This window comes from Arsukibacterium sp. UBA3155 (assembly GCA_002364615.1).
Classification (GTDB): Bacteria; Pseudomonadota; Gammaproteobacteria; order Enterobacterales; family Alteromonadaceae; genus Alishewanella.
Map to the genome: position 1 here is coordinate 146,739 of DEYP01000023.1, position 57,671 is coordinate 204,409.

Here is a 57,671-nt window from a genome sequence, read left to right on the forward strand (position 1 = left end):
ATAGAGCGTTCGCCTGACGTTGATTTTGAACGGGAATTCCCAACCCGATTCGATTATTTAGTCTATCAAATGTTCTCATGCTGCGAGAAATGGGTGGGTTCTGCTGCGCACCTAGATTACAACGGTGTAGAACAGGCAAATATACAGCATTTCCCAGAATATCAGGCAGCCAAAACCTTTGGCGGGATGCTTAGGCGGATTATTAAATCCAGCAAATTTCGTGATCATCAAAAAATTTACTTTCTTGAAATTGCACTGAGGCTCATGAGAGCTCTGGATCAAAGAAAATTGCAGTCATATTCTTGCCTTGTCTTCAATAATTGCATCAGAAGACACGAATTTACATCTGTTGACATGGAAATTATTCCAGAGCTGATTCGGATTCATCAACAGGTCGATCATGTGCTTATGTCAAAAGACTCTACGTTTGAATCAGAGTTGGCTAAACACTCCTGATATTCGATTAGTGAGAACTGCAATCTAAACTTGAATTTAGACCAACCAAACAAGACTTTGGATACAGAATTTTTTCTTCTATTCTGAATATTTCTAGTTATTTAAGATTAACCCTATGTTACCAATTTGATAGGACTGTTGCAGGCAACGGTGTTGCAAGAAACCTAAATTGAGTTAATGTCTACTACTCAAAAGGGGAACCTATTGTACTGTCAAGCACCAAGCTTTTTAATATACGATATATGCAGAATAAACCATTCTTTGGGACCACTTGGAGTTTGAACTGTAAATTCATCATCCTCTTGTTTTTTTAGCAGAGCCCGAGCCATAGGTGAATCTATCGAGACGTAATCATTACGTCCATAGATTTCATCAGGGCCGACAATTCGGAATTTTTTAGTTTCACCGTCGGTGTCCTCCACCTCGACCCAAGCTCCAAAATATACACGGCCTTCCTGTTGCGGGGAGTAGTCAACAATTTTTAAAACTTCTAATCGCTTTCTAATAAAGCGGATTTTTGAATCAATCTGGCGAAGTAACCTTTTGTTTTCCTTGTAATCTGCGTTTTCTGAACGGTCACCCAGACTGGCCGCCCATGCAACCTTTTGTGTAATTTCGGGGCGATACTCGCGCCAGAGATAATTAAGTTCATTCTGCAGTTTTTCATACCCTTCGCGGGTAATGAGGTTTGTTCGCAATTTATTGACTCTCGATTCTATAAATTTAACATTGCTTTTTTCAAAGCATCTAAAGTGGCAACCGGAAATACCATTTTTGTTGAATTAGCAGTGACCACACTTGCATCTTTCCCTAGTTCAAAGCCGTTTTCTCGAAGGAATTCATTTGATAACAGATATTCGAGCGCTTCTCGCTCTAAGTCAGTCAGTTTGATCTTGGAAACGTGAGACGATGCACCATCGTATATTTCTATCACTTGGCTAATTGGCACTACCTTTTCAAGCAATCTCTCAGCCTCACGTTTTTGTGCATACAAATAATTTATCTGCAACTTTAATACAGGGTCAGTAATACTGTTCATCCATTCGAAATTTTTACCGGTTTGGTTGGAAGGTTTAGCTTTCGGTTTTACGACGCTATTTTCAAAAGCTCTGATTAGCGTTCGATAAGATTCTCCCGTTTTATTTCTAATGCTTTGCGCTGCTGGAACACCCCGAGTCTTGCCCAACTGAGCAATGGTTGTATAGCTGAAATCTAAACGACCACTCTGTTGTTGTTCCTTACAAACAGCAAAAATAGCGTCAAGCGTTGATTTGCTCCGTTGGGAAGATAGCTTTTTTAACTGCTCTAATACAAGTTCTGGAGTTACTCCGTCCATCAGACCTCCTTCAACTTAATCGTCTCTGCAGAGGCAAAAAGTCGTTTTATGTCGGCAGCTTTCAACCTCTCTTCTTCAGGCAAATCTTTAAACGAAAGCTCATTGTCCATAAGCCGGTCAAGTTTATTCCAGCTTTTTAGTCGAGTTAGCAGCAACTGCGTGATTTGATTGCCGACTATTAGTTGTTCTTCCTCTGATAAGAACATCATCTGTGGCTGCATATCATTAAACTGTAGTAGCCTGTCTATTGCCTGACTTCTAGGCGCCAAAGCAAGGTCATCACTACAGCTTCGAAATAACTCGGCATTTTCGCAGACTTCGGTTAGTTGGTAGAACCAACTATTATCTTCAATGCTCACGTCCATTGAAAGATCTGATGGAACAATTAGCTGATATGAGTCATTTTCAGACAATTTACCTTTCTCAATAACTAACTTACATTCTCGGATAAGACGATGTATAGCGTTCATATCAATAAGTAAAGGATCTATTTTCTTAGAGCGCGTTTCCAGTTCTGAATTGACTAACCGCCTTTTTTCTTGAAGTGAAGCCTTTTCAGCAGTTAGTTGATCGTAGTGCTCTGTAATACGTTTCTCGCTGTATTGCTTGTGTGAGATAACTTCAATCCTAGTAGTGAGCTCTTGAACCTGAGATTGCAGATTATTGAAGCGCCGGCATTGAGTGGATACATTATGGCTAATTTCATTAAATAAACTAACCAGACCAACCATGAATGCGGGCCCTGTCACGAAAAATCGACACTGGAGACAGTTCTGTTCACCTAAATATCCAGCTGGTACTGGGTGGTAAATTGATGACTTAACCGCTACCGGTTCACCACCTTCTTTACAAAAATTTCCGCCTACAGGACAAAACCCATAGTCTTTCCACTGATAAGCAGCTACAGGTCTATCGTTATTGATAAACTTCAAAAATTCTTCATTATTTGCGACGAGTTCTCCGTGACACTCTTCGATTCTTTTTTGTTCAACAAATTGTCGGAGCGTCTCTGCTGCAACAGATGCAGCCTGTTTTTCTCCCCGCTGCAGTTTTTCTCGAACATTTAGACCTCCCAAACCGCTTTTTACATAGTAAATTGTCATGACGATAGAGGAGTGACCGACGAGTTTTAAAATAATTTCGATAGGTAAACCGAATTCATAGATGTAGGCATTTATTAAACTTACCCGCATTGAATGGGGAGTAAAATCTGATTGAAAATTTGAAAGCGACGGTTCGATCAAGTTTAGAGATTGAAACTGCTTAAATTTCATATTGTTATATTTTGCGAGCGATAATTCTTCCCTTGTAGAAAAAAACAAACTGGCTGCTAAACGCTGTGCTAGCCGACTACCAAATATGCCTGGCTCTTCTTGGCCAAAATCTCGAAATAAGAAACAGTTACGGCCCTTTTGTTTTTTCTGAATTTCATTAAGTTTGGTTTTAGTGCATTCCATCCATGGCAAAGGCCTTTCAACTTTATTAAAGCGCTGCTGCCATTTTCTTAGCTTAATGAGCCAGTAAGCTAATTCAACAGGCATAAAGGGTATGGTATATCCCTCGCCATTAAAGCTTGTTTTATTAGTGGTATAATGAACACCAATATCATTATCTGATGTTCTATGAATCATACTCTGAGACTTGGTCTGTCCTGCCATGTTCGATTTATTTTGGCACCAAACAACTTTACCATTTTCAAAATCTGGAATTTCTCTATCTGCCTCTCCTGAATCGCAATAGATAATTTGTCTACCTCTCGCAGGAAGTTGCATTAATGCATATGTGTAAGTCCAGTATATTGGGAGCCATAAATAACGTTTTCCATTGCTCTCTTTAACAACGCAGTCGGGATCTTCTCTATCAATTTCAGAAGACTCATCAAGTGCCACCCAATCTGCACTAAATTTTTGTAGATGTACAAGATCTCGATAACTAGACTGCCGCTCTATAGCATCAAGAGGAAATATCCAGTCTCGGCCTGCTAAAACGAACTGATAGGGCAGCGATGGTTTGTTTGTTTCATTGAAGACCGGAGTTGTTGCCTCTTCATTAAAGTTGATCTGCTGAAAAGGATTAATAGCGCCATTAATTTGAGAGACTTCTCCTGTTTCTTCATCCTCTACAGTTAGAGTATTTTTAATGATCCAATCTAGAAATTCATTTATAGAAAATAACCAACTCTTTTTTCTCGCGATACTGACCCCATCTAGCAAATCCAACATCGGCTGAATGTTAGTCTTGCTTCGGGTTAAAAAGAGGTGCGGATCTCGCTCAAATCCGCACTTAATTATGTATTCTCTTACGAATTCGCAAAGATTTTTTTCCTTGCTTTCGCCACCTCTGGCAATTTTTAAAAACTCGCGGATTGATTTACCCCATATCATCCATTTGGGTTCTAAGTACCTTACTTTGAACGGTCTAACCCGACCTAAAAAGTCATAAGCATTAGTCCATCCTTTACCAGCATATACTTCTACAGGCCTAGCGGGCACTCTTGGATCAGCAAAAGCAACCCTCCATTTTTGATAATCAAGCAAAGTTTTTAGCTTAGCATCTGAAACCAGTTCTTTTAATTGAGCAAAAGGATATGGTCGAGAGATATCTAATAAGTCATAGTAATCCTTCCAACCATCTAATCTCTCAGGATGAGATGGCAGTTGTTTAAATTTTTTTCGGGTTTGTCGATATTGCTTAGAATCTTTTATCTGGAGAACTTTACAAGCTAACTCCAAAGAAATCAGCGTCTTAATTTCCTTCGGTATCAAGAAAAGCTCCCAACCTCTCCAATCCTTTTTATAATAAACGAGCGGATCCGCTGGTAAACCTGGATGATGTTTGTAGCAAGTTTTATACTCTTTAGCGGAGGTCATACACAGTTGCTGAACTAGCTGTTTCGCCTCAGCGTAATTTAAATATTTTGCAGTAGATTTTTTGCCAAAAAAGACGGAACCATCTTTCTCATCCTTATATATTATATCTGGTCGTGACGGTAAGCCTGGGCATTCCTTATAGCGAGCTTGGTATTCTTTATATGATGTAATCCCCAGTTGCTTTAGGCACAGTTTTGCCTCGGCATAGCTTAGAAAGGCTACAGGTGCCTTTCTAGCTAGAAACGTCGCCCACCCAGTCCATTCTCCTTGATAAGTTCTTTTAGGGTTAGTCGGTAAGCCGGAGAATTCTTTATAACAGGCATGGTATTCGCGAACCGAGGTAATGCCTAATTGCTGAACGCGCTTTTGAGCCTCGACGTAGCTTAGAAAAGCTTCAGGAACTTTTTTATCCAGAAATGCTGCCCATCCGGTCCACTCTCGTTGGTATATTGCGTCAGGGTTGGATGGTAAGCCTAGACACTCTTTATAACGGGCCTGGTACCTTTTTGACGAAGTAATACCTAATTGCCGCACACATTGCTGTGCCTCGGAGTAGCTCAGAAAAACGGAAGGGGCTTTTGGTAAGAATTTTGTCCAACCAGTCCACTCACTTTTGTAAACCTTTTGAGGTGTAGCAGGTAAACCTGCGCACTCCTTATAGCGGCTACTGAATATTTTTGACGAGGTAATGCCCAATTGCTGCACACGCTGTTGGGCCTCACTATAGCTAAGAAAAGCCGAAGGGGCTTTTGGCAAGAACGCTGTCCATCCGCTCCACTCTGCTCGGTATTTTTTTTCAGGTTCATACGGTAAGCTTGGGTGCTCCCTATACCGTATGCGGTATTCTCTACTAGAGGTAATGCCTAATTGCTGAACGCGCTTTTGAGCCTCGACGTAGCTTAGAAAAGCTTCAGGAACTTTTTTATTGAAAAAAGCTGGCCATCCGGCCCATTCACCTTTATAAAATATATCAGGATGAGACGGTAAACCGGGGTAATCCCTATAGCGTCGGCGGTATTCTTTAAAAGAGGCAATGCTCAATTGCTGCAAGTGTTGCTGTGCCTCGGCATAGCTGAGGAGCGATACAGGTGCTATTCTACCTAGAAAAACGGTCCATCCAATCCACTCTTCTAGATAAACTCTGTAAGGATTAGACGGTAAACCCGGGCACTCCTTATAGCGGGTGTTGTACATTTTGGGCGAGGTTATGTCTAACTGCTTTACGCGCTGTTGTGCCTCAGCGTAGCTTAGAAAAGCTAAAGGAGCTCGTGGTAAGAACCCCTCCCAACCAGCCCACTCGCATTTGTAAGTTCTTGGAGGATTATATGGTAATCCAGAGCCTTCCTTATAACGGGCTTTATACTCCTTTATCGAGGTAATACCCAGTGATTGAACTATGAGCTGTGCTTCGGCATACCCAATACGCTCTCTTTTTCTCATAGACCTAACTCACGAAGTTTAGCCCTAATTTCACTATCTCGAGGTTTTATGTAAACACGGGAACTATCGGGACTTTTGTGATGCATGGCTTTTGAAATTTCGCTTAGATTAAAACCTGCTTCAGCCAACCGATAACCAAATGAGTGCCGATGACTGTGGGGACTTCCACCAACGTGCTTGCCAATCTCCAATCCAACGGTAGACAAAGCATTTTGATATTTTTTGATAAAGTTCTTTCTCGACTCTGGCTGACCGACGTAATTGGTAAACAAGTAGGGATGATCAGTGCTAGAACGCTGATACAAATATAGCTGTAAAAGTTTTGCAAATTCTCTTGCAGCAGATAATGGATAGAAAAACACACTAAACGAAAGATCTCGGTTGGTTAGTAGTGGACTTTTCCAACCCGAATATAGTCGGTGGGTTCGAGGATATTCATTTCTGGGTTTGAGCCCATATCTGATATTTAAGAGTTCTCTTCTCGTTGAAAATGCGGGATCAGGGCTTTTACCTGCACTTGGATGAAAAACTTTGACCAAGGCATGTCCGGTTTTTCTATCAATACTGATATCCGATGTATAAATATGAAAGCATTCAGATAGCCTTAGTCCGCCAAAGTGCATTAAAAATACGATCAACTGACTGGCATAGTCAGAATCGTTTATCGTTCGACGGAATCCATTTATTAAGAAATTTTTAAATTCGGATTCTGGAAATCTATATACAGACTCTACTGCCAAAAGCTCCCTGGATGGCGGTTCAATAACCCTGGTTTTAGTAAATTGGAATTTGCTATGCTTACTCAAGTGATTCAAAAAAGCGCTCGAAGCACGTTTATAGTAAGCGCACCATAAAAGCTTTTCCTCTACGTAGGTGGTTTTACGAAGGGGGCTTAGTTTTGGCAACCCAGTACCGTGCTGGCTATCTAAATAATCACAATAACGATTTATTAAACTTAATAAAAAGCTCACGTCATCGCTTGATCGTGGCCGCCAAAAAAGACCAGAAGCATCCTCATTGTTAGAGTCAAGAGTACCAAAACAAATTGCATCAACAAATGCTTGAAGTAAGGCAGTACCTGAGATGGCATCATCCGACTTAAACAGTAGAAATCTTAAAAGCAGTTCTGCTGCGAAAACACAACGTTCCTGCCAAGACTGAGATTTTCTTCTGTTCAGATAAATAAATCTTAGAAGAGATATCAATACACCTTGCTCTGTAAACAAGGCTTGTACAGCAATTACGTTTGAATACGAATTCGCTGAGTATCTGACTTGACGCTTTATCACATAATCCAAAAGGATATCTCTGTGATTTAGTATCTATAGTATTTAGTTAATAGATCTAAGTTTGTCAATTTAATTAACTCGTCTACTGAATTTGACTCTAAAGAGGGATTATCTGCTTATTAGTATGTGGAATTGGGTGGTACTAATATATTTACGGCAAAAAACGCCTACGTGAGATTGATAGACGGGTCCGCTTTTTAACCAAGCGCCTGGAACAGCTGCAGGTGGTATACCCGTCCGCCAAGCAACAGGGCAAAGTGTATTTCGGTGCCTGGGTGCAGCTGGAAGATGAGGCTGGTCAGCTAAAGCATTACCGCTTGGTGGGTCCGGACGAGTTTGATTTAAGGGTTAATAAGCTAAGTATTGACTCGCCTCTGGCCAGAGCGCTCCTTGGCAAAATGGCAGATGATGAAATTCAGGTGAGCACACCTACGGGTAACCATTGGTATACAATAACTGCCGTGAGCTACCAACCCTTCGCGGAGTTAAATTAACTTATGGTCAAAATGTGAACTATAATTAAGTTGGATTTTAGCTTTATCGGAGGGCCTTAAGATGAAATCCCGTTGTCAGCTATACCTGCTTATCGCAACAGCAGTTTTATTGACCGCATGTAGTACTACTCCACCTCAGTATGCGATGGAGCCAGACTACGATTATATTCAAAAAGTAGAAGCATCCAGCAAACATAGCACCCACGCCGCTAAAATTTACTGGGTTAATCCGCCAATGAAACGAGCGCAGTCCCCGGAGAATCAGCAAGACTGACAAATTTTGTAACACAGTTTAACCGCCATGGTAGTCCCAATGGCGGTTTTTTCGTTTATAGTAAAAAAAAACAACGGAAGCTTGTGTGATGACCAGCCAGGAAACCCTGAAAATTATTGTGGTAGATGATGATTTACGTTTGCGTGCGTTACTGGAACGCTATTTGGTTGAACAAGGCTATCAGGTCCGCAGTGTCGGTAACTATGAACAAATGCAACGGCTGATGGAGCGCGAACATTTCCATCTGGTGGTGCTGGATTTAATGCTCCCTGGTGAAGATGGCCTGTCTATTTGCCGCAAGCTACGCCAGCAGAATAATGATGTGCCGATTATTATGTTAACCGCAAAAGGTGATGAAGTTGACCGGATTATCGGTCTTGAAATGGGCGCAGACGACTACTTACCTAAGCCTTTTAATCCGCGTGAGTTGCTGGCGCGGATCCGCGCTGTACTGCGGCGAAAAAGCAAAGATTTACCCGGTGCACCTTCGCAGGAAGAAACCGTCATCAGTTTTGGTCCTTTTACCTTTAACTTAGCAACCCGTGAGATGCGCAAAGGTGACGAACCATTGCCTCTGACCAGTGGCGAGTATGCGGTACTGAAAGTGCTGGTTAGCCATCCACGTGAGCCATTATCACGCGATAAACTGATGAATCAGGCCAGAGGACGCGACTATTCAGCGATGGAGCGTAGTATTGATGTTCAGGTATCCCGTCTAAGGCGCATGCTGGAAGACGATGCTGCTAACCCGCGCTATATTCAAACCGTATGGGGGCTGGGTTATGTGTTTGTGCCAGATGGCAGTATTGCCTGATGCGTTTGTTACCCCGCAGCGCGTTTGGGCAAACGGTATTTTTGATCGGCTTTTTATTGCTGATTAATCAGCTGGTATCTTATGTATCAGTGGCGCTTTACTTTATTAAGCCTACCACCCAGCAAATTAACCATCTTATTGCCAAACAAATTAAAGTGGTGTTTCTTGATGCTGGCCAGAATACTCCGGTGTTGTCTGCAGAACTGACCCGCCGCTTTAGCGAGGCCACGGGAATTGAGGTATACACCGAAGCTGAAGCGATGCAGCAAGGGCTGGCTAACGCGCGGTATTATGGTTATTTTTCAGAGCAAATGTCAGCTGAGCTCGGAGGTGAGGCCGAAGTTCGTATCGAACAGGGTAATGCGTTTGCTTTCTGGGTGCAGCCACCACAAGCACCACAATATTGGGTCAAAGTACCTTTGTCCGGGCTGGATGAAACCGATTTTTCACCCCTGACGTTCTATTTGTTGTTAATTGGTATTTTGAGCGTGGGCGGTGCCTGGGTTTTTGCCCGTCATTTAAACCGACCGCTTAAATCACTGCAGCAAGCCGCCCTGCAAGTGGGGCGTGGTGATATTCCACCACCATTAAATGCCGAAAAAGGGTCTACCGAAATTATTTCAGTGATCCGCGCTTTTAACTATATGGCGGAAGGCATTAAGCGCCTTGAACAAGACCGGGCGTTATTAATGGCCGGGGTATCGCATGATTTGCGCACACCGCTTACCCGCATTCGCCTGGCATCAGAAATGATGACGGAGCAGGATAGCTGGATCCGCGATGGTATCATCAACGATATTGATGATATGAACGCCATTATCGATCAGTTTATCGATTTTCTGCGCCACCATAAGCAGGAAAGTTTGCAAAGTGTTAATTTAAACGAATTAATAGAAGAATTGGTATTGGCAGAGCAGGTGCAGCAGCGTCATTTTATTACCGAGCTTGATCCGAAATTACCGGCAGTGCTGTTGCGTAAAATAGCCATTAAGCGGGTGCTAAATAACCTCCTGGAAAATGCGTTGCGTTATAGTGATGGCGACATTGAAATTAGCACGGGTTACGAAAAAAACCGTAAACAGCTGTATCTCGAAGTGCGTGACCATGGACCGGGTATTCCTGAGCATAAGATGGAGGCCATGTTTGCGCCTTTTACCCAGGGCGATGAAGCCAGGGGCAGTGGGGGATCCGGTTTAGGCCTGGCCATTATCAAAAAAATTGTCGATATGCACCAAGGCAGCGTCAGTTTGTTCAATCATGCTCATGGTGGGCTGGTAGTCAGGGTGTTTTTACCTATAAAAGCGCTGGTTTAGCTTATTTCCGGTTTAGCACAATTGTGGCGGTCAGAAATTTGCATTCAATCAGGTGCACTCAATCCGAATGCAGTGATTAAAATCAGATATGAATATTTCTACTTACTAAAAGTTAGCTTTGTTGAGGCCAACTTAAGTTAATTACTCGCCATTAAGCCCATATTTGCCGCGCTAACTGAACTTGCCATTTTAAGCCACCCAGTTTCACGCTAGTAAACTGTTGACTAAAAATGTTTACAGGGTGTTGCAAGTACAATCAGAACAAGCAAAAGTATTAATTTGGTTACTATTCAATAAGTATCCGAACCTAAATCAGGAGGGCTGACCCAATATTCAGGCTTTGTGCTTAGTCGTTCGGTTTTATGTTCGCTCAGTGCCGCTTTGTCTACATCGGGTTGAGGTTGTTTGGCAAAGGCTTCATTGAGTTTTGCTTGTAACGAAAGGGGGGGCTGCAACAACTGATTTTGTAGTAGTGAAGATTGTTGTTTTTTGCTTAACAAGGAAACGTCTTCGCTAACATTCTTTGTAACGGGATCTCCAAGACTAGCTAATTTGGCTGACTTTTTAGCCGGTGGCAGAGCTTCATTAATCTGCAATTTATACTCTAGTTGAATACTGAATTTATCATTAGTCAAATTATTATCGAATTGACTCTTCTGTTTGGTATTAACGCCTTCAGTTACTGAAGGTGAATTCCCGTAAATTATGTTTATTGACATAAGTGACTCCAATATGGCGGATAATTGCCCAATGCTAGTGTGAAATACATGAGTTATTATTCAAGTAAAATAATTAAGCAAAAAAAGTGCCAATGTTAAGATCAGTGAATTTTGACGGATAATGACTAGAGTTGTGAATTAATTTATTCCAACCATAAGTTTTGCAAACACGATTAATTTGAAAACAGGTTATTTAACTGGGCAGCTGCAAGCTAATTTAACCTGAGCCACGCTTTTAGCGAGTGTAAATTTGCTTCGCTTAATAACAGGCGAGGCAATGTGGGTGTTATTTTAAAGCTGAAATTACTAAAAATTGTGCCAGTTTGCATAAAAAATGCCGGTCAAAACATCTGACCGGCATCAACAACAAATACTCAGGATTAAGGAGTATCTAACCTATTAATTACGCATCTTACGACGCTTTCTCATAGCGGCTAAAGGTACTAATAATAAAGTTAACCAGCCTAGAGCGCCACCGCTACTCTTCTTATTTGTGACTGTCGCTGAGACGGTTACAGGCGAAGATGTCGCAGTGCCATCAGATACTACGACTGAGAAAGTAATAGTACTATCGTTTTCTACAGACGGCGCGTTGAACGTGGCGCTGTTTGATGTTGAGGTAACACCTACAGACGGACCAGCAGTTTGCGTCCAGGTGTAGGTTAGTGTGTCACCATCAATATCAGTACCCGTAACGTTTAACGTCACACTTTCACCTTCTGCCACCGACTTAGCTGCACCAGCTGTTAAAGTTGGAGCATCATTCACCGGTGTCACAACAACGTTTACAACAGTTGGTGTCAGTTCAATGCCGCTTTCATCCGCAGCGCTGTAGGTAAAGCTGTCAGTGCCGTTAAAGTTTGCCGCTGGCGTATAGATAATCATGCCGGCTTCATCAACGGCTGCTGTGCCATTGCTTGGGGCCGTTACAATAGTGACACCTGATACAACACCATCTGCGCCGACGTTGACCTTGTTAACAGCGTGCATTGACTCGCCGCCGCTCATTACCTTAACGTTAATTACTTTGGTTGCAACTGCTGCGTCGTTAGCAAGTACATCTTTTGCCTCTGACACTGCATCTTCATCTACTGTAATGGAATCAGCTGCACCAAGGTCAAGCATGCCGTCATTTTCCAACTGATAGCGCAGCTGTAAATTGCCGCCAACTACGTTGGTAAGTCCGATTGCTGTACCAACCATCGGAGCAGTGCCAGTGCCATTATAAAAGCGAGAGATACCAGTCGAGCCTGACGCGTCTTCAGCGCCGATGGTAACATTTGCAGGCACTGAATCTATTTTCAGATAATCAAAAAAGATATCCTGTTCGGTACCACCAAGTTTTACCCATGTCTGGAAGGTAAACCGGCCAGCTGCTGGGTTGTTCCACAATTCAACGTCGTTCCATTCAAATACTACATAGCCTGACACCAGGCCAACGTGTAATGTACCGGCGCCACCTGCACCACCGGCCAAGTCAAAGTCAGCCCACATGGCGGCTAGCACGTTATTTGGTGCAGCTGATGATGGCATTTCCTGATTCTCAAAGGAGCCTGTTGTAGCACCGCCGCCAGCAATTACGATGCCATTGTCACCAACTGTAATGCTGTTATAAACGTTGCCATTATAGACATAGCCACCAAGACCGCCCAGGTTGTATGTTACTGAAAATTCGTCACATTCCCCTGCGCAAGCGTATGGCGCAACACCTAAATCTTTAATTGAGGTGTTCATGCCTGCAAAGTTTTCCATAGTGAAACGACCAACTTCCAGTTTACCTGTCCATGCTAACCGTTGATCTGACGCATCCAGTAAGTACTCGGTACCATTTGCAACATCAGATGATTCTGAGTCAGCAACGATCTTGGTTCCCTGTGGAGCTGAAATTTCTACGCTAATTTGGTCGGTAAATGTTTTGTTGTTATAAAACGCTGCTATATCAATTGGTTCCGCTGGTCTTAATGTGCCAGTTCCGGTTGTAGAAATGGTTGCTGCGTCAGGCGTTTCAGAAACGTACAATGCTATTGGCATAGTAGCTGTTGGTACGGAATTATCGTTTGACGTAAAGTTGATGCGGCCAAATTGCCATGTCCCGTAGGTTGAAGCAGACGCATCTACAGTTAAAGTAAAATCGGCTGAATCAGTTTCAGAGCCAAAAGCACCCAGAGTGAAAGTATCGTCACTCAGTTCTGCATCAATTGCAACATCATCAAATGTTACTGTCGCTGTCCATGTTTCGCTTGTATCTGACATATTGCGCAGCGCTCTTGTTACATCACAAGTTGCAATACATGGATCTTGTGCCCAAGAAGGCTTGTCAAAGGTCAAGGCAGCTGTAGTAGCACGAGTAAGATCTAAACGGCCAGCACCAATGTCAAACGGTGTTGCCGGAGTGGAGCCATCCTCTTTTTTCATACCGTCAAATACTGACGATGAAGTTAGTGCTGTTTTAATTTCAACCGCTGACCAATCTGGATGGAGTTGTTTCATAATCGCAGCTGCGCCAGCTACATGAGGTGACGCCATTGAGGTGCCGCTCTTCAGGCCAAAAGTACTACCCGCTGCATTTTCATCCGGAGATGTGGCTGACAGAATAGAGCTACCTGGTGCAGCGATGTCTGGCTTTAAGCTACCTGAGTCACCATTTGGACCTCGAGAAGAAAAGTCACTCATGAGATCTGCAAATTCAGAATCCACAACACGTTTAGTATCATTGTCAATAATTACTGAAATAGCGGCTTCATCTTCCAGTAGCATCTCAATATTTTCACCACTTGCTTTGGAAATCATCACCGCAGGTAGTGTGGTGGTTGGAGCTGACATAGTGATTGGCAGACCAGCAGCACTATTGTATACAACCACGCCTGCTGCACCGGCATTCATAGCATTATCAATTTTATTTGTAAAAGCACATGCGCCACGAGAAATAAGGGCTACGCTGTCTTTAAAGGTATCTACCGGGAACGGGTTACAACCTAAAGCATTATCTGGTGCAACCGCTTTTGCAGAAATAAAATCAGCTGTAATATCTTCTTCTAAACTGTTAAAGCCTGAACCGCTGCTAGCGATGGCTAAAATATCGTTGCCACCATTAACCTGAATAGTGTTGGCAAAGAAGCGGCCATGGGTTGTGCTGGCAACAGATAAGCCACTTTCTATACAAGATGGGCAACCGATAGTTTGCGCACCTGGACCATCATTTCCGGCAGCAGTAACTACCACCACACCAGCTTCTTCAGCAGCTTGGAATGCTGCTTGATACGGGCTAGTCGCTGGGTCACCGCCAGCACCGCCGCCCCATGAGTTGTTGATAACATCAGCGCCGTCTTTGACAGCCCAATCAAGTGCCTCTAGCAGCATGACGTTTGAACCACTACCCCGGTTTGCTGGCGTTTGGAATAGCGCTTTGTATGCCATGATGTAAGCACCTGGTGCTACACCAGATATGGTGACATCAGAAAAACCATCTTCGTTAGGATTGCCTTCGCTATCTTCAGGAACGATTTCTGTCGTGCCGTTGAATTTTATGCTTACAGGATTACCTGCCGCAGTGCCTGCAACATGAGTACCATGACCACCTAACCCCAATGGACTCATGTATTCATCAGGATGAGTTACGAACGTAGGCGTGCTGTAACGTGCAACAATAACCTTGTCATTACAAAATGACGGATCAAAATTGTTACAGTAGTCTGTTGTAGGCAGGTCTGTTGGTTTGGTGAAGTTTTCCCCTGCGAACATCGGGTTCTCTGGTCGTATACCGCCATCAATGATAGCAATTTTTACGCCTTGGCCGGCATTAGCGCTGCCGCCCAGGCTGGCCCAAACTTGTTGAGCTTTTACAATATCTAACGAGGCGTCCATCGACTCGTAGTACATCTCTTCCTTGTACACTGCTGTGACACCAGGCATGGTGAGTAGCGAGTCATAAATGTTTGTATCTGACGCAACCACTACAGCATTCATTATTGTATCGTAATGACGGTCCATTTTTGCATTTGGAAATTTTGCACTAAGTGCTTTAGCAAAAGCCGCTCGTTCAGCTTTCAATAAAGATACTTGTGATTTTGCGGCTTCAGACGTCATATCAAGCTTATTGCCTGGCTTAGCTTGATTTTGAGCTTGGACGCTGACTATGGAGCTTAATGGGGCTTGCTCAAGTTGTACGATGAAATAATTTGGGTAAGCTTGCTTTAGCTGGGATCCTTTGATTACTTTATCATTCTGACTGGTGTGTGTAATTTCTGGTGAGTAGTGTTTAACGTCTGTTAAATCAATGGCGAGCGACTGCCCGGAGATGGCTGCAGCAACAGATGCTGCAACAAACGACATCAAGTACATCTTTTTTGTGCTCATTAACATGTTCCTATAGATACGAAGAATTTTCTTATAATGTCCAATCGTTAAATTATTTTGGTAATTGTTGATTGGACAGTGAGGATACCGCTAAAAAAAAACAAGTTAAAGTGCTTTTGTTCATTAAGGATACATCGAGCAGACTAAACATGAGGTTAGGAATGCTTATTGAATCAGCACCACGCCTGCTACCAGAACATTTGTCCAGGTAGCTAATATTCATCGTGGGCTGGGCTGCTTGCGCACTATATCTATTTATTAATCATCTCCATTTAAACCCGCTCACAGCGTCCAATCTGACGGGTTCTTACATCCCCAAATGTAGGGTGATGATGCAGCCGGTGAACAATAATTTTGATCGCCCCAGTGCTGATTACAATTGATCGCTTATTTGCTGCAAATCCTCTGCGCTGAACAAATACAGCTGATTACAGTACTCACAGGTCATTTCCAGTTTTCCCTCGGCAACGTGCTCAGCCAGGGCTTCTTTGCCAATACTGAACAGAGCCGTTTCGCACTTCTGGCGCGAACAGCCACAGACAAAACTGACTTGCTGCGCGGGGAACAGCTCCACTTGCTCCTGGTGAAACAGCCGGTACAGCATATCTTCAGCTGGCAATGTCAGTAGTTCGCTGCCGGTTACCGTATCGGCCAATACCACTAACTCGGCAAAATCTGCTGCTGCTTTTTCTGCTTCAACCGGTAATACCTGCAACATTAAGCCTGCGGCAGCATTTTTTGTGGTTATGTCAGTAAATATGTACAAGCGGGTGGGTAACTGTTCCGATTGCGCAAAATAACCTTCTAATGTACTGGTTAAGGTGTCGCCGGTTAATGGAATGATGCCCTGATAGCGCTCGCCCTGGCGGGGTGTTATGGTCACAATCATAACCCCTTCACCAATTAACTGGCGAAAGCTATCGCCACTCAGTTCGGCCTGCAGCCTGACTACAGCACGAAAATTCTGATTATTATCACCATTAACTGCGGCAAACTTCACCGGGCCATCGCCTTGCAATTGCACGGCAATTTCGCCATCAAATTTTAAGGTGGCAGTAATTAAACTGGTTGCCACGACGAGTTCAGCCAGCAGTTGTTTTACCGGCAACGGATAGTGATGGTTTTGCAGCATCTTATCCAGGCTAGCTGCAACCTGGACCAATTCGCCTCTGACATTTTTTTGCTGAAACAAAAAGCGGTGTAACGTATCCTGGTTCATAAAGTCTCTCTTACTGCTTTGATTTTAAAAGTAATAACTGGCGACGCATTTTTTTGTCTGGCTTAGTGTCCGGGTGTGGTGCAAACAAGCTGTTGGTCTTGCGCAGCTCTGCCCGGGCCAGACGTTGCTCAGTGCTGGCCTCGGTTTCCTGATACAGTGCCTGTGCCAGGGGGGCGGCAAGCCGTCTTTCTGATAGTCCCAAAACAATAACCGTTTTTTCGTCAGTGCCTTGTGCCAGCTTAATTGTGGCTCCGATCTCAACATGGCGACTTGCTTTGCAACGCTGCTCATTGTAGTGTACTTTTCCGCCTTCGATCATGCTCTTGGCCAGGGCGCGGGTTTTATAAAAACGACAAGCCCAAAGCCATTTATCCAGCCTGATACTATCGTTTTGCGGTGTCGTGGCCTTTGGTGTTGTCATAATTAACCTGTATGCTGAACTGAATGTGCATTATAGTGCCAAACAACATGCGAAGCGTACCCCCGGGATTATTTTCACTGTTAGTATTTTGTAAAAATACCGACTGACCCTTGTTGGTATGCCGACAACTGAGTAAGATGAAACCGAACTTATTATAAGAAAGCCCAAATGAATCTGTCTTTGTCATTGCAAGAGTTTAACCGCATTAGCCAGCGTCTGCCGGTCAGTACTTTACGAAAACTACTGAACCTGACTCTGGTGCTGTTGCTTGCCTGGCTACTGGCCCGTTTAAGCTGGCAGTTGTTGCCAGAGCCTGAGTTTGCCAGCCCCGTATCAGTGCAGCAAGCGGGCACTGCATCAACCGGTATGGCAACCACCCCGCTTGAACAATTATTAACTTACTCCCTGTTTGGTGAGGTGACGGCTGAACCGGAACGGGCAGAGCCGGTGGTGACCGAAGCGCCAAAAACGCAACTTAATGTCAAACTGACCGGGGTTGTAGCCCAGGCTGATCCTAACAGTGGCAGTGCTATTATCGAAAGCCGGGGTAGCGAAGGTACTTATGCAATTGATGACACAATTGATGGCACTAACGCGGTATTAAAGCAGGTATTAATTGATCGGGTGCTTCTTCAGCAGGCGGGTCGTTTTGAAACGCTGATGCTCGATGGTATTGAATATACCAAAATGGCGCAGGCGAATGCCGGACTTGGACGGGAAGACAACCCGGAACCGAGTTATGAGAACGAGTTGGTTGCCTCGCCGCAGGCCGTTGCACCGGTGCTGGATGAAGGCGACTTAGGCGTCAGCCGTGACGAACTGCTGGCAGAGCCAATGAAGTTTTTTGATTACATCCGGGTGTCACCGCAGCAACGCGACGGTGCTCTGGTGGGATATAAGTTAATGCCAGGCAAAGACCCGGCGCTGTTTACCCAGCTGGGTTTACAGCAAAATGATTTGGCAATAGAGATTAATGGCATTCCGCTGAACGATATGCAGCAGGCCATGCGGGTGATAAACGAGCTGAGAGATGCAAGTGAAGCCGCAATTAAAATAGAACGTGACGGTGAAATCAGAGATATTCTGGTTAGCCTTTCGCAATAAAATAATTAGATAACAATTGGTTAAATTCTCATGATATCAGGCGGTTTTTTCAGAGATTCAGGGCGCGCATTAGCTGGTTTGCTGGCAGGTGCTTTGTTAAGTTTTGCGGCACTAGCGGATACTGAACAAGTGCAGTATTCACCTAATTTTAAAGGCACGGACATCAACGAATTTATCAATATCGTGGGTATGAACCTGAAAAAAACTATTATCGTCGACCCCCAGGTACGGGGCCGGATTAACGTCCGCAGTTATGAAATGCTGAACGAAGAACAGTATTATCAGTTCTTCCTAAACGTACTGGAGGTATACAGTTTCGCTGTAGTGGAAATGGAAAGTGGCATTTTAAAAGTAGTACGTAATAAAGATGCCAAAACGTCCAATATTCCGGTAGTGGGCGATGACGCCCCCGGTTACGGTGATGAAATGGTGACGCGGGTGGTACAGGTACGCAACGTTTCTGTGCGTGAGCTTGCGCCATTACTGCGTCAGTTTAGTAACCAGGCCGGTGGTGGCCATGTGGTGAACTATGACCCATCGAACGTCATTATGATGACCGGGCCGGCAGCAGTAGTAAACCGGATTGTCGATATTATACAGCGGGTAGATAAAGCCGGTGATCAGGAGTTAGAAATTCTGAAACTGGAATTTGCCTCAGCCGGTGAAATTGTCCGAATTCTGGAGAGTATTTATAAAAGCCAGGGCCGGGCTGAGCAACCTGATTTTCTGATCCCGAAAATTGTTGCTGACGAGCGTACCAACAGCGTTATTGTCAGTGGCGAGTTGCAAGCCAGACAGCGGGTGATTGAATTGGCAAAGCGGCTGGATGCCGAGCTGAAAACCAGCGGCAACACCCGGGTATATTATTTAAAATACGCTAAGGCGGAAGAGCTGGTACCGGTATTAAAAGGGGTAAGCGAGTCTATTGTTGCCGAAGTACAGGGGGCTACCGGGGCGGCTGGCGCGCAGGGCGCCCGGCGTACGCAGGGCTCTGGTCGCGAAATCAGTATTGAAGCGCATGCCGACAGTAATTCTTTAGTGGTTACCGCGCAGCCGGATATGATGCGCTCGTTAGAGGATGTGATCCGTCAGCTGGATATTCGCCGCGCACAGGTGTTGGTCGAAGCGATTATTGTGGAAGTATTTGAAGGCGATGGTACCGATTTTGGCGTACAGTGGCTAAATAAAAATGCAGGCGGTACTAATTTTACCGGCGGCAATACCATTCCGATAATAAATGTAGCTGGTGCTGCTGCGCTGGCCTCTCAAGTAAACCAGGGGACGACCACAACCACCATAGTTGATGGTGTGCCAGTGACGCAGACCACTCCCGATTCAAACCGTGACTACTCGGGCTTAGCCAGTGTATTGCAGGGTTTGAACGGTGCTATGTTAGGTTTTTACAATGGTGACTGGGGCGCTATTTTGCAGGCCGTGCGCACCAGCACTAACTCAAATGTGCTGGCCACACCACACATTACTACCATGGATAACCAGGAAGCCTTCTTTTTAGTCGGCCAGGAAGTCCCTGTTATTACCGGCTCTACCACCGGTGCCAACAACACTAACCCATTTCAGCAGGTGCAGCGCCAGGAAGTGGGGATTAAACTAAAGGTTACCCCGCAAATTAACGAAGGCAACGCGGTTCAACTGACGATTGAGCAAGAGGTGTCCAGCATTGGCGGCGCCACTGCGGTAGATATCACGATCAATAAACGCGAAATTAAGACCACGGTAATAACCGATGACGGTGCAACCGTAGTGCTGGGCGGGTTAATTGATGAAGATGTGCAGGAAAGCGAATCTAAAGTGCCATTACTTGGCGATATTCCGTTTTTGGGGCATTTATTTAAATCGACCAGCGTGACAAAGCAAAAGCGTAACCTGATGGTGTTTATCAAAGCGACTATAGTGCGTGAAGGATCGGCGATTTCTGGTATTTCTAAAGCGAAATACAACCATATTAGGGCCGAGCAATTATTGCGCGATGAAGAAGGTATCCGGTTAATGCCTAATACCAGACAAGTAGTATTGCCTGAATGGGATGACTCACTGGTACTGCCGCCGACGTTTGACCGTTATATGGAAGAACAGCAACAAAAACCGGCAGAGCCGCAACCTGCAACCGGAACGCGTGACTGATGGAAAGCCTGGTAGCAGAAGAAGAAGTTAAACCGGTTAGCAGCCGTATCCGGCTGCCGTTCAGTTTTGCCAAGCGCCATGGCGTGTTGTTACAACAGCAGCCAAGCGGCTGGCAATTGTACGTGCAACCGACCACCCGGCCGGAGTCGGTACTGGAAGTGCGACGGCTGCTGGCGGAAGGCTTTACCGTTAAACCCCTATCGGCGGCAGAGTTTGAAACCCTGCTCGAGGCCAGCTATCAGCGCGATTCTTCTGAAGCACAGCAACTGATGGAAGATATAGGCAATGAGGTTAATCTGGCTTCTCTGGCCGATGATATTCCTGAAACGGAAGACCTGCTGGAAAACGAAGATGACGCACCGATTATAAAACTGATTAACGCCATGCTGGGCGAAGCGATTAAGCTTGGCGCGTCTGATATCCATATTGAAACGTTTGAAAAAGCCCTGATTATCCGCTTCAGAGTGGATGGTTTACTACGCGAGGTGTTGCGTCCTAATCGCCGGCTATCCAGCTTGCTGGTATCACGGATTAAAGTGATGTCAAAAATGGACATTGCGGAGAAGCGAGTGCCGCAGGACGGTCGTATCAGTTTAAGGATAGCCGGGCGGGCGGTGGATGTGCGGGTGTCGACCATGCCATCAAGCCATGGTGAGCGGGTTGTATTACGTTTGCTGGATAAAAACAACTCGCACTTAAACCTGGCCGATTTAGGCATGACGCTGGCAGTGCAGCAGGCGTTTTCCAAACTTATTTTAAAACCCCATGGCATTATTCTGGTTACCGGGCCAACGGGCTCAGGTAAAAGTACCACCCTTTACGCCGGGTTAACTGAAATTAATACCAAAGACCGCAATATTCTCACCGTCGAGGACCCGATAGAGTACGAACTTGAAGGCGTTGGGCAAACCCAGGTCAACACCAAAGTTAATATGACGTTTGCCCGTGGTTTAAGGGCGATACTACGCCAGGATCCGGATGTGGTAATGGTCGGTGAAATTCGCGATCTGGAAACGGCACAAATTGCTGTGCAGGCCAGCTTAACCGGCCATTTGGTATTGTCTACCCTGCACACCAACACGGCTGCCGGCGCCATTACCCGCTTAGAAGACATGGGCGTTGAAGCGTTTTTGTTATCTTCAAGCTTACTTGGTGTGTTGGCGCAGCGCCTGGTGCGCACACTTTGCAGCCACTGTAAAGAACTGCACGAGCCAGATAAAGAAGAACGCAATTTGCTGGGTATTGCTAAAAAAGAAGGCCAGCACATTTACCGGGCAAAAGGATGCGAGCATTGTAATTTCACCGGCTACCGTGGTCGTACTGGTATTCATGAGCTACTGCAGGTGGATGAAACCATTCGCGAGATGATCCATAACGGCAAAGGCGAGCAGTCAATTGAAAAGTATGCCCGGGCCCATTGTCCCAGCATCCGGGTGGATGGCTTCAGCAAAGTTCTGGCTGGCGAAACCACGCTGGAAGAGGTATTGCGGGTCACCCGTGAGGATGTGTAATGGCCGCATTTGAATACCAGGCGCTGGATTTACGCGGCAAAAAAAATAAAGGGGTGCTGGAAGCAGACAATGCTCGTCATGCCAGACAGCTACTGCGTGAGCAAAAGCTGCAACCGCTTAGTGTGGAACTGGCGTCACAACAGGAAAAGTTGGTGGCGTCGGGCCGTAAATGGTTAAGCCGCAAGATTTCAGCGTCTGAGCTGGCATTACTGACCCGCCAACTCGCTACTCTGGTCGAGGCAGCCTTGCCAATTGAAAGCGCATTGCTGGCAGTAGCGGAGCAATGTGAAAAGCCCCGTTTACAAAATATGATGATGGCGGTACGTTCCAAGGTGGTGGAAGGGTACACGCTGGCAGAGGGGCTGGCAGAGTTTCCGCACGTGTTTGATCATTTGTTCCGGTCGATGGTAGCAGCAGGTGAAAAATCTGGCCATTTAGAGCAGGTGCTGAACCGGTTGGCTGACTATACCGAGCAGCGTCAGCATATGCGCAGCCAGATTCTGCAGGCGTTATTGTATCCGATAATTTTAACGTTTTTTGCGGTGCTGGTAATTAGCATTCTATTGGCCGCAGTGGTACCGAAAATTGTTGGTCAGTTTGAACATATGGGCCAGTCTTTGCCCGGTACAACCTTGTTTTTAATTGCTGCCAGTGATTTTATTCGCAACTACGGCATCTTAGTATTAGTGGCCTTAATGCTGGGTGCGGTGTTCTGGCAGCGGGCGTTGCGAAAACCTGAGCTTCAATATCGCTGGGACCGCTTTACCCTGCATCTTGGCATGTTTGGCAAGGTAAGCCGGGGACTGAATACCGCCCGTTTCGCCCGTACCTTAAGTATTCTGAATGCCAGCTCAGTACCGCTGTTAGAAGCGATGCGGATAAGTGCGGATGTACTTGGTAACAGCTACATGAAAGAAGCGGTGGCGGATGCAACCGGCCGGGTGAGGGAGGGGACGTCGCTGAGAAATGCCTTAGAGCAAACCAAAATGTTTCCGCCTATGATGTTGCATATGATTGCCAGTGGCGAAAAAAGTGGCCAGCTGGACAGTATGCTGGAACGGGCTGCCAATTCTCAGGACAAGGAGTTCGAGACATTGGTGACAGTGTCTTTAAAAGTGTTTGAACCGGTGCTGGTCTCTGTGATGGCCGGCATGGTGCTTTTTATTGTAATGGCAATATTACAGCCAATTTTAGCGTTAAATAATATGGTAGGTGGATAACATGTTAAGGCAGATACAAAAAGGTTTTACCTTGCTGGAAGTGATGGTGGTTATCGTTATTCTGGGCATTATTGCCAGCATGGTGGTACCAAACTTGATGGGGAATCAGGAGCAGGCAGCCAAACAGAAAGTGGTGGTGGATATTCAGCAGCTGGAAAGTGCCCTTGACATGTATCGTTTGCGCAACGGCTTTTATCCCACCACGGAACAAGGTATAGCATCTCTGGTTACGGCTCCAACGTCGCAGCCGGCGCCACGTTCATTTCCGGAAGGTGGTTTTATTCGCCGTCTGCCAAAAGACCCCTGGGGTGAAGAGTATATTATGGTGAGTCCGGGACAGCTTGGTAGAATCGACGTTTACAGCAAGGGCCCGGATCGGGTTGCCGGTACCGATGATGATATTGGTAACTGGAACCTGGATGAAGCCGATCGTAGTAATAACTAATGGTCGCTAAGCCACTAAATCGCTGTAAGCAAACTGGTTTTACCTTGTTAGAGGTGATGCTGGTACTGCTATTAATCGGTTTACTGGCGACCACTGTGGTGGTTAATTTCAGCGGTGACTCGCCTGAGCAACGTTTACAGAAAGAAACCGAGCGGTTTCAGCAGGTATTTCAGTTTGTTGCCGAAACGGCAATGTTAAAGCAGCAGGAGTGGGGTCTGGTGCTGCAGGAAGGTAGCTACAGCTTTGTCTACTTTGATGGCGAGAAGTGGCTGCAGGCCGATGAACCGAAAGCCGCTGAGCTTTATGAACTGGCAGAGGATATCCGGTTGCAACTGGAGCTGGAAGGGTTGCCGGGCGCAGAGTTGAGTTTATTAAGCCAGCTGAACTGGCAGGATGATGAGGAGTTTGCTGACAACGACAGTGAGCAACCTCCTGTGTTACCACAAGTGTTTATTTTATCCTCCGGTGAAATCAGTCCGTTTCGGTTAATATTTCAGTTAGGAGAGCGGCTGGAGCAGGTTAGTCAGACTGTCGGCACCGATTTTACCATTCCGCTTAGCCGGTCTGACGTTATCACGGTGCGCTGATGAAGATCCGTGGTTTTACCTTGCTGGAACTGTTGGTAGCAATGGCCATATTTGCTGCCGCCGGTCTGGCAATTATGCAAGCCAGCTCAGGCCATATCCGGGCATTAAGTCAGATAGAAGAATTAACCATCGCCGGTTATGTGGCGAATAATCAGCTGCAACTTGCGATGATAGAGCCAAACTGGCCGCCGCGCGAGCTATTACAAGGTGAAGTTGACATGGCGAACCGGCAGTGGCTATGGCGCCAGCAGGCAACCACCGTGCCCGATGCCGACCTGCGCCAGGTGGTAGTGAGTGTAAGTCTGGCAGAGCAGCCAGACGATGTCTTGCTACAACTGACAACGTTTGTAGGTAAACCCAGTGGTTAAACAACAGGGCTTTACGTTTATTGAGATGCTGCTGGCGACCGCTATTTTTGCCATGGTGGGGTTGGCCTCTGTCGCTGTATTAACCAGTGTCACTAACAGTGATGAACTGTCCCAGGAAGCAACCGGCCGTATCCAGCAACTGCAGCGCACTATGCTGATGCTGGAACGTGATTTTATGCAAATAAGTACTCGTTATGTGCGGCTGGACGGCGAAGCACCGGTAGACTACCGGTTATATGGTGAGCAATATTTATTGGAAAGCGAAGATCACGGTCTGAGCTTTACCCGTCAGGGCTGGCGTAATCCGGGGTACATTCTGCCGCGAAGCGAAGTACAACTGGTCGCGTATCGGTTGGAGCAAGGCGAACTGCAAAGGCTGTTCAGCTTGTACCCCGATGCCGTAGCAGGCAGCGAGCCGCTGGTGCAGGTGCTGCAGCAAAACCTGACGGCATTTTCCGTTAGTTACCTGCAGGGCGAGGAATGGCTGGAAAAATGGCAGAGCAGTGTTATGCCAAAAGCGGTGAGAATTACCCTTACCCATGAGTACCTTGGCGAAATAGAACGCATTTTCAGTCTGCCAGCCGGTATGGTGGTGACGCGCAGCGTGAGCACGCCGAACCCGGGTGGAACCACTCCGCAGAATAACGACCGTGACAGACCAGCAGACCCCGGGCAGCCTAATGACCAAAGACGAGAGCAGCGTTAATGGACCGCTCACAGCGCGGAGCCGCGCTTATCACCGTGTTAATGATCGTGGCGATTGTGGTTGTTATTGCAGTTAACATGACCGGACGGCTGCAGTTACAATTACAACGCCAGCAAAACTTACAACAGCAACAGCAGGCATTCTGGTATGCCATGGGTGCTGAACACTTTGCCAGGGTATTATTAAGTCGTAGTTTAAGTGGTCAGGAAACCGTCAATCTGGAGCAAGACTGGGCCCAAAGCGGTGCCAGCTTTGTGGTCACCGATGGCAACATCGCCGGTGAGATCACGGATTTGCAAGCTTGCTTTAATTTGAACGCATTACAGCAGCCTGGCCAGCGAGGCACCTCTGGTCGAATTGAGCAGACCGCAGCGCAGCGCAGCTTTATCCGATTGCTGGAACTTGCTGCAACAGACCTGTCGATGCCGGCAGAATATTTGATGGCAAGAGTACACGACTGGCTGGATGAAGACAGTTTGCTCAGCACCGCTGGCAGCGCTGAGGAAGATGATTATGCTGCCTTGCAGTTTCCATATTATACCGCCAACTCATTGATGGTGTCGGTCAGTGAACTGCGTCAGATGCTGGATATAACTCCTGCCGATTTGCAAATGTTATTACCTTATGTGTGCGTGCTACCGGAAAATACCCAGTATCAGCTCAACATTAATACGCTGACCGAAGACACCGCAATATTACTGGCGGCGCTTGTACCACAGCTTACCGAAGCCGACGCTATAGATATGATCGCGGAGCGGCCAGAAAATGGCTTTAACAGTATTGATGAGTTGCTTGCTTTGCCGCAGCTGGCAGGGATTGAAATGGCAGATGACGTCAAAGCCTTATTAACGGTAAAATCCAGTTACTTTCAGTTACTCGCCACTACTTCTTATCTGGAAAGTGGTTTCGTGCTAACGTCGATATTCAGAGTTGATGATGAAAATACAGTCAGGGTATTGGCCCGGCGATTTGGAGGCCAGGGGTGAGTGAACAGTTAATTATCCGGTTAGGAAGCCGGGCAGAGCAGACGATTAGCTGGCTGGTCTTTGCCAGCCACAATAGCGAAGTGATTGCATCTGGTGAAGTGGCCAATGCCGGTCAGTTGAGCGAATTGGCTGAACGTGTAGGCAACCGGCCGGTTATTGCCTTGGTGCCCGCGTCAGATGTGGTGTTAAAGCAGGTGAATTTGCCCACCCGCCCCACCCGGCAAATTCTGCAGGCTTTACCCTATATGCTCGAAGATGAGCAGGCGGAAGATATCGATCAGCTCTGGCTGGCGCTCGGCCCTTTAGAACAGCAAGAGGGCCAGTATCAGCAACAGGTTGCCGTGGTGCAACGCGAGCGGATAGATGGCTGGTTGGGCTGGTTGCAGGACGCGGGTTTTAATGTGGTGCGGATGCTGCCAGATGCCTTGTTATTGCCAGATAATCCTTTGCCTGCTTGTATTGAGCTGAATAACCAATGGCTGATAAAACAGGGGGCCTGGCAGGCCAGCGCCATCGATAACAGCTGGTGGCCTCAGTATCTGGCATTAGCAGCCTTGCCCAATATTGCGAGCTATAGCCCGTGGCCGCGCGATATTATGCAATCCCAGCAAAGTATGGAGCCGGAGCTACCACTGGTGTTATTAGCCCGCCAGCTGCCACATATCAATTTTACCTTGCTGCAAGGGCCCTATGCCCCGAAACGTCAAACCAATAAACACTGGCAGCAATGGCGAAGCAGTGCCGTACTGGCCGCAATTTGTCTGGCGACTTACTTAGTAGTGCAGGGGTTTTCTATATGGCAACTGGATAGACAGCTAACCCAGGTACAACAGCAAAGCCTGAGCGGTTACCAACAAGCGTTTCCCGGCGAAACTATTGTCAATTTATCCCGGCAGATTGAGCAAAAACTGGCAGCCGCAGGTTTAGGTGGTGAAACTGTTAATTTTTTAACCCTGTTAGATGCGCTGCAACGACAACTGGCAGAAATTGGTGATATAAAAGTGGATAGTTTACGGTTTGATGCCACCCGCACCGAACTACGATTTTCAGCAAATGCCGGCGGTTTTCAGAATTTTGAACGTTTAAAAACTGCGCTGGAAAGTGCCGGTTATGAAATTGAGCAGGGCGCCCTAAGCAATGATGGTGCCCGGGTACAAGGCACTGTAGTAATGCGGAGCAGAACATGAAGCAGCAAATACAAACCTGGTGGACCGGTTTAGCGGCACGCGAGCAACAGCTGCTGAGCATCGCAGCGGTGGTGCTCAGTATCGGCGCGGTTTACTGGTTTATCTGGCAACCTCTGCAGCAAGGTTATAGCAGCAAGCAAACCGCTTTGCAGCAGGGGCAGATGCAGCTAATGCAATTTCAGCAGGCGCTGCCTCAACTACAGCAGGCCAATAACAGTCAGGGACGGGTTGGCGGCAGTCTGGCCCAGATAGTCAGTAACAGCTCACGTACCTACAATATCCGGGTAAGCCGGATGCAGCCTCAGAATGATCAATTGCAACTGGTATTAGAAGATGTGTCCTTTGAACAACTTTTACGTTGGTTGGCGCAATTACAAAATAATAATGGTGTAAAGCTGGTCAGTCTGGATATCGCCAATACCGATAGCAGCGGCATTGTGCGGGTAAGACGGATGGTAATCGAATAATATGAAGTATTGGAAATTAACGCTAGCAGCATTTCTCGCTTATCTGGTTTTTATGTTGTACTTACTGCCTGCAGCCTGGGTACTGCATTGGGTTGGGCTGCCGCCTAATGTTAACATTGGTCCGGTACAGGGCACGGTATGGCAGGGCTCGGCAACCCTAGTTCAATACCAGAATTTGCAGTTCCAGCAATTACGCTGGCGTTTTAATGGCTGGTCGTTATTTACATTGGCACCACAAGTGACGTTGACCGCCGGCAGTATTGGCGAGCGAGACCAGCCCTATGCGAAAGCCAGTCTGGCCTATAGTTTCAGTGGTCTGAAAATGCAGCAAGCGTTGCTGCGGATACCGGTTAGTCAGTTATTGCCCTTGCTGGAGCTGCCGTTGCCAGTGGCGGCAACGGGCGAGTTGATGGTTGAGGTGCAGGACTTCCAACAGGGTAAGCCCTGGTGCAACAGCCTTGCTGGTAACGCCAGCTGGCTGGATGCGCGGTTACAACCCCCTACCGGAACCTGGCTGGAGCTAAACAGTATTGTGGCTGACTTGCGTTGTGAGCAAGGCAGCCCGGTGCTGATAACCGATGGTGAAAACAGCCTCGGACTGGCAGTCACCGCGGGCGTCGAAAACAGCAGACTAACGGTAAATGGCAGTTTAAAGCCAGACCCCAGTCTGCCCAGCGAAGTACACCAGGCGATGCAGTTTGTCGGCCGGCCGGATGCGCAGGGTCGCTACACCATACAGTTTTAATTCAGCACAAAGGATAGTGTGCTCTATCTGGTGGTCTGGAGTTTTGAGTGCGCCAGAATATCTTGTAGTAGCGGCGTATAGTCAGAGATGGCCGGAAACTCATTGATGGTTCTGGTTTGTTGCTGACTGTCCGGATTAGCCACTGCCAGCAAATGTTTAATGCCGAAGTTTTGGGCGGCAGTCAGTATGGGCAGGCTGTCATCGACAAAGAGGGTGGTGTCATTATTAAAGCCAAGCCGTTGTTGCAACTTTTGCCACAGCGCCCAATTTTCTTTGGTAACACCAAATTCGTGGGTAGAAATAAGGGTGTCGATATATTTAGCTAAATCGGTACGTTCCAGTTTCAGCGATAGGCTGTCAGGGTGGGCATTGGTGACCAGCACAACCTCGCGACCGGATTGCTTCAGCGCCGTTAAAAACGCCGGTACATCGGGGCGCATCTGAATTTTATCCATCACTTCACGTTTTAGCTCAGTAATTGGCAGTTGCAACCGTTCTCCCCAATAATCCAGACAATACCACTGCAATTTGCCGTTCAGTTCAGCATATTCACTTTGAAGTTGAGTTTTCGCATCATCAAGGCTGATACCGCTAATTTGGGCCCAGCGTTTTGGCAGATGTTCCAGCCAGAAGTGGTTATCAAAATGTAAGTCTAGTAAGGTGCCATCCATATCCAGCAATACGGTATCAATTTGTGCCCAGTCCAGCATAGGTTTTTCCTGTCATTCGTTTTATAGTAGCCACAGTAGATTGTAACAGAGGCCAGGTAATGACGCAGCGCCACCCTAACAAACAAGTGCCGGAAATTCTGGCGCAGGAAATCGTCGCCCAGAGCAGATTGTTTAAAATAGAGCAGTTGCAGTTACGCTTCAGTAATGGTGCAGAGCGGACTTACGAGCGGATGCGCGGCTCAGGTCGAGGTGCGGTCATGATCGTTGCCTGCCCGGATCCTGAACATTTTTATCTGATCCGGGAATACAGCGCTGGTACCCATGATTATCAGCTCGGTTTCCCCAAAGGGTTGATTGACCCGGGGGAAGATGTGTTGGCGGCTGCCAACCGGGAACTCAAAGAAGAAATTGGCTTTGGTGCAGGCCGTTTTATCGCATTAAAGTCGCTGGCGCTCGCTCCGGGATATTTTAATGCTACAATGCATATAGTTCTGGCGTTCGATTTGTATCCTGAGCAACAGGAGGGGGACGAACCCGAACCGCTGGAATTAATCAGTTGGGCACGCGGTAACAGTGACCTGTTATTGCAACAAGTGGATTTTACCGAAGCACGGAGCGTCGCTGCCCTGTTACTGGCACAGCAATACCTGGAAGCAAACCCGGATGTTTTTAAGCAAACTGCTTGAGAGTGTAAAACAGACCGCTCGTGAAGCCGGCCAGCATTTATGGCAGCTTTATCAAAGCGGTGACTTTGTTGCCGAACAAAAAGCCGACACCAGCCCGGTAACCACTGCCGACCTTGCTGCCAATGCCTTAATTATTTCCCGCTTGTCAGACTTAACGCCGGATATTCCGATAATTTCTGAAGAAACCACCATAATTCCTCTGGCGCAGCGTCAGCATTGGCCGCGATATTGGTTAATTGACCCGATGGATGGGACGCAGGAATTTGTCGCCCGCAGTGGCGATTTTGCCGTAAGTATTGCGTTAGTTGAACACGGCTGGCCGGCCCTTGGGGTAATTTACTGGCCCAAGGAAGATATTTTATATTACGCCACCCGTGGCCACGGCTCTTTTAAACAACAGCGTAATTTAATTAACCGGATGCAAGTGCATCAGCACCAACAGGGCGAAGTGCTGCGTATCGCCGTAAGCCGGCGTCAGCCATTGCAACCTATCATCGCTTTGTTAAGTGAGCGCCAGAGTGTTGAGTACATTCCACTGGGCAGTTGTTCGCTGAAAAGTTGTCTGGTGGCAGAAGGTAAGGCCGACTGTTATTTAAGGTTAGGCCCTACCGGTGAATGGGATACTGGCGCGGTGCATATTATTGTGGAAGAAGCGGGCGGTAAAATTCTCGATAGTCAGTTTTCCCCGTTGAGTTACAACCAGCGGGAATCACTGGCAAACCCCGATTTTATGGTGATAGGCCAGGCGCAGCTGCCCTGGCGTGAACTTATTCAAGCCAAGCCAACCACCCGGCCACTTTCGTCATAAACAGCCATTTATTCTGCATAACTTTGCTATAGGCCAAGCCTGGCGTGGTTTTCTACCATTAATGCCGTATTCACAACTATCTTTTTTGCCGTCGAAACGCTAAGATACCGAAGTATTTTTTGCGCAAAAACCAGGCTTTTGCGCAAAAAATAACATAATTAATAAGTCCGCTAGAGACTGCACCCTTACCTACAGTACCCTTAGGAGTTACATCATGTCCGATCTGGATCTGGGCCAATACGGCATTACAGATGTCACGGAAATCGTTTATAACCCATCGTACGATTTACTGTTTGCAGAAGAAACCCGCAGCGATCTGCAAGGTTATGAACAAGGCAAACTGACCAAACTGGGCGCGGTTTCGGTTGATACCGGTATCTTTACCGGCCGCTCACCAAAAGACAAATATATTGTTCGTGACGATACCACCCGTAATACGGTGTGGTGGTCAGATCAAGGTAAAAACGACAATAAGCCAATTAGTACTGAAGTATGGACTGACTTAAAGTCACTGGTAACACGTCAGTTATCAGGCAAGCGTTTATTCGTGGTTGATACCTACTGTGGTGCTAATGCTGATACCCGTTTAGCAGTGCGCTTCATTACCGAGGTAGCGTGGCAGGCACATTTTGTAAAAAACATGTTTATCCGACCCAGCGATGAAGAACTGAAAAGCTACAAGCCAGACTTTATTGTCATGAACGGTGCTAAGTGTACCAATCCGAACTGGCAGCAACAGGGCTTAAATTCTGAAAATTTTGTGGCCTTTAACCTGACAGAGCGTATTCAGTTAATAGGCGGTACCTGGTACGGCGGCGAAATGAAAAAAGGCATGTTCTCAATGATGAACTACTTTTTACCGCTGCAGGGCATTGCTTCCATGCATTGCTCGGCCAACGTAGGTAAAGCGGGAGATGTTGCGGTATTCTTTGGTCTGTCAGGCACGGGAAAAACCACCTTATCTACCGATCCTAAGCGGCAGCTGATTGGTGATGATGAACACGGCTGGGATGACGACGGCGTATTTAATTTTGAAGGTGGCTGTTATGCTAAAACCATCAATTTGTCACAAGAAAACGAACCAGATATTTATCAGGCTATTCGCCGCGATGCATTGCTGGAAAACGTCAGCGTAGCAAATGACGGTACTATCGATTTCGACGATGGTTCGAAAACTGAAAATACCCGGGTGTCTTACCCCATTTATCATATCGATAACATTGTTACGCCGGTATCTAAAGCGGGCCACGCAAAAAAAGTTATTTTCTTAACAGCGGATGCCTTTGGCGTGTTACCGCCGGTATCAAAACTGACTAAAGAGCAGGCCAAGTATCACTTTTTATCAGGCTTTACTGCCAAACTGGCCGGTACCGAGCGCGGCATCACTGAGCCAACGCCTACCTTTTCCAGCTGTTTTGGCGCGGCCTTCTTAAGCCTGCATCCAACGAAATATGCTGAAGTATTAGGTAAGCGAATGGCGGATTCAGGTGCTGAAGCTTATCTGGTCAATACCGGCTGGAACGGTACTGGTAAGCGTATTTCCATTAAGGCTACCCGCGCCATTATCGATGCAATTTTAGATGGTAGCATTGAGAATGCCGAGTTTGTGCAGTTGCCTTACTTTAATCTGGCGATGCCAACACGGTTGCACGATGTAGAGGATGGAATTCTGGACCCTCGCGCGACTTACAGTAACCCGGCAGACTGGGAAACCAAAGCAACTGACTTAGCCAAGCGTTTTGTCGATAACTTTACCAAGTTTACCGACAACGCCGAAGGCAAGGCGTTAGTGGCTGCGGGCCCGCAGCTGTAATTTTATTAATTAGATAAATTAAAACAGGCCGCTTTTGCGGCCTGTTTTATTCTATGTGAGTTAGTCGCAGGATCGTTTTTTCCAAAATTTTCTGTTAAATCAGGTGCAAAACAATATATATTGCCTAAAGTATAAGGCAACAGTATTGTATTTAGGCTTAGAAAGTTCAGTTTTTCGCTTGCCTGCCGTCTGCAGGTGGTAATAATGTAATTTAGCATGCACCGGGGTGACAGATGTTGCGGTCTTTAACAATTCAAAAACGATTACTGGCCGCCTTTGGGGCGTTAGCACTGCTGCTGGCCTTCACCGGTGTATTTAGTTTACAAAGTTTATCCTCGGTAAGGTCCCAGGCCAATTTTGTTGAAACTACAGTGGTTTCCGGGCTTTCCGGTATCGGCTCACTGGGCACCAATATTAACCGGAACCGGGCGCTTACCTTGCGGTTATTACTTGCCATCGATATTACTCAGGAAAGTGAAACTTTCAATATTATCAAAACGCTGCGACAAGACATCCTGAATACCGAAAAACCCTATGAAGCGACTATTTTCGATTCGCAGGAGCGCATTATTTTTGACAAGTACGTTGTTGCCAGACAAAAATACTTCGACTTGCAGGATCAAGCATTAGCGCTGCTGCTAAAAGACGAGCTTGGAGCGGCACAGGATTTATTAGACCAGATGAACCCGGTGGCCAGCGAGATAGCATTGGCACTTGCCGAGCTGGCGGATATTAATCATCAAGCAGCGCAGGATGCCCGTGCTTCCTCTATTGCCACCTATGACGGTGCAAAACTTGCGGTGATAATATTAATTGTGGTTGCCGTTGTTATTGCGATGGTGGTATCAGTTTTAATATCCCGCAGTATTAGCCAGCCGCTGGCACGCTCGGTTGCCTCAGCACGCTTTATCGCTGATGGCGACCTTACCCAGCACGTTTCCGTGGATGGCAGTGATGAGCTAACCGAGTTATCACAGGCATTGCAGCAAATGCAGCAAAAGCTGCGTGATGCCATTGGCCATATTGCCAGCTCTTCAAATCAACTGGCCTCTGCAGCTGAAGAGCTTAATGTGGTGACTGATGAGTCGGCCAAAGCGCTGCTGCTGCAGAACGATGAAGTGCAGCAGGCGGCAACGGCCATCACTGAAATGAGCTCGGCGGTCGATGAAGTTGCGGGCACGGCATTAAAAACCTCTGAAGCGTCATCACAGTCAGCCGGACTGGCCAGAGATGGCACCCAGAAAGTGGTGCAAACCAGCAAAGTAATTGAAAAAATGAACGCTGAGGTTCGTCAGAGTACTCAGGTTATAAACACCCTGGCAGAAAAAGTCTCGTCTATTAATCAAGTGTTGGAAGTGATACGCAGCGTGGCTGATCAAACCAACTTACTGGCGCTAAACGCAGCCATCGAAGCAGCTCGCGCCGGTGAGGCCGGCCGCGGATTTGCAGTGGTAGCGGATGAAGTGCGCAGTCTGGCTTACCGGACGCAAACCTCTACCGGCGAAATTGAACAAATGATTCAGCAGGTGCAATCTTCCGCGAAAGAGGCCGTTGACGCGATGCAGTTAATCAGCGGCAATGCCGACAATGCACAAAGCGTAGCAAAGTCTGCTGCAGACGCACTGGAGCTGATTGCTGAGAATATTTCGGCCATTAGCGATCAAAACCATGTCATTGCTGGTGCGGCCGAAGAGCAATCGAAAGTCGCGCGTGAAATTGACCGTAATATTGTCACCATCAGTGATTTAGCCTCACAAACAGCAGATGGCTCCAGCCAGACCAGCGCCAGTGCCAGTGAGTTAACCCGGCTGGCAGTTGAACTGAATGAGCTGGTCAGTAAGTTTAAGGTGTAGTGATTAAAAATATAGTTGCTAAAAATATCTAGTTATCACTAGTCAGTAAAACAGGCCGCTTTTGCGGCCTGTTTCTATTCAGTTTTACGTTAATCTGCTGTGCTACAGTAATTATCAGCAGTTTATCCGTTAATGCACACAGGAGGTGAAGATGAGAATATTTAGAATAGCAGTCATCGTAGCTGCCAGCCTGATGTTTCTTAGCCTGATGCGGGTATTCAGCCAGCCTGAAGCTAACGGTTTAGACAGCGTTACTTCAAACACGGCAATGCGATATGAGGCTGGCTGGCAGCCGATACCCGGTACTGTGCTTACTGAACATTGCCCAGCCAATGATTTATATGATTATCCGTTTGCAGATTACTGCCACAATGTAGTGTTTGCCTGGGGCGGCGCTGATCTGGATGAAAGTAGCGGTCAGCTGTATCTGTGGGGCGGTGGCCACAATGATTATTATGGTAATGAGGTATATCAGCTCGATGCGATAAGCGGGGCATTGCGACGGTTAACGAAGCCGGCCCAACCAGCGGATCCGGATACCCATCCAAAGCTGACAGAGCTGTTGCCGTTTGACGGCAGTCAACCCAATTCACGCCATACTTATGATGGCATGGCCTTTATCAGCAACAAAGCCTTGCTGTGGGCGTTCTCCGGTGCGCTGGCGGGCCGGCATCCTGGGGCACCGGACCCAAATACCTGGTTATTTGACCCGGATGCTAAACGTTGGCATAAAGATGCCGTCAGCGGCGATATTCCGCGCGGCGCCTTTGGTGTAGTGGCGGCGTATGACAGCAAAACAGGGTTAGTCTATTTGCATGACCGGGCCGCGCTATACAGTTATCAGTTCAGGCCAGAGGGAGGCCTTTATACGAAATTAAACGATCGCGGCGGCCTTGGGTTAGGAGTCAATGCCGCGATAGATCCGGTTAACCGAAAAATGCTAATCATTGGCCAGAAAAAGCAGATACTTTATGATTTAACTGCAGAGTCTGGTTATCAGAGGACGTCACTACCGTTGCAGGGCGATGCGGAATTTATTAATCAGTTTCCGGCCCCGGGTTTAAGCTATAACAGTAAGGATGGTCATTTTTACGCCTGGCCTGGCGATGGCAAACTCTATCAGTTTGATCTGGCCAGCTTAAGCTGGCGAGGCATTGCCATCGAAGGCGACCCGGGATCTCAGGTACGCCATGGTACCTTTGGCCGCTTCGCTTATGTGCAGCAACTTGATGGCTTTGTATTACTGAATAACCCGCGCCAGCCAGCCTATTTTTTAAAGCTGACGGCGCAATAATCAGAGTGTCAGTCATCCGACAGATTTTTTAAACGATGTTCCCAGCGACGTTTGGCAAAGCGGCGCATATTCGGAATATCATCGGTTTCGTCCATTATCGGCTGGCCAATAATGGTTTCGATGACATCTTCCATGGTGACCAGGCCCAGCCAGCTGCCGTATTCGTCGTACACCAGACACATATGCTGCCGTTCGTGCATTAGCTGGGTCATTAAGTGCTCGGCATTCATTTTATCGGAGATCACCTTAACCGGTTTCATGATATCTGCCACGACCTGCTGGTCGGTAATATTTAACAGGTCATAGCGGAACACAATACCCAGCGGCGACTCGTCATTATCCAATACCGGGTAACGTGAAAACTGTCCTACTTTTACCCGCTCGGTAAAGTCGGCTAACGGTTCGTCCGGGCTGGCACTTTCACAGACCGTACGCGGGGTCATAATGTCGCGAACCTTAAAATCATGCAGATCGAGAATATTGGCAATAACCCGTTGCTCGTCCTCGTCCAGTTTATTCATTTCGCGGCCGAGCACGGTGAGTGCTTTTATCTCCTGGCGCAAATCAGGTTCGTGGCTGGTACCACCGAATAGCTTCATTAATTGGTCCGACAGCCAGATAAAAGGCCGCAGCACAGTGATCATAATTTTCAGGGTGACGGGCAAAATAGGCGCCAGCGCCGGCCAGTAACGGGCACCAATGGTTTTTGGGATAATTTCAGATAAAACCAAAATAAGCAGGGTCATTACGGCAGAGGCGATACCCAGATAGCCATCACCAAACACCAACGTAACCTGGGCGCCTACGCCGGTAGCCCCAACGGTGTGAGCAACGGTATTCAGCGTCAGAATAGCCGCTAAAGGCTGATCAATTTTGTCTTTTAGTACTTTAAGTTTCTGATAAAGAATCGGGTTTTGAATTTTCTGCTGGGCAATATAGCTTGGGGTTACAGAAAGTAGGGCCGCTTCCAGAATGGAGCAAATAAAAGATACCGCGATAGATAGAACTGCAAACGCAATTAACAGGCTCATACAGGTTGGTTACAACACTCCGCTTTGAATTCGAGCGGGCAGTATAAAATGGGTGATACAAAAAAGCGAGTCAGCATTATGCTGACTCGCAGGAGCTAGGGGCTAAGGTTATAATTCAGTAACCTGGTAAACTGTAACACTACCACTTACTTCGTTACCGATTATCAGCAATGGGTTGCCATTCGGGCTGTCGCTTGCCGATACAAACTTAATACTCTCCGGGCCAAGGTCGCCAGAAAGCGGTACTCTAGTGCAATCCAAACCTTCTTCAGGGTCGCACGGATTGTCTAAATCGTCATCCAGTTCAAATTCAGTGCTAAAGTCACGGTTAATATAGTGGCTGACAAACGCAGCCTGAAAGGGGTTTGTCACGTCGTAGATAAACAAATCGCCGGAACGCTCCTGACTAATAAATGCATAGGTACGACCTTCAATTGTGCCAACATCGATGGCCTCGGGTTCGCCTCCTTTGTCATCAGAGCGGTTATCACCTTTGTTTTCGGTGTGTGCACTATTAAAGTTATTACCCAGAATTGCAGCCGAGATCCGGCCAAAATCGTCACCTGAATCATAAACCATATTAATGTTCTGGTCCCAGATCGAGAATGAGCGTCCACCATAAGCATAGAGTTTGTCGACTACGCCAGTGTTATCCGGATCAACCAGGGCTGCGGTGACCTTTAACCGGCCTAAGCCATCATCGCCGCCGGTACTGTCATATAACGCCTGCAACTCAGTACTAAACGTTTTATTCAATTCATCCGGGTCAATAATGTCGGCAGCACGAATATCTTCTGAGTAGGCATCCCAATCGCGTGAGTCACCTTCGTTGGCAGAGACAATAAAGGAGGCACCATTCCACTGATACGAGGCGATGCTGTCGGGCTGATACATGCCATAAACGTTGGGTAGTTTGGCAAAAGATGCCACTTCATCTTCGTTGGTATAATCAATCAGGTACTGGCCCCAGTCTTTTAAACCGAGCGCTTTGACTTCAATGGTCATATCAGTCAGGTCAATAATGCCGATGGCGTTACTTTCCTGCAGTGATACCCAGGCTTTTTTGCTGTCGGCGGCAACAGTAATATATTCCGGTTCAAGCTCTTGTGCTACCGATGTGCCTGCCGGGCTGGCAAATTTAACGCCAGCCTTCATTAATAACGTTTTGCGTTTGGCATCAGTGTCATAATCACTTGCTGCAAGCAAGTCTGAGCTGAAGACCATATCGCTGCTAAGGTTAATGGTTTGGGCCAAATCTGCCGGTATGCCATCGGAAAGGTTAATCACTGAAATGCTACCTTCCGGATCAAAGGTGTAATCAGTATCAGGTTCGCCTTCATTGGCTATCAGTACCTGGCTGCCATCTGGCGTAAAAGTCAGCATGTCAGGCAGGGCACCCACACTCACCGCTTTAATAAAACTGCCGTTGCCCATCACATTCAGCGTATAAAATAATACGACACCGTTGCTGGTTTTATCTGGGGCTGCCACAGCAATCGCCAGAATATCGTTATAAATTGCTATCGAATTAGCTTCGCCCAGTAGCACATCAATATCGGCACCGGCACCATTCTTAACCATAACGGTATCAGCAAAAGTGAATGGAACTGAGCTGAGGCTATTATCGGTAATGCCATTACCTACAGCTGCTATCGGTAAATTGGTTAAGTCGATAACTTCAATCTGGTTATCGGCGGCATTAATGGCAAAAGCCGAGTTTGACGTTTTGTGAAACTGCACGATTTCAGCAGCAGATTTACCGTAAATACCGGTGTTAAAACGACCTACTACTTCAATATTCAGGTTGCGCGGTAAATTTTTACCCGCCTGACCAGTCTGGCCAACACTCCCTGCTGGTCCCGCAGCGCCTGCGGCTCCGGTTGCTCCATCATCACCCTCAAGCGAGCAACCCGTTAAAATTGAAATAATACTTAATGTAAGCAATGAACGTTTTAACATACCAATATCCCTGATTTTATTATTAAAAGTAACTACTTGTAATAAATCAGTGTCATTGGTAGGCATGACAGTTACATGAAAAAAGCATGATCTTTTTATGACGCGCTAAGGATTCACAGATGGCTGCTGTAAAAATTGCTGCTTTGACATCAGGTTGACCGTTTCATGCAGCTCTGAATAAACGATGACCACTTCAGCGTTTTTCAGCTGGCGTTTTACTGCGGCTACTTTTTCTGCGAGCGAAATCTCATGCTCGCCATAGTCGGTCCCTTCGCGCAGCACATAGTACTCAATCAGGTTATTGAGGGTATCCTGGTCAATGTCGGTGTAGGGAATAATCATAATTGCAACTGTTGTTTAATAAAGGCTGGAATGCGCTGGTTCAGCCAGAACTGCGGTTTTAGCATGCTGCCATAAACAAAGCCGACATGGCCACCGCCGCGGGTTTGCTCATAGTGAACGTATGGGCTTAACTCGTCAGGTTTAGGGATCACTTCATCACTTAGGAAAGGGTCGTCGCTGGCATGAATAATCAGGGTAGGTACCTGAATGTGGCGCAAAAACGCCATACCGCTAGCGCGCTGGTAATAGTCCTGGGCATTTTTAAAGCCATGAATAGGCGCAGTAAAGTGCTCGTCGAATTGTTCAATACTGGCAAAACCCTGGATCTGTTCAGGCGTTAACGGCAGCGGGAAATCATTAAATTGCCGTAATTTTAACAGGGTACTGCGTTTTAACCGGCCGAGCAGATAACGCTGATACAGCTTGCTGCTGCCGGTATTAATGCGCTTGGCGCAGGCCGCCAGGGATAATGGCGGGCATACCGCAACGGCGGCTGCTAAAGGATTTTTCGCAGCCTGCTCGCCGCAATATTTAAGTAGTACATTGCCACCCAGCGAATAACCCACCGCGACTAAAGGTCGCTTTGGATAACGCAGCTTAATGTCTTCTATGACCAATGCTGCATCAGCAGTATCACCACTATGATAAGCTCGGGGTAGTTTATTCGGTTTACCATTACAACCGCGAAAATGTAGCAATACTGCCGACCAGTTAAGCTCGCGGCACTGTGCCAGCATTGCCTGAATATAATGGCTGTTAATATCTCCGGCCAGGCCATGCAACAGAACAAGCAGGGGAGCGTCTTGTTGGCTATTGTCAGCGTGCAGCCAGTTAAGCTGCAGCTCATCACCATCGGGCAGGCAAAACATTTCTGCCTTAGTACGCAGTGCGTGTTTCGGGCTTAAATACTTGGCAAATATCGTTTGCAGGTGGGCATGCTTTAACCACCAGGCGGGCTGAAACGGTGGATGAACAACTGGTCTGAGCTGAGCTTGCAAATGTATGTATCCTGATAAACAATGGTTTAAATTTTACTATGGGTGCAGCACTATGGATCGGCGACAGTTTATTTTATCCGGTATCGCATTAGCGGCTGTAGCCAGTATCGGCGCCACGCTGGGTATCTATGGCTGGCAAAAAAGCATGGATGCTGATGAAAACAACCGCGAACTGGTGCTATCGGCCTTACTTCCAGCGCTATTGTACGGCGCTTTGCCCGAAGATGCGACTTTAGCTGCGGCTGAGCTTAACCGAACCCAAACCGCTATCGGCGATTTTCTGCCATTTTTACCACTGCGCCAGCAGCAGGAGTTGCACCAGCTGTTTAACCTGTTAGCTAACCGGATCAGCCGGCTGGGGCTGACTGGTCATTTAACCCAGCTGGCGGATTTGAGTATCCAACAGCGGTTGGCCTTGCTGGAAAGTTGGCGTGATAGCTATCTTGGTGTGTTGCAGCAAGCCTATCATGGCCTGCGCGAGCTACTATATGGCGCCTATTATGGCCAGCCAGAGCACTGGCAGGCTTTGGCTTATACTGCGCCAAGGTTTCGTTGATGCAAAAAAATCATATAGATGCCAGCCAGTTTGTCAAAGATCAACAGTTTGAAACTGATGTTGTGATTATCGGTTCGGGCGCCGGCGGCGGGATTGCCGCTGAGCAACTGGCGCAGGCTGGCTTTAAGGTGCTGTTGCTCGAAGAGGGCGCTTATTACACTCGTGACGATTTTGTAATGGAAGAGCGCTGGGCTTACCCGAATTTATATCAGGAAGGCGCCGCCCGTAAAACCCGGGATCAGGCTATTGGCATTTTGCAGGGGCGTACAGTCGGTGGTTCAACCACTGTCAACTGGACTACCTCTATCCGCACGCCGCCGCCCACCCTGGATTACTGGCAAAGCGAGTTTGGTCTGAATTTTACTGCTGCTGACGACTTAACGCCTTATTTTGCCAAAGCCGAGCAACGGCTCAACATCCAGCCCTGGCAGTTGCCGCCTAATGGCAATAACAGCGTTATTAAGCGAGGCTGTGAGGCCCTGGGCTGGGAGCACACGATAATCAGCCGTAATGTTAATGGCTGCGCAAACCTGGGTTACTGCGGTATGGGTTGCCCGATCAATGGCAAGCAGTCGATGCTGGTCAGTACCATACCGGCGGCAATGGCGCTGGGAGCAACCCTGGTTTCGCGTATTTCGGTACGAAAATTGAACTGGCGGGGAGAGAGTATCACTAGCCTGGATGCGGTGCCGGTTAATCAGCATTTTCAGCCCCGAAGTGACCTGAACATTACTATTCGCGCCAAACATTATATTCTGGCAGCCGGTGCTATAGGCTCGCCTGCCATTTTACTGCGCTCCAATGTACCGGATCCTTCCGACCGGCTCGGCAAACATACCTATTTACATCCGTCACTGATTAGCGGTGCAGTGTTTGCCGAACAGATTAACGGCCATGCCGGTGCACCGCAGTCGGTTTATTCTGATCAATTTGTCTGGCCAGCAGGCAATGAGATTGGCTATAAATTGGAGGCCGCACCGGTGCATCCGGTATTAATGGCTACTAAGCTCACTGGCAGCGGCGAGCAGCATGCGGCTTTAATGCAGCAGTTTAACCAATTGCAGGTAACGATAGCATTATTACGCGATGGCTTTAATCCGCAAAGTCAGGGCGGCACGGTAAGTTTAGATAACCAGCAGCAGCCGGTGCTGGATTATCCAATCACTGATTATTTATGGCAGGGTGCCCGGCGGGCTTTATTATCCATGGCCGAAATGCAATTTGCTGCCGGTGCCAGCCAGGTATTGCCCATTCACCATGGCGCCAGGCTATATGGCAGCTGGCGCGAAGCTAAGGCAGCCATTGCTGACCTGCCAATGCAAAAGTACCGGCAAACTGTAGCATCAGCCCACGTGATGGGCGGCTGCAATATGAGTGCCGACCCAACGCAGGGCGTGGTTAACCCGCAGGGCCGCCATCATCAGCTGCAGAACTTATCTATATTCGATGGTTCTATTCTACCCACCAGCTTAGGCGCCAACCCGCAGCTGACGATTTACGGTATGACGTGGCGCAATTGCGAAATATTAACCAAGCAGTTGAATCAGCTATTATAGAGTCTTGAATGAGTTTCGTGCTATTGTCAACACAGACTACCGGGCAGTTCCCGCCCTGTTACAGCAATTTAAATTGCGAAGCTGAATATGACCGAACCCGGCTATACGGTACTGAGTAATTATATCGATTTACTACTCGACGCTATTTGTGTGGTGGATAAACACGGTTGCTTTGAATTTGTCAGTCCAGGTGCTGAGCGTATTTTTGGTTACACTCCACAGGAAATGCTTGGCCATTCCATGCTGGAATTTGTTCATCCGGATGACCAGGCGCTAACCCTTGCTACTGCCGAGCAAATTAATCAGGGCGCCGTTAAACTGGACTTTGAAAACCGTTATCTTCGTAAAGATGGCAGCGTTGTCCATTTGCTGTGGTCTGCCCGTTGGTCAGAGGATAAGCAACAACGGGTTGCGGTTGCCCGCGATATTAGCAGCCTGAAGCAAGCTCAGCGGCGCCAGGACGCGCTTTACGCTATCTCAGAGGCCGCTTTTGCTGCAGATGATATCGAACAGTTGTACCAGCAAATTCATCAGATTATCGCTGGTTTGATGCCGATGCAAAATTTTGTCATTGCCAGTTTCGATAATAACGCAGGACTTAGTTTTGACTATAACAGTGCAGCAGTAACCCACGCTGCTGCACTAAAATTTACCAGCCAACTTTGTAGTCAGGTTATTAATAGTGGCCAGAGTTTACTGCTATGTAGTGCGAAACAAGCGATTACAGCAGATAATCAGGCGTTACTGGCTGAACAGCCTGGAATTAATGTGTTAGCCGTGCCGTTAAAGAGCCATAGCGGCGTTATCGGTGCTTTGCTGGCGCAAAATACCGCTGATGTACCCTGCTACAGTGTAGCTGAACAGGAAATACTGGAGTTTGTTGCCACTCAGGTTGCCGTTTCGATTGAGCGCAAGCAAATGTTGGCAAGGCTTCGGTTCCATGCGTTGTATGATCAACTAACCAGCCTGCCAAATCGCGAGTTATTTCAAGACCGGATGCAGTCGGCATTAGCGCGGGCAGTAAGGGAGCAGGGGATATTGGCGCTGCTTTACCTCGATTTAGACAAGTTTAAACTGGTTAACGACAGTTTTGGCCATAATGTTGGTGACGAACTGTTGCAACAAACAGCCCGGCGCCTGCAACTGGCTATTCGAAAAACTGATACCGCAGCCCGTTTTGGTGGCGACGAATTTGTTATTTTGCTGGAGCATGTTAGCAGTGAGTCTGCCGCTATGCAGCTGGCTGAACATATTCATAAGGCGCTGGCTCAGCCTTATCAGTTAAATGGTCGGCAACTCACTATAAATCCCAGTATTGGCGTTGCTTTATATCCGCAGCACGGTAAAGAGCAAAAGGAATTGGTTTTAAAGGCAGATGAAGCAATGTATCGGGCAAAAAAAGCCGGTGGCAACCGGGTGATGCTCAGTGATTGCAGCGCTAAGTTAAATAGAAAGGTAAGGTAAGTTACCGTGAGCCAGCGTTTAATCGCAGACTCTGTCCTAATGCCTGAAAATAGGGCAGCCATAGCTGACGTAATGCAACGCTCAGCGGTTCATCCGGATATACCCCTAGTTTAGCCGCCTGGCTTTGCAGAGTTCCAGAGACCAGAAAGCTGTTTTTCAATGACTGGCGCTGCAGCATATTTTCAAAGGCACGCGCAGCCATTTCTTCCGGCATAGCCAAATACAATTGCCGGCGTGAGGCGTCAAGCGAGCGACATTGTTTGAAAAAAGCGCTCTCGTCCTGGCCATTGTCAGATAAATACAAAGTTTGAAAAGCCTGCCGCAGCAGATCATTCAGCGGATGTGGCCGTACGACCATTCCATCGAGCCAGCAGCGGCTGGCAAAGCGGTTGGCAGGCGCTAATGTGCTGAATAACTTACTGGCAATATAGTGATCAAACGCATGAAACCATTCATGCGCCAGGCTGCCACCGCCAGCATTTTTAGCCAGCGCCAGAATACGTCCCTGTGGTTGATAATGCGCGCAGACACCGCGCTGGCCACCAATACCATAAGTTAACGCCAGGCTGCCATTAAGCGAAATAACTTGCTCGGGCACTTGCAACAACTGCTGCAAGTCACACAGTGCATCAAAAAATAAATTGGCAGCTTGCTGTTGCTCGGCGCTTTGCACCCAGCGGCCAATATGAATGCTGTTAAAACCGAATATTTTAACTAAATCACCAAAACTCACATCGGCGCCGGCCCGGTGGGGCGGGCCGTTGCGGTAATACTGGCGACTTAGTGCTGTAATCACGAGCTTTATGCTGAGGCAGTATCGGCATCCAGCATGGCGAGTGCCAGCGCTTCGGCCACTTTAATGCCGTCAATACCTGCCGATAAAATGCCGCCGGCATAACCGGCGCCCTCACCGGCCGGGTACAGGCCTTTAATATTGATACTTTGGTAATCCTTGCCGCGTTTAATACAAATAGGCGATGAAGTACGGGTTTCCACCCCGGTCAGCAAACCATCGGCTTTAGCAAAACCTTTAATTTGGCGGTCAAACGCTGGAATGGCTTCACGAATGGCGGCAATGGCAAAGTCGGGTAACACCTGGGCTAAATCGGTCAGGGTTATACCTGGCGTATATGACGGTTTTACTTCACCCAGCTCGACAGAAGAACGGCCTTTTAAAAAATCGCCAATTAATTGGGCAGGTGCATGATAGCTTTCGCCGCCCACTTTAAAGGCTTGTTCTTCCAGCTGGCGCTGCAATGCGATGCCAGCCAGCGGGTGGCCAGGGTAGTCGCGATCTGGGTCAATGCCCACGACGATGGCACTATTAGCATTGCGCTCGTGGCGTGAATACTGGCTCATGCCGTTGGTTACCACCCGGCCTGGTTCAGAGGCTGCTGCCACCACGGTACCGCCCGGGCACATACAAAAGCTGTAAACGGTGCGGTTATTGCTGCAATGATGCACCAGTTTATAGTCGGCGGCGCCAAGGATCGGGTTACCGGCATTTGGGCCGAAGCGACATTCATCTATCATCGATTGCTCGTGCTCTATCCGAAAGCCAATTGAAAACGGCTTGGCTTCAATATACACGCCTTGTTCGTGCAGCATTTCAAAGGTGTCGCGGGCGCTGTGGCCAACCGCCAGCACGACATGCTGGCTTTGCAGTTGTTCACCACTGGCTAAAGTTAAACCTTTCAGCTGGCTGTTATCAATATGCAGTTTTTCCACTTTGCTGCTAAAGCGTATTTCACCACCGAGTTCGATGATTTTTGCCCGCATTTTCTCTACCATCGCTACCAGCTTAAAGGTACCGATATGCGGTTTACTGACGTACATAATTTCATCGGGGGCGCCGGCTGCGACAAACTCACTCATTACTTTACGACCATAATGCTTTGGATCTTTCACCTGGCTGTATAGCTTGCCATCAGAGAAGGTACCGGCACCGCCTTCGCCATATTGCACGTTCGATTCAGGGTTAAGCGCCTTGCCGCGCCAGAAACCAAAGGTGTCTTTGGTACGCTCACGCACCTCTTTACCTCGCTCTAAAATAATCGGTTTAAAGCCCATTTGTGCCAGCAATAAGCCAGCAAATAAACCACAGGGGCCAAGGCCAATAACAATAGGGCGCTCGGGCAGTGTTGCGGGCGCTTGTGCGACAAATTTATAGCTGGTGTCAGGCGAGGGTTTTACATGCTGATCACTGGCAAAAGTGCTTAATAACTGAGCTTCGTTAGCAACCTCTAAATCCAGTGTATAAATTAACTGAATATCAGATTTTTTACGGGCATCAAAGCCGCGTTTAAATACGGTAAAACTGTGCAGTTGCTCAGCTGTTATCTGTAGTTTGGCAAGAATGGCAGCAGTTAGCGCATTTTCTTCGTGGTTTAGCGGAAGTTTTATTTCAGTCAGGCGCAGCATAGCGGTTCCATATCGGTGTCATTGCGACCAGGCAACAGGCCAGGCGCTCACAAGATGGCACTATTTTACGCCAAGCTAAAGCGAATGTCCGCAACGCTTTGCGATGTCAGGATGAAAAGTGCTCAGCGTAAGAAAGTCTGGTGTGTTTTTAAATGGGGCAGCGCCAACACGTGCTGGCGATTTATCAGCAAAGTTAAGGCGTTCTCTGGCTTGCTTGCAAATAAATTTGTTTTTCCATTAATCGCATTGCTGCCAGGATTTTATCGCCAGTGAAGGGTTTAGCGATGAACGTAGCCGCGCCCATTTTTATGCTATTAGTAACATTCTCCAGGGTGCTGGCGCCACTTATCATTGCAATAAAGCATGAGGGTTTTTGCTGTTTAAATTGCGCTAACAGTTCGAGCCCGGAATAGTCGGGTAGTTCAATATCTAAAAAAACAATATCCGGTTGATGTAGTGTGAACAATGCCTTTGCATCGGCTGCAGTACCGGCGTTAAAGAAGTTAAAGGTTCGGTATTTCAGCAGCTTCATTTCAGTCAATGACATAATGTTGTTGCGCAGTAGTTGACGACTATAATCGACATCGTCTACCAGCAATAGCTTAGGTTCTTTCATTGTCAGCTCCTGCTTGCTGCGTCACCAGCAGAAACTGCTGACACTCATTAAGAAGCGTTAGATCGAGCTTTTGTAGCAGCAGGCGTTGTTGCAGGTGGTCAGCCAATTGACTTAAAGCGCCATGACCAAAGCTGGCCGCACCGCCTTTAATTTTATGGCAGATAAGGCGCATTTGTTCCCGCTCTTCATTGTTAAGCGCCGTGGCAAAGTCCTGACTAAGCTGCGCTAAATTCTGATAGAACAGGTTGGTGAGTTGACTATTTAACTGCAACGGCAGCGGCTGCTGTGTTGGCGTGCCTGACAACAACTCTGCCAGTAGCTCAACATTTACCGGTTTTTCAAAAATGTAATCAAACCCCTCGCACTCTAAACTATCTGCAGACATGGCAAATACAGGGCGGTCGTAACCCAGACGACGCAAAATTTGCATGGCCTCAATGCCGTCACACAGCGGCATCTGAATGTCGGTTAATATAATATCAAAGGTATAGCTCAGTGCTTCTGCTACCAACAGTTCGCCATTGCCAACACAGCATGTCTGCATATTCAGACTGCTACATTGTAAATCGAGTAATGACAGCAGAAAGCTATCGTCTTCGGCAATCAGAATACGTTTTTTTGCTGTCATGGCTGCTCCTGAGACCTGGTAATTTTCTGCTGATTAGCCAATAAAGGCGGCAGATCAACGGTATAAGGTTCCAGCCTATTTAGCAAGCAAGCTGGTTGCTTGCTGGATAATGACAAAGCGGATGCTACTGCTCTTAACAGCTTATGCACGCTTGTTTTTTCTGTTCGCTGCAGTATGATCCGAAGCCAAAACCAACAGGAACGGGTCGCGTTATGGCATTTGTGGTGCTGGATAACTGTATAAAATGCAAATATACCGATTGCGTGGCAGTATGCCCGGTTGATGCGTTTTTTGAAGGGCCAAACTTTTTGGCCATCAGCCCAACCATTTGTATTGATTGTGCGCTGTGTGAGCCAGAATGCCCCGCTAATGCCATCGTGCAGGAAGATAAGGTGCCAGCCGACCAGCAGGGTTTTATCGCACTTAATGCCGAGCTGGCTGACTTATGGCCCAACATTCGTGAAGTAAAAGCCCCGCCAACTGATGCCGATAGCTGGAATGGTGTTCCTGATAAGCTGGCCTATCTTGAAACCTAGTCTGTTACCCCGTGTGCAAATTAAGGCTCAATGCTGCTCGGGTTCTTGTGTGTCGTGGTCAATTTTATAGACAAAATACACTGCGTAAAACAAACATAAGCCGATAACAATGGCTAAGCCACTAAATGAAATAAAGATAACCGGATCATTTAAAAATTCATGCCACAGGTTCATAACCTTGTCCTCTTGCGTCGCCGTAAACAAAAAAATTAATACGTGAAGTTTAAGCAGGTGGCATGGCGCTTGGCATGATACAGATCAAACTGTGAAAGTGGTGCTAGCGCAGTTGCGTTACGGCTTGACGTAGATCAAGTATTTGGCGGGCTAATGCTGGGGTATCGGCCTGCAGTTGGCTCAGATATCGCTCAATTAACGGTTGTGCTGATTGGCTTAACGCCGGGCAGTACTCAAGCAGCAATTGCTGCTCCAGTTGCTCTAATGATAGCTCTGCTGCCAGCAAGCTTTGCTTTAGCTGTTGTTGCTGTGTGACGGAAAGATTGGCCTTGCTGCTGCTTCGGCGCAATGCGCGAAGCGGTTGGGTAAACTGCTGGCTGAAAGTATTCAAGGTAGCGGCCAGCTGCTCAAGTTGGCTGCCAGACAAACTAAGCTGCCGCTGCTCCAGATAGCAAAGCAACAGCAACAGATTAACGTTTAGACCAAAGCTGTCCTGCCATTGTAAACATATTGGCTGCACTTTCGGATACAGTGCCAGGCTAAATTGCCAAAGTGCGTCTGTTGCTGGCGGCCTAGCCATTCTGTTGCCAGAATTGCTCAGTTCGCTGCTCCAGCTCATCCTGTGCCATAAACCAGTCTTCCTCAGTACTGCTCAGGTTACTGCTGGCAGTAGCTTGCTTTGTTAACAGGGCAGTAAGCTCAGCTTTGCGCTCCGCGCTGTAAATATCGGCATCGGCCAGTTGCTGCTCAATTGTGGCCAGTTGTTCGGTTAGTTTTTGTTGCTGTTGTTCCAGCTTTTCGACTTTTTGCTTCAATGGCCTGAGCAAATTACGCAGCTCGGCCTCCAGCCGCTTTTGATCTTTACGAACAATATTGCTGCTGGCAGGGGTATCTGTCTGAATGTTGCTGTTAGCTTGTCGGGCATCTTGCTGCAACCATTGATAATAATCCGCTAAATCGCCATCAAAAGGCGCTACCCGGCCATGTGCGACCAGGTAAAACTCGTCCGTACAGCTGCTAAGCAGATGACGGTCGTGCGAGACAATCACAATGGCGCCTTCAAATTCCTGTAATGCCATTACGATAGCTTCGCGCATATCTAAATCAAGGTGGTTTGTCGGCTCATCCAGCAGTAACAGATTGGGACGTTGATAAACAATTAACGCCAGTACCAGCCGGGCTTTTTCCCCGCCCGAAAACGGCGCACACGCTTCCAGTGCTTTGTCACCATGAAAGCCAAAACCGCCTAAAAAGTCACGCAGTTTCTGTTCGGGGACTAGCGGGTCTAAGCGTACCAAATGCTGCAATGGTGAGTCTTGTGGCCGTAGGGTCTCCAGCTGGTGCTGGGCGAAGTAGCCCAGACTCACCCCATTGGCATACCAGATTTCGCCGCTTTGTGGTTGCATACTGCCTGACAAAAGTTTAATCAGGGTCGACTTACCGGCGCCATTGCGCCCTAACAAACCGATACGACTGCCCGGTAGCAGTTGAAACTTAATCTGGCTTAAGATCACGTGATCGCTATAGCCAGCCTGCACGTTTTCCATTTTCAGTAAAGGATTGGGCAGTGATTTCGGTTCGCGAAAACTAAAGCTGAAAGGTGAATCAACGTGAGCTGGCGCCAGGATGGTCATCCGTTCCAGCGCTTTAATCCGGCTTTGTGCCTGGCGGGCTTTGGTAGCCTGGGCTTTAAAGCGGTCAATAAATTTTTGCAGGTGGGCAACCTGGCGTTGTTGTTTATCGAAATTGGCCTGATGCTGCGATAATTGCTCGGCGCGCTGGCGTTCAAACTGGCTGTAATTACCTTTGTACAGAGTCAGTGTCTGGCGTTCAATGTGGACAATGTTGTCAGTCACGGCATCCAGAAAATCGCGGTCGTGGCTTATCAGCAGCAAGGTGCCCTGATAGTTTGCCAGATACTTTTCCAGCCACAATACAGCGTCTAAATCAAGGTGGTTGGTTGGCTCATCCAGCAGCAGTAGCTCAGCTGGCTGCATTAGCGCCTTGGCCAGGTTTAGGCGCATCCGCCAGCCACCCGAGAACGATTTAACGGACTGTTGCTGTGCTTCACCACTAAAACCCAGACCATCAAGTAGTACGCCAGCTTTGGCTTCAGCCCGGTAGCCATCCAGTGCTTCTATTTGTAGATGTACTGTGGCTAAATCACTTTCACTGCATTGGCTGCGGGCTTTTAACAATAGCGGAAATAGTTTTTCATCACCCTGCAGTACATAATCCATAGCGCTGCAATCGAGAGCAGGGGTTTCCTGAGCAACGGTAGAGACCACCCAACGTTCCGGGATATTAATATTACCGGCATCGGCGTGCAGTTTGCCAAGCAACATGGCAAACAAGCTGGACTTACCGCAACCATTAGCACCAATTATTCCGACTTTTTGCCCCGGAAATACGGTAAGATCGGCATTGCTGAATAAAGCCTGTGGGCCGCGGCGCAGTTCAACCTGCTGTAACTGAATCATGCTTTTACCTGTAATACTGAACTAGAGCGCCAATTTTACGCTATAACCAGCATAAACCAAGGCCTAACCGTTAATGAAATGAGACCTTTATGACTGTTCGTAAGAAAAAACGTTTTATTGCTGGCGCAAGTTGCCCCAAATGCCATGCTGTAGACACCATGATGCTGTTTTTAGAAAACAACGTAGAGAAAGTGGAGTGCGTTAGCTGCGGCCATCAGATGGTGCAGCCAGCACAAGAAGTATCAAAAGCCAGCCGTGCCAGCGAGCAGGTTATAGGGGTTTTTAAACCAGAATAACAGCCTGATTGCTGCCTGGCTTTAATAATGTGGCGGCGGTGGTTCATCTTCTGGTGAGAGGATACCTTGATCATCAGGCAGTTGCCGCAGTTTTTCGGCAAGCAGGATCACTTGCTGTTGTAACTTTTCAATCCGGATCTGGTGTTGATGCAATTCGTTGTTCAGGTTGTGAACGGTATCTTCCTGAAACGCCAGTTTACTTTCCAGTTCAATTAACTGTTGCTGCATAGCAGCATCAAGATCAGTCATAATTTATTTCCCATACTTCGGCATACCCACTTGAGCTTTCACTGATTATACGTGTTGGGTTTAAGAAAGCTACAGCATGCACAACGGCACCCGCCGGACGGCTGCCATCACGTGGCATAACCCGCCAGCGCTGTAACTCTTTACCATCACTTACCCGCCAAAGTACAACATTGCGGGTGGGGGCGCCGGTAAGTAAGTATTGTCCGTCTGCACTAAAGCGCACAGCACTGAATACTTGCTGACGGGCGGTAATTTGCAAACTGCTGACCAGAGCACCACTCTGGATATCCCAAATTCTGGCCAGGCTTTGACTATCAGCAGTAAAAGCAAAGCGGCCCTGAGGGTCCAGCGCCACTTTACTTACCCTGTTTGGGTGGCTGAAAGAGTGAATAACCTGAGCGCTGTCGGTATCCCATAAGTATGCCTGGTAATCATTGCTGCCAGTGAGCGCATAACGACCATTTGGTGACATTGCCACGCTGTTCACTTTTTCACTGTGTCCCATGAATTCGAGACGGCGCCCGGAGCTTAGAGTTATATGCTGCACCACTCCGTTACTTTTTGCTATCAGTAGGTGGCGACCCTCATCAGATACCGCAATGTCTCTGACTGTAGATTGGTCAAGTTGCCAGAAGCCGGCATTTTGACCTGTGTCAGTGCGCCACAGTGCGAAGGTATGCTGATCTGCGGTTAACACGTGTGTGTTATCCGCGCTAATGGCCAGGCTGAACACCAGGTTGTCCTGCTCAGGCGTATGTTGCCACTGGTATTTAAGGGCATTCTGTTGCAAATCCCAGAAAGCGACACCATGTTCTACCGAAGAGACCGCTGCATAGCGGCCATTAACACTTATTTCGGCTGCATAGCTGCCTTGAGCAACGTGTTGCCATTGAAGAAGAGGGGTTGTTTCTACTTTTGTGCAGGATGAGAGTAAAAAAATAGCAAAAAGCACAGGATATTTCATTGTGGGTGTTAACCTCATTCGCACAAACCGTTAGTATAGGTCAGAACCTGAGAGATTATTAAAACACACTTTTGCAGCCTGGCTGCCAAAAATTGGAGAAATCAATGCGCGTAACATCCAAATTATCACTGATTGCCGTGGCGATGCTGACATTAAGTGCTTGCCAGCAAGAAAAACAACCCGAAGCACCGGTTCTGGATACAGAGCAGGCTAAACAAGCATACAGCCTGGGTGTTTCTGCAGGTCGTTATCTGGAAAGCACGGTACAGGAATATGACAAAATCGCTGTTTCGTTAAACAGTGAGTTAATTCTGCAAGGTGTTAAAGATGGTTTAGCAGGTAACTCGAGCGTTAGTGATGACGAAATTCAGACATTGTTAGCAAGCCTGGACGAGCAATACCGTGCCAAACAAGCTGAAATTGCAACTGCAGAATCTGAAGCTGTTATTGCTGCCGGTAAAGCTTATCTGGAACAAAATGCCAGTAAAGAAGGCGTTACTGTTACGGATTCAGGCTTACAGTACGAAGTACTGGAAAGCGCAGATGGCCCGAAGCCAGTGGCAACCGATATCGTTAAAGTACATTATACCGGCACCTTGACCGACGGCACAAAATTTGACAGTTCCTACGATCGCGACGCACCAGCTGAATTCCCGTTAAACCGGGTTATTCCTGGCTGGACGGAAGGTGTTCAGCTAATGAACGTAGGCTCTAAATATAAGTTTACTATTCCTTCAGAGTTGGCTTATGGCGAGCGCGATATGGGTGTGATTACGCCACATAGCGTTTTAGTGTTTGAAGTTGAACTACTGGAAATTGTTTCAGCGGAATAATATCAAAGATGGCAGCGACAATCACATTGTTGCCGCTGCCGTCTTGTTTGTTTTAGTCTCTCAGCCGGACTTACCGTATGCGGGACGACTCAGGCAGATACGCTGGCATCAGTGTGTTTAGCATGCAGAGTATCGATTAACTCGTCTTCCAGCTCAAATCGCTCTTCCAATGCTTGTCCCAGCTCTGACAATTCACGGTCAAATGCCGCGCTATCGCGGGTACTTAAATGATCAGCATAGGCATCATTAAAAGTTAACGCTAAATCAGTCGATACTGAAATTTTAGGATATAATCTATCTGCTAATTTACGGGAATCAGTGCCATTTACGGTGCATTGATCGACGATGCGTTCATATACCTCAAAGTGACCGGCTGATAAATAGTCCATCAACAATTGGCAGAATCCGCGAATTTTATCCTGATCAGGCAGCGTGTGACGGTCCTTCTCAAAGGGAGGTAAGCCGGCCAACTTGCAATAACTCACAATGAGTTGCTGGCGTTCGTCAAGCCAGTTATCTATTGCAGTTAACGACCCTCCCCACTTTTTTTGCGCTTGTTGCACACGACGGTACATTGCCTTCTCCTTAAGAGCAGTAAAAGTTCTGCTACCTCAAATTAAAAGAAATTTACACTAAAGATCAACCATTTTTTTATTGGTCAGCCCAGTATACTGGTCGTATCATAGCAATAGTGCTCAGATATGTAACCGAATAAACAGAATCAATTAAGGACCTTAGCATGATAAAGCACAGTATTTCGTTGCCAAAAGAGAGGTTAGGCTACTGGTTTATTGTAAATAAAGGCCGCTTATATCTTACAACTGATGGCCAGGTACCACACGGCACGTTAACCAGTTTAACCATTGCCACACAGCCCGAGCAAATTTGCTGGCTGGGCGACTATCAGCAGCAACCCTGCTATCTGCTGGTAGACCATGATCAGATAAGCGATGATTCATTCTGGCATTCAGCCCGCAGTTTGCTGGCACATAGTGAGGCATTGTTTGAGTTGGCGGCGAGGGCGCTGCAGGTCGCACTATTTTTACAAACCCATCGTTTTTGTGGTCAGTGTGGCAGTGCGATGCACTTAGTTCACTGGGAACTAGCTGCGCTTTGCAATAAATGTGGACATCGCTGTTATCCACGGATTGCGCCTTGTGTGCTAGTAGGAATAACCAGACCTGGCCAGATATTACTCGCTCGATCTACCCGTCATAAACCGGGCTTCTATTCCATTTTGGCAGGTTTTGTTGAGTCGGCCGAAACGTTAGAGCAAGCGGCGGTACGCGAGGTTAAAGAAGAAGTGGGCGTTGATATTACAAACCTAGTTTATGTCGGGAGCCAACCCTGGCCATTCCCGCATTCTTTAATGACGGGGTTTACCGCAGAATATCAGCAGGGAGACATTGTCTGTCAGCCGAATGAAATTGCCGAAGCGGCCTGGTTTGACTTAACAAACTTACCTGAGGTGCCCCCCAAAGAAACCCTTTCAGGCAGAATTATCAGGCAATTACAGCAAAAACATTTAAATAACAGGTAAATCAAAATCTTACGGAGAGATTTTTAACAATGCAAGGCCTTAGCCCGAAGGGTTTGCGCCAGGGATGGCGGCAAATAAAAAAGCCACATAAAGTGGCTTAACTTGGTACTGCATGGTCCTGTTAAACAGGCTTCTCGCTTATAATTCTTCACTAGCGCAAGTATTTTATAACAGATGTTGTTAACAGATACAAGCCGTGGTCCTAAAAAAGCTGAACTGCAGATTAATGCCCTAGAGTCAGATGGTGACAGGTGATAAACTGAGCCAGTTATTTCTGAAGGCGAATAAATTATGCAGTTAAAAAATGACCGTTACTTACGCGCGTTGCTAAAGCAGCCTGTTGACCGCACTCCTGTTTGGATGATGCGACAGGCTGGTCGATATTTGCCAGAGTATCGTGCGACCCGGGCGGTGGCAGGCGATTTTATGTCGTTATGCAAGAACCCGGAACTGGCGTGCGAAGTGACATTGCAGCCGTTGCGTCGCTACCCATTGGACGCTGCTATTTTATTCAGTGATATATTAACTATCCCTGACGCTATGGGTTTAGGCTTATATTTTGGCGAAGGTGAAGGCCCTAAATTTCAACGGCCAATTCGTGATTTTATGGATGTGGTTAATTTACCAGTACCAGATCCTGAGCAGGAGTTGCGTTATGTAATGGATGCTGTACGTACGATCAGACGCGAACTAAATGGTAGCGTGCCTCTGATTGGCTTCTCCGGAAGCCCCTGGACGCTGGCAACTTACATGGTTGAGGGAAGTGGTAGCAAAACGTTTAGTATCATTAAGAAAATGATGTACAGCGAGCCTGAAGTGCTGCATATGTTGTTAGATAAACTGGCGCAAAGTGTTGTGCTGTATCTAAATGCCCAAATTGCAGCAGGGGCACAGTCCGTGATGATCTTTGATACCTGGGGCGGTATCCTTACACCACGCGATTACAAAGAATTCTCGTTAAGCTACATGCAGACTATCGTTAATGGTCTAACGCGCGAAGCCGATGGCCGCAAAGTTCCGGTTACCTTATTTACTAAAAATGGTGGTCAGTGGCTGGAAGTTATTGCCGCTACCGGTTGTGATGCTGTAGGTCTTGACTGGACAACGGATATTGGTAATGCCCGTACCAGAATAGGTGATAAAGTTGCACTACAGGGCAATATGGACCCTTCACTGCTGCTTGGCTCACCAGAGCGGATCCGCCAGGAAGTACAATCGATTTTAGACAGTTATGGCCAGGGCACAGGCCATGTGTTTAATCTCGGTCATGGTATTACACCAGATGTTGATCCGGAGAAAGCAGGCGTGTTTATTGATGCTGTACAGTCGTTAAGTCGCACTTACCATCTGGATACTTCAGAAGAGTAAATTATAAGGCCATCAAACGATGGCCTTTTTTATTAGTTAGTTCCTGCTACGGACGTCTGATAATCAAGCAGTAAATCTTCAAAGTTTGTGGTTGTCCAGTTTCGTTTTTTCGCCTCATTAATGGCCTGTTGCAGCATTGCTTCCCCTCTGCTTTGTTGGCCAAGCTCAATAAAGGCAACACCTATAGTAGAAAGTAAATCGGGATGGTTCGGGTCGATAGCCCTGCCTTGCTCTGCCAGGCTTACTGCCTTTTTAGGATTGTAAATTTCAGGGTCATCAGACATTGCCAGCAGCGAAGCATAATCCGCGATTGCAGGCATATACTCCTGTAATGCAGCAAGTTCCAGATAACGGGCGGCTTTTCGCGGTTCAAAGTTAACGTTGTTACTATCCAGCAGCTCCTGCGCGAGCAAATAAGCGGCCTTAGGGTTGCCGCCTTCAGCTGCAACTGAAAGCCAGTTTACTGCTTTGCTTCGGTCCTTATCACAACCGTTACCTGTTATCAGGCATTGAGCCAAACGGTACTGGGCTGTCTGATGGCCGTTGATTGCGGCTTTTTGATACCAATCAAGCGGGTTTTCGGTTTTAACAATGTTACTTTCAGCCAGAATGGCATATAAATACTGGTAGTCTGCAAACTCTGCTTTGGCCGCATCTGCTATTGCATCCAGATATTCCTGATTGTCACGGTTAAAACGGCGGGATTGCGAGCCTTGTGAGGCTTTTACCTGAAAGCTATGCAATTGCATTTCAAGCCGCTTGGTATCACCATATAAATCGCGCGGCGGTTCAAAGCGCCAGTTATTCACTGCTTCAAGCACATATTCACTTATCCCATCTACCGGAAAAGAGGCGATTACTTTGGCATTTTCTACTTTACCATCTTCATTAATATCGTAATGAACAACCGCCCATGCCGATACACCACCACGCTCAAAATAGCTTGGATAACTCGGTTCTTCCTGGCGAATGGCTTTTATTTTTGTGGCACTACCGACAACAAATCTGTTGGCAATAGGATACAGGTTACCAAATAAAGCATCTTTGCCGTATTTGCTATTCAAATTGCTAAAAGTATCTTTGCCGTCACGACGCGAGTCAAGTTTGCGCCTTAACTCCAAATATTGTTTTGCCGCTTCTGGGTGGTCACGGTCGCGAGCAATTAGGCTCCAGGCATAAGCTTTGTTGATATCCACTTCTGTACCCAGACCTTCAGCATAAATTCTCGACACCAGAAACTGCGCTTCCAGATGACCCAACTCGGCTAATTTTTCCAGTCGTGGCTTTGCCAGTTGGTATTCCTGCTTTTGAAATAAAGACTTTGCAGTTGGGAAATCTGCAAGTGTATGCCAGGAGAAGCAGATTGCAATCCAAGCCAGACTAATACGAACTATTGGCATAACGGGTCTCCACGACAGTCCCACGAAATTTTATAATTTCATTGAGTTTACAATGATTTATCAGTCAAAACAAAAATAATTATTTTGATACTTTTCAATGACTTAAACTTAAACTTATAAAGTATGTTAAAAAAGTCTATTTAAGCCGTTTAAGGCGGCAACCCGATAGGCTTCTGCCATAGTGGGATAATTAAACGTGGTATGGACAAAATAATTTAAGTTATTGCCACCGTTGGCCTGCATCATAATAGCCTGACCGATGTGAACAATTTCTGCCGCCCGTTCACCAAAACAGTGAATACCGAGAATTTCTAAAGTATCTCGATGGAATAATAACTTCAGACTACCAACATTAGTATTGGCAATTTGAGCACGAGCCAGATGTTTGAATTGAGCTCTGCCTACCTCATAAGGAATTTTAGCATTGGTGAGCTCTTGCTCCGTTTTACCGACAGAACTCATTTCCGGGATGGTGTAAATACCCACGGGAATATCAGCAATCAGGTGGCCATCAAGATTACCTTTGACTATTGCTTCTCCAGCCAGACGACCCTGGTCGTATGCTGCGCTAGCCAGGCTGGGGTAACCAATCACATCACCTACAGCATAGATGTTATCAATGCTGGTTTGATAGCGTTCATTAACCTTTACTAAACCACGGCTGTC

Annotated in this window: 55 protein-coding genes (1 of these 55 only partly in view); 30 read left to right on the forward strand and 25 right to left on the reverse strand. The window is 47.2% G+C overall.

The annotated features are described in order from the left end of the window. Positions 1-456, forward strand: a 456-nt coding sequence (locus B2X65_RS11280; protein WP_290612631.1) for a hypothetical protein, incomplete at its 5' end; no start/stop codon positions are given. Between the two features lie 212 nt (positions 457-668). Here B2X65_RS11280 and greB read toward each other — a convergent pair. The 4 genes from greB to gmtY are packed head-to-tail and all read right to left on the reverse strand — an operon-like array spanning position 669 to position 7,391. Continuing rightward, the gene (gene greB / locus B2X65_RS11285) at positions 669-1,154 is read right to left on the reverse strand and encodes a transcription elongation factor GreB (RefSeq protein WP_290612632.1); all 486 of its coding nucleotides are present in this window, start codon (positions 1,152-1,154) and stop codon (positions 669-671) included. A gap of 17 nt (positions 1,155-1,171) precedes the next feature. Continuing rightward, entirely contained in the window at positions 1,172-1,792 is a 621-nt protein-coding gene (gene gmtX, locus B2X65_RS11290) for a gamma-mobile-trio protein GmtX (RefSeq protein WP_290612633.1), read from the reverse strand. Beyond that, a complete protein-coding gene (gene gmtZ, locus B2X65_RS11295) occupies positions 1,792-6,102 on the reverse strand; it encodes a gamma-mobile-trio integrase GmtZ (RefSeq protein WP_290612634.1) in 4,311 nt (1,436 codons plus the stop codon). The genes gmtX and gmtZ overlap by 1 nt, the downstream gene beginning before the upstream one ends. Continuing rightward, entirely contained in the window at positions 6,099-7,391 is a 1,293-nt protein-coding gene (gene gmtY, locus B2X65_RS11300; RefSeq protein WP_290612689.1) for a gamma-mobile-trio recombinase GmtY, read from the reverse strand. Before gmtY ends, gmtZ begins: the two co-directional genes overlap by 4 nt. Positions 7,392-7,615: 224 nt before the next feature. On the opposite strand from gmtY, the gene B2X65_RS11305 reads away from it, so the two are divergent. From B2X65_RS11305 to envZ, 4 genes are all read left to right on the forward strand, one after another. Then, entirely contained in the window at positions 7,616-7,885 is a 270-nt protein-coding gene (locus tag B2X65_RS11305; RefSeq protein WP_290612635.1) for a GreA/GreB family elongation factor, read from the forward strand. A 109-nt stretch (positions 7,886-7,994) separates the two neighbouring features. After that, on the forward strand, positions 7,995-8,159 hold the full coding sequence (locus B2X65_RS11310) for a hypothetical protein (RefSeq protein ID WP_290612636.1): 165 nt from the start codon (positions 7,995-7,997) through the stop codon (positions 8,157-8,159). Positions 8,160-8,247: 88 nt separating this feature from the next. After that, positions 8,248-8,973, forward strand: coding sequence for a two-component system response regulator OmpR (gene ompR, locus B2X65_RS11315; protein WP_290612690.1), 726 nt, complete (start codon positions 8,248-8,250; stop codon positions 8,971-8,973). After that, on the forward strand, positions 8,973-10,286 hold the full coding sequence (gene envZ, locus B2X65_RS11320) for a two-component system sensor histidine kinase EnvZ (RefSeq protein ID WP_290612637.1): 1,314 nt from the start codon (positions 8,973-8,975) through the stop codon (positions 10,284-10,286). Before ompR ends, envZ begins: the two co-directional genes overlap by 1 nt. A 290-nt stretch (positions 10,287-10,576) precedes the next feature. Here envZ and B2X65_RS11325 read toward each other — a convergent pair whose 3' ends face one another. From B2X65_RS11325 to hslR, 4 genes are all read right to left on the reverse strand, one after another. Beyond that, entirely contained in the window at positions 10,577-11,005 is a 429-nt protein-coding gene (locus B2X65_RS11325) for a hypothetical protein (RefSeq protein ID WP_290612638.1), read from the reverse strand. A gap of 399 nt (positions 11,006-11,404) precedes the next feature. Further along, positions 11,405-15,361 (reverse strand): S8 family serine peptidase, encoded by a 3,957-nt coding sequence (locus B2X65_RS11330; protein WP_290612639.1) that lies wholly within the window; start codon positions 15,359-15,361, stop codon positions 11,405-11,407. A 373-nt stretch (positions 15,362-15,734) separates the two neighbouring features. Next, positions 15,735-16,580 carry an Hsp33 family molecular chaperone HslO gene (hslO, locus tag B2X65_RS11335; protein ID WP_290612640.1) on the reverse strand — a complete coding sequence of 282 codons (846 nt, stop codon included), beginning with the start codon at positions 16,578-16,580 and terminating at the stop codon, positions 15,735-15,737. 10 nt (positions 16,581-16,590) lie between these two features. Next, positions 16,591-17,001 (reverse strand): ribosome-associated heat shock protein Hsp15, encoded by a 411-nt coding sequence (gene hslR / locus B2X65_RS11340; protein WP_290612641.1) that lies wholly within the window; start codon positions 16,999-17,001, stop codon positions 16,591-16,593. 168 nt (positions 17,002-17,169) lie between these two features. Here hslR and gspC point away from each other — a divergent pair, with 168 nt between their 5' ends. The 12 genes from gspC (at position 17,170) to B2X65_RS11400 (ending at position 28,469) form a co-directional block, all read left to right on the forward strand. Next, positions 17,170-18,105, forward strand: a complete 936-nt coding sequence (gene gspC / locus B2X65_RS11345; protein ID WP_290612642.1) for a type II secretion system protein GspC — start codon at positions 17,170-17,172, stop codon at positions 18,103-18,105. A 93-nt stretch (positions 18,106-18,198) separates the two neighbouring features. Next, complete coding sequence (gene gspD, locus B2X65_RS11350; RefSeq protein WP_290612643.1) at positions 18,199-20,247, forward strand: type II secretion system secretin GspD; 2,049 nt, start codon at positions 18,199-18,201, stop codon at positions 20,245-20,247. Then, positions 20,247-21,758, forward strand: coding sequence for a type II secretion system ATPase GspE (gene gspE, locus B2X65_RS11355; protein WP_290612644.1), 1,512 nt, complete (start codon positions 20,247-20,249; stop codon positions 21,756-21,758). The genes gspD and gspE overlap by 1 nt, the downstream gene beginning before the upstream one ends. Further along, the gene (gene gspF, locus B2X65_RS11360; RefSeq protein ID WP_290612645.1) at positions 21,758-22,978 is read left to right on the forward strand and encodes a type II secretion system inner membrane protein GspF; all 1,221 of its coding nucleotides are present in this window, start codon (positions 21,758-21,760) and stop codon (positions 22,976-22,978) included. The genes gspE and gspF overlap by 1 nt, the downstream gene beginning before the upstream one ends. A gap of 1 nt (position 22,979) precedes the next feature. Then, entirely contained in the window at positions 22,980-23,423 is a 444-nt protein-coding gene (gene gspG, locus B2X65_RS11365; RefSeq protein ID WP_290612646.1) for a type II secretion system major pseudopilin GspG, read from the forward strand. Then, positions 23,423-24,010 (forward strand): type II secretion system minor pseudopilin GspH, encoded by a 588-nt coding sequence (gspH, locus tag B2X65_RS11370; protein WP_290612647.1) that lies wholly within the window; start codon positions 23,423-23,425, stop codon positions 24,008-24,010. Before gspG ends, gspH begins: the two co-directional genes overlap by 1 nt. Beyond that, a complete protein-coding gene (gene gspI / locus B2X65_RS11375; RefSeq protein WP_290612648.1) occupies positions 24,010-24,378 on the forward strand; it encodes a type II secretion system minor pseudopilin GspI in 369 nt (122 codons plus the stop codon). Before gspH ends, gspI begins: the two co-directional genes overlap by 1 nt. Then, a complete protein-coding gene (gene gspJ, locus B2X65_RS11380) occupies positions 24,371-25,084 on the forward strand; it encodes a type II secretion system minor pseudopilin GspJ (RefSeq protein WP_290612649.1) in 714 nt (237 codons plus the stop codon). The genes gspI and gspJ overlap by 8 nt, the downstream gene beginning before the upstream one ends. After that, a complete protein-coding gene (gene gspK, locus B2X65_RS11385) occupies positions 25,084-26,070 on the forward strand; it encodes a type II secretion system minor pseudopilin GspK (RefSeq protein WP_290612650.1) in 987 nt (328 codons plus the stop codon). The genes gspJ and gspK overlap by 1 nt, the downstream gene beginning before the upstream one ends. Further along, positions 26,067-27,257, forward strand: coding sequence for a type II secretion system protein GspL (gene gspL / locus B2X65_RS11390; protein WP_290612651.1), 1,191 nt, complete (start codon positions 26,067-26,069; stop codon positions 27,255-27,257). The genes gspK and gspL overlap by 4 nt, the downstream gene beginning before the upstream one ends. Next, positions 27,254-27,724 carry a type II secretion system protein M gene (locus B2X65_RS11395; RefSeq protein ID WP_290612652.1) on the forward strand — a complete coding sequence of 157 codons (471 nt, stop codon included), beginning with the start codon at positions 27,254-27,256 and terminating at the stop codon, positions 27,722-27,724. Before gspL ends, B2X65_RS11395 begins: the two co-directional genes overlap by 4 nt. A 1-nt stretch (position 27,725) precedes the next feature. Beyond that, the gene (locus tag B2X65_RS11400) at positions 27,726-28,469 is read left to right on the forward strand and encodes a type II secretion system protein N (RefSeq protein WP_290612653.1); all 744 of its coding nucleotides are present in this window, start codon (positions 27,726-27,728) and stop codon (positions 28,467-28,469) included. Positions 28,470-28,492: 23 nt separating this feature from the next. Here the strand turns inward: B2X65_RS11400 and yrfG are convergent, their stop codons facing one another. Next, positions 28,493-29,179: a GMP/IMP nucleotidase gene (yrfG, locus tag B2X65_RS11405; RefSeq protein ID WP_290612654.1), complete on the reverse strand. Its 687-nt coding sequence runs from the start codon at positions 29,177-29,179 to the stop codon at positions 28,493-28,495. 59 nt (positions 29,180-29,238) lie between these two features. On the opposite strand from yrfG, the gene nudE reads away from it, so the two are divergent. The 5 genes from nudE (at position 29,239) to B2X65_RS11430 (ending at position 35,594) form a co-directional block, all read left to right on the forward strand. Next, the gene (nudE, locus tag B2X65_RS11410) at positions 29,239-29,826 is read left to right on the forward strand and encodes an ADP compounds hydrolase NudE (protein ID WP_290612655.1); all 588 of its coding nucleotides are present in this window, start codon (positions 29,239-29,241) and stop codon (positions 29,824-29,826) included. Beyond that, positions 29,804-30,634 (forward strand): 3'(2'),5'-bisphosphate nucleotidase CysQ, encoded by an 831-nt coding sequence (gene cysQ, locus B2X65_RS11415; RefSeq protein ID WP_290612656.1) that lies wholly within the window; start codon positions 29,804-29,806, stop codon positions 30,632-30,634. The genes nudE and cysQ overlap by 23 nt, the downstream gene beginning before the upstream one ends. 214 nt (positions 30,635-30,848) lie before the next feature. Beyond that, on the forward strand, positions 30,849-32,447 hold the full coding sequence (gene pckA, locus B2X65_RS11420; RefSeq protein ID WP_290612657.1) for a phosphoenolpyruvate carboxykinase (ATP): 1,599 nt from the start codon (positions 30,849-30,851) through the stop codon (positions 32,445-32,447). A gap of 233 nt (positions 32,448-32,680) precedes the next feature. After that, a complete protein-coding gene (locus tag B2X65_RS11425) occupies positions 32,681-34,300 on the forward strand; it encodes a methyl-accepting chemotaxis protein (RefSeq protein ID WP_290612658.1) in 1,620 nt (539 codons plus the stop codon). Positions 34,301-34,451: 151 nt separating this feature from the next. Beyond that, positions 34,452-35,594, forward strand: a complete 1,143-nt coding sequence (locus B2X65_RS11430) for a hypothetical protein (RefSeq protein WP_290612659.1) — start codon at positions 34,452-34,454, stop codon at positions 35,592-35,594. Positions 35,595-35,602: 8 nt separating this feature from the next. On the opposite strand, the gene B2X65_RS11435 is transcribed toward B2X65_RS11430, so the two are convergent. The 4 genes from B2X65_RS11435 to B2X65_RS11450 all read right to left on the reverse strand — a co-directional run bounded on the left by B2X65_RS11435 (position 35,603) and on the right by B2X65_RS11450 (position 39,924). Continuing rightward, complete coding sequence (locus tag B2X65_RS11435; protein ID WP_290612660.1) at positions 35,603-36,625, reverse strand: CNNM domain-containing protein; 1,023 nt, start codon at positions 36,623-36,625, stop codon at positions 35,603-35,605. Between the two features lie 108 nt (positions 36,626-36,733). Next, positions 36,734-38,584: a choice-of-anchor I family protein gene (locus B2X65_RS11440; protein WP_290612661.1), complete on the reverse strand. Its 1,851-nt coding sequence runs from the start codon at positions 38,582-38,584 to the stop codon at positions 36,734-36,736. 105 nt (positions 38,585-38,689) lie between these two features. Then, a complete protein-coding gene (locus B2X65_RS11445; RefSeq protein WP_290612662.1) occupies positions 38,690-38,926 on the reverse strand; it encodes a YheU family protein in 237 nt (78 codons plus the stop codon). After that, positions 38,923-39,924: a hydrolase gene (locus B2X65_RS11450; RefSeq protein WP_290612663.1), complete on the reverse strand. Its 1,002-nt coding sequence runs from the start codon at positions 39,922-39,924 to the stop codon at positions 38,923-38,925. The genes B2X65_RS11445 and B2X65_RS11450 overlap by 4 nt, the downstream gene beginning before the upstream one ends. Positions 39,925-39,976: 52 nt before the next feature. Between B2X65_RS11450 and B2X65_RS11455 the strand changes: the two genes are divergently transcribed. From B2X65_RS11455 to B2X65_RS11465, 3 genes are all read left to right on the forward strand, one after another. After that, entirely contained in the window at positions 39,977-40,480 is a 504-nt protein-coding gene (locus tag B2X65_RS11455; protein WP_290612664.1) for a hypothetical protein, read from the forward strand. Next, complete coding sequence (locus B2X65_RS11460) at positions 40,480-42,036, forward strand: GMC family oxidoreductase (RefSeq protein ID WP_290612665.1); 1,557 nt, start codon at positions 40,480-40,482, stop codon at positions 42,034-42,036. Before B2X65_RS11455 ends, B2X65_RS11460 begins: the two co-directional genes overlap by 1 nt. A gap of 87 nt (positions 42,037-42,123) precedes the next feature. Beyond that, positions 42,124-43,500 carry a sensor domain-containing protein gene (locus B2X65_RS11465; protein ID WP_290612666.1) on the forward strand — a complete coding sequence of 459 codons (1,377 nt, stop codon included), beginning with the start codon at positions 42,124-42,126 and terminating at the stop codon, positions 43,498-43,500. A gap of 1 nt (position 43,501) precedes the next feature. Here B2X65_RS11465 and B2X65_RS11470 read toward each other — a convergent pair whose 3' ends face one another. The 4 genes from B2X65_RS11470 to B2X65_RS11485 form a co-directional block, all read right to left on the reverse strand. Further along, positions 43,502-44,296: a CLCA_X family protein gene (locus B2X65_RS11470; RefSeq protein ID WP_290612667.1), complete on the reverse strand. Its 795-nt coding sequence runs from the start codon at positions 44,294-44,296 to the stop codon at positions 43,502-43,504. A 5-nt stretch (positions 44,297-44,301) separates the two neighbouring features. Further along, positions 44,302-45,921 (reverse strand): NAD(P)/FAD-dependent oxidoreductase, encoded by a 1,620-nt coding sequence (locus B2X65_RS11475; protein ID WP_290612668.1) that lies wholly within the window; start codon positions 45,919-45,921, stop codon positions 44,302-44,304. Positions 45,922-46,114: 193 nt separating this feature from the next. Further along, entirely contained in the window at positions 46,115-46,537 is a 423-nt protein-coding gene (locus tag B2X65_RS11480) for a response regulator (protein ID WP_290612669.1), read from the reverse strand. Next, complete coding sequence (locus B2X65_RS11485; RefSeq protein ID WP_290612670.1) at positions 46,524-47,165, reverse strand: response regulator; 642 nt, start codon at positions 47,163-47,165, stop codon at positions 46,524-46,526. The genes B2X65_RS11480 and B2X65_RS11485 overlap by 14 nt, the downstream gene beginning before the upstream one ends. Before the next feature lie 212 nt (positions 47,166-47,377). Between B2X65_RS11485 and fdxA the strand changes: the two genes are divergently transcribed. Beyond that, on the forward strand, positions 47,378-47,701 hold the full coding sequence (gene fdxA, locus B2X65_RS11490) for a ferredoxin FdxA (RefSeq protein ID WP_290612671.1): 324 nt from the start codon (positions 47,378-47,380) through the stop codon (positions 47,699-47,701). Between the two features lie 27 nt (positions 47,702-47,728). Here fdxA and B2X65_RS11495 read toward each other — a convergent pair whose 3' ends face one another. From B2X65_RS11495 to B2X65_RS11505, 3 genes are all read right to left on the reverse strand, one after another. Beyond that, positions 47,729-47,875, reverse strand: a complete 147-nt coding sequence (locus B2X65_RS11495) for a DUF3149 domain-containing protein (RefSeq protein ID WP_290612672.1) — start codon at positions 47,873-47,875, stop codon at positions 47,729-47,731. Positions 47,876-47,978: 103 nt separating this feature from the next. Further along, complete coding sequence (locus tag B2X65_RS11500) at positions 47,979-48,455, reverse strand: TIGR02444 family protein (protein WP_290612673.1); 477 nt, start codon at positions 48,453-48,455, stop codon at positions 47,979-47,981. Next, positions 48,448-50,355 carry an ATP-binding cassette domain-containing protein gene (locus tag B2X65_RS11505; RefSeq protein ID WP_290612674.1) on the reverse strand — a complete coding sequence of 636 codons (1,908 nt, stop codon included), beginning with the start codon at positions 50,353-50,355 and terminating at the stop codon, positions 48,448-48,450. The genes B2X65_RS11500 and B2X65_RS11505 overlap by 8 nt, the downstream gene beginning before the upstream one ends. 89 nt (positions 50,356-50,444) lie before the next feature. Between B2X65_RS11505 and B2X65_RS11510 the strand changes: the two genes are divergently transcribed. After that, positions 50,445-50,651 (forward strand): YheV family putative zinc ribbon protein, encoded by a 207-nt coding sequence (locus tag B2X65_RS11510; protein WP_290612675.1) that lies wholly within the window; start codon positions 50,445-50,447, stop codon positions 50,649-50,651. A 21-nt stretch (positions 50,652-50,672) separates the two neighbouring features. Here the strand turns inward: B2X65_RS11510 and B2X65_RS11515 are convergent, their stop codons facing one another. Together B2X65_RS11515 and B2X65_RS11520 are read right to left on the reverse strand one after the other, a co-directional pair. Beyond that, positions 50,673-50,900 (reverse strand): SlyX family protein, encoded by a 228-nt coding sequence (locus B2X65_RS11515; RefSeq protein WP_290612676.1) that lies wholly within the window; start codon positions 50,898-50,900, stop codon positions 50,673-50,675. Further along, positions 50,893-51,864 carry a WD40 repeat domain-containing protein gene (locus B2X65_RS11520; protein WP_290612677.1) on the reverse strand — a complete coding sequence of 324 codons (972 nt, stop codon included), beginning with the start codon at positions 51,862-51,864 and terminating at the stop codon, positions 50,893-50,895. Before B2X65_RS11520 ends, B2X65_RS11515 begins: the two co-directional genes overlap by 8 nt. Positions 51,865-51,968: 104 nt before the next feature. Between B2X65_RS11520 and B2X65_RS11525 the strand changes: the two genes are divergently transcribed. Next, a complete protein-coding gene (locus B2X65_RS11525; RefSeq protein ID WP_290612678.1) occupies positions 51,969-52,697 on the forward strand; it encodes an FKBP-type peptidyl-prolyl cis-trans isomerase in 729 nt (242 codons plus the stop codon). Between the two features lie 89 nt (positions 52,698-52,786). Here the strand turns inward: B2X65_RS11525 and rsd are convergent, their stop codons facing one another. Next, on the reverse strand, positions 52,787-53,272 hold the full coding sequence (gene rsd / locus B2X65_RS11530; RefSeq protein WP_290612679.1) for a sigma D regulator: 486 nt from the start codon (positions 53,270-53,272) through the stop codon (positions 52,787-52,789). A 164-nt stretch (positions 53,273-53,436) separates the two neighbouring features. On the opposite strand from rsd, the gene nudC reads away from it, so the two are divergent. Further along, the gene (gene nudC, locus B2X65_RS11535) at positions 53,437-54,237 is read left to right on the forward strand and encodes an NAD(+) diphosphatase (protein WP_290612680.1); all 801 of its coding nucleotides are present in this window, start codon (positions 53,437-53,439) and stop codon (positions 54,235-54,237) included. A 291-nt stretch (positions 54,238-54,528) separates the two neighbouring features. Further along, on the forward strand, positions 54,529-55,605 hold the full coding sequence (hemE, locus tag B2X65_RS11540) for a uroporphyrinogen decarboxylase (RefSeq protein WP_414631419.1): 1,077 nt from the start codon (positions 54,529-54,531) through the stop codon (positions 55,603-55,605). A gap of 32 nt (positions 55,606-55,637) precedes the next feature. Here hemE and B2X65_RS11545 read toward each other — a convergent pair whose 3' ends face one another. Next, the gene (locus B2X65_RS11545; RefSeq protein WP_290612681.1) at positions 55,638-57,005 is read right to left on the reverse strand and encodes a TonB family protein; all 1,368 of its coding nucleotides are present in this window, start codon (positions 57,003-57,005) and stop codon (positions 55,638-55,640) included. A 126-nt stretch (positions 57,006-57,131) separates the two neighbouring features. Continuing rightward, positions 57,132-57,671 carry the 3' portion of a Si-specific NAD(P)(+) transhydrogenase gene (gene sthA / locus B2X65_RS11550; protein ID WP_290612682.1) on the reverse strand. Its footprint extends 882 nt past the window's final position, so 540 of the gene's 1,422 nt are visible here — the last part of the coding sequence; the start codon falls outside the window, past its right edge; it ends in the stop codon at positions 57,132-57,134.

What these genes read in the sequence shown, in the direction of transcription:
- gmtX (WP_290612633.1), bottom strand. Translation starts at nt 1,792, where the DNA reads ATGGACGGAGTAACTCCAGAACTTGTATTAGAGCAGTTAAAAAAGCTA.
- gmtZ (WP_290612634.1), bottom strand. Translation starts at nt 6,102, where the DNA reads ATGAGAAAAAGAGAGCGTATTGGGTATGCCGAAGCACAGCTCATAGTT.
- ompR (WP_290612690.1), top strand. Translation starts at nt 8,248, where the DNA reads ATGACCAGCCAGGAAACCCTGAAAATTATTGTGGTAGATGATGATTTA.
- envZ (WP_290612637.1), top strand. Translation starts at nt 8,973, where the DNA reads ATGCGTTTGTTACCCCGCAGCGCGTTTGGGCAAACGGTATTTTTGATC.
- B2X65_RS11325 (WP_290612638.1), bottom strand. Translation starts at nt 11,005, where the DNA reads ATGTCAATAAACATAATTTACGGGAATTCACCTTCAGTAACTGAAGGC.
- B2X65_RS11330 (WP_290612639.1), bottom strand. Translation starts at nt 15,361, where the DNA reads ATGAGCACAAAAAAGATGTACTTGATGTCGTTTGTTGCAGCATCTGTT.
- hslO (WP_290612640.1), bottom strand. Translation starts at nt 16,580, where the DNA reads ATGAACCAGGATACGTTACACCGCTTTTTGTTTCAGCAAAAAAATGTC.
- hslR (WP_290612641.1), bottom strand. Translation starts at nt 17,001, where the DNA reads ATGACAACACCAAAGGCCACGACACCGCAAAACGATAGTATCAGGCTG.
- gspC (WP_290612642.1), top strand. Translation starts at nt 17,170, where the DNA reads ATGAATCTGTCTTTGTCATTGCAAGAGTTTAACCGCATTAGCCAGCGT.
- gspE (WP_290612644.1), top strand. Translation starts at nt 20,247, where the DNA reads ATGGAAAGCCTGGTAGCAGAAGAAGAAGTTAAACCGGTTAGCAGCCGT.
- gspF (WP_290612645.1), top strand. Translation starts at nt 21,758, where the DNA reads ATGGCCGCATTTGAATACCAGGCGCTGGATTTACGCGGCAAAAAAAAT.
- gspG (WP_290612646.1), top strand. Translation starts at nt 22,980, where the DNA reads ATGTTAAGGCAGATACAAAAAGGTTTTACCTTGCTGGAAGTGATGGTG.
- gspH (WP_290612647.1), top strand. Translation starts at nt 23,423, where the DNA reads ATGGTCGCTAAGCCACTAAATCGCTGTAAGCAAACTGGTTTTACCTTG.
- gspI (WP_290612648.1), top strand. Translation starts at nt 24,010, where the DNA reads ATGAAGATCCGTGGTTTTACCTTGCTGGAACTGTTGGTAGCAATGGCC.
- gspK (WP_290612650.1), top strand. Translation starts at nt 25,084, where the DNA reads ATGGACCGCTCACAGCGCGGAGCCGCGCTTATCACCGTGTTAATGATC.
- B2X65_RS11395 (WP_290612652.1), top strand. Translation starts at nt 27,254, where the DNA reads ATGAAGCAGCAAATACAAACCTGGTGGACCGGTTTAGCGGCACGCGAG.
- B2X65_RS11400 (WP_290612653.1), top strand. Translation starts at nt 27,726, where the DNA reads ATGAAGTATTGGAAATTAACGCTAGCAGCATTTCTCGCTTATCTGGTT.
- yrfG (WP_290612654.1), bottom strand. Translation starts at nt 29,179, where the DNA reads ATGCTGGACTGGGCACAAATTGATACCGTATTGCTGGATATGGATGGC.
- nudE (WP_290612655.1), top strand. Translation starts at nt 29,239, where the DNA reads ATGACGCAGCGCCACCCTAACAAACAAGTGCCGGAAATTCTGGCGCAG.
- cysQ (WP_290612656.1), top strand. Translation starts at nt 29,804, where the DNA reads ATGTTTTTAAGCAAACTGCTTGAGAGTGTAAAACAGACCGCTCGTGAA.
- pckA (WP_290612657.1), top strand. Translation starts at nt 30,849, where the DNA reads ATGTCCGATCTGGATCTGGGCCAATACGGCATTACAGATGTCACGGAA.
- B2X65_RS11425 (WP_290612658.1), top strand. Translation starts at nt 32,681, where the DNA reads ATGTTGCGGTCTTTAACAATTCAAAAACGATTACTGGCCGCCTTTGGG.
- B2X65_RS11430 (WP_290612659.1), top strand. Translation starts at nt 34,452, where the DNA reads ATGAGAATATTTAGAATAGCAGTCATCGTAGCTGCCAGCCTGATGTTT.
- B2X65_RS11435 (WP_290612660.1), bottom strand. Translation starts at nt 36,625, where the DNA reads ATGAGCCTGTTAATTGCGTTTGCAGTTCTATCTATCGCGGTATCTTTT.
- B2X65_RS11440 (WP_290612661.1), bottom strand. Translation starts at nt 38,584, where the DNA reads ATGTTAAAACGTTCATTGCTTACATTAAGTATTATTTCAATTTTAACG.
- B2X65_RS11445 (WP_290612662.1), bottom strand. Translation starts at nt 38,926, where the DNA reads ATGATTATTCCCTACACCGACATTGACCAGGATACCCTCAATAACCTG.
- B2X65_RS11455 (WP_290612664.1), top strand. Translation starts at nt 39,977, where the DNA reads ATGGATCGGCGACAGTTTATTTTATCCGGTATCGCATTAGCGGCTGTA.
- B2X65_RS11460 (WP_290612665.1), top strand. Translation starts at nt 40,480, where the DNA reads ATGCAAAAAAATCATATAGATGCCAGCCAGTTTGTCAAAGATCAACAG.
- B2X65_RS11465 (WP_290612666.1), top strand. Translation starts at nt 42,124, where the DNA reads ATGACCGAACCCGGCTATACGGTACTGAGTAATTATATCGATTTACTA.
- B2X65_RS11475 (WP_290612668.1), bottom strand. Translation starts at nt 45,921, where the DNA reads ATGCTGCGCCTGACTGAAATAAAACTTCCGCTAAACCACGAAGAAAAT.
- B2X65_RS11480 (WP_290612669.1), bottom strand. Translation starts at nt 46,537, where the DNA reads ATGAAAGAACCTAAGCTATTGCTGGTAGACGATGTCGATTATAGTCGT.
- B2X65_RS11485 (WP_290612670.1), bottom strand. Translation starts at nt 47,165, where the DNA reads ATGACAGCAAAAAAACGTATTCTGATTGCCGAAGACGATAGCTTTCTG.
- fdxA (WP_290612671.1), top strand. Translation starts at nt 47,378, where the DNA reads ATGGCATTTGTGGTGCTGGATAACTGTATAAAATGCAAATATACCGAT.
- B2X65_RS11495 (WP_290612672.1), bottom strand. Translation starts at nt 47,875, where the DNA reads ATGAACCTGTGGCATGAATTTTTAAATGATCCGGTTATCTTTATTTCA.
- B2X65_RS11500 (WP_290612673.1), bottom strand. Translation starts at nt 48,455, where the DNA reads ATGGCTAGGCCGCCAGCAACAGACGCACTTTGGCAATTTAGCCTGGCA.
- B2X65_RS11505 (WP_290612674.1), bottom strand. Translation starts at nt 50,355, where the DNA reads ATGATTCAGTTACAGCAGGTTGAACTGCGCCGCGGCCCACAGGCTTTA.
- B2X65_RS11510 (WP_290612675.1), top strand. Translation starts at nt 50,445, where the DNA reads ATGACTGTTCGTAAGAAAAAACGTTTTATTGCTGGCGCAAGTTGCCCC.
- B2X65_RS11515 (WP_290612676.1), bottom strand. Translation starts at nt 50,900, where the DNA reads ATGACTGATCTTGATGCTGCTATGCAGCAACAGTTAATTGAACTGGAA.
- B2X65_RS11520 (WP_290612677.1), bottom strand. Translation starts at nt 51,864, where the DNA reads ATGAAATATCCTGTGCTTTTTGCTATTTTTTTACTCTCATCCTGCACA.
- B2X65_RS11525 (WP_290612678.1), top strand. Translation starts at nt 51,969, where the DNA reads ATGCGCGTAACATCCAAATTATCACTGATTGCCGTGGCGATGCTGACA.
- rsd (WP_290612679.1), bottom strand. Translation starts at nt 53,272, where the DNA reads ATGTACCGTCGTGTGCAACAAGCGCAAAAAAAGTGGGGAGGGTCGTTA.
- nudC (WP_290612680.1), top strand. Translation starts at nt 53,437, where the DNA reads ATGATAAAGCACAGTATTTCGTTGCCAAAAGAGAGGTTAGGCTACTGG.
- hemE (WP_414631419.1), top strand. Translation starts at nt 54,529, where the DNA reads ATGCAGTTAAAAAATGACCGTTACTTACGCGCGTTGCTAAAGCAGCCT.
- B2X65_RS11545 (WP_290612681.1), bottom strand. Translation starts at nt 57,005, where the DNA reads ATGCCAATAGTTCGTATTAGTCTGGCTTGGATTGCAATCTGCTTCTCC.